The organism is candidate division WOR-3 bacterium, assembly GCA_039802205.1.
Classification (GTDB): domain Bacteria; phylum Hydrothermota; class Tepidihabitantia; order SM23-42; family JAOAFX01; genus JAOAFX01.
Window position 1 is genome coordinate 1 of the sequence record JBDRWD010000007.1, and the last position, 57,671, is coordinate 57,671.

50 protein-coding genes, 2 tRNA genes and 1 other RNA gene (1 of these 53 running past the window's edge) are annotated in these 57,671 nt (G+C 42.3%); 19 read left to right on the forward strand and 34 right to left on the reverse strand.

All coding sequences use genetic code 11. The features are described from left to right. The 10 genes from ABIL39_02440 to ABIL39_02485 form a co-directional block, all read left to right on the forward strand. Positions 1-297: hypothetical protein (locus tag ABIL39_02440; GenBank protein ID MEO0164979.1), on the forward strand; the 297-nt coding region annotated here is incomplete at its 5' end. A gap of 175 nt (positions 298-472) precedes the next feature. Then, the gene (locus ABIL39_02445) at positions 473-1,678 is read left to right on the forward strand and encodes a glycosyltransferase (protein MEO0164980.1); all 1,206 of its coding nucleotides are present in this window, start codon (positions 473-475) and stop codon (positions 1,676-1,678) included. Then, positions 1,656-2,591, forward strand: a complete 936-nt coding sequence (locus tag ABIL39_02450; GenBank protein ID MEO0164981.1) for a glycosyltransferase family 2 protein — start codon at positions 1,656-1,658, stop codon at positions 2,589-2,591. The genes ABIL39_02445 and ABIL39_02450 overlap by 23 nt, the downstream gene beginning before the upstream one ends. A 2-nt stretch (positions 2,592-2,593) precedes the next feature. Next, positions 2,594-3,712 (forward strand): glycosyltransferase family 1 protein, encoded by a 1,119-nt coding sequence (locus ABIL39_02455; protein ID MEO0164982.1) that lies wholly within the window; start codon positions 2,594-2,596, stop codon positions 3,710-3,712. Between the two features lie 426 nt (positions 3,713-4,138). Further along, positions 4,139-4,906 (forward strand): T9SS type A sorting domain-containing protein, encoded by a 768-nt coding sequence (locus tag ABIL39_02460; protein ID MEO0164983.1) that lies wholly within the window; start codon positions 4,139-4,141, stop codon positions 4,904-4,906. 58 nt (positions 4,907-4,964) lie between these two features. Further along, positions 4,965-5,528 carry a hypothetical protein gene (locus ABIL39_02465; protein ID MEO0164984.1) on the forward strand — a complete coding sequence of 188 codons (564 nt, stop codon included), beginning with the start codon at positions 4,965-4,967 and terminating at the stop codon, positions 5,526-5,528. A 12-nt stretch (positions 5,529-5,540) separates the two neighbouring features. After that, positions 5,541-6,872: a T9SS type A sorting domain-containing protein gene (locus ABIL39_02470; protein ID MEO0164985.1), complete on the forward strand. Its 1,332-nt coding sequence runs from the start codon at positions 5,541-5,543 to the stop codon at positions 6,870-6,872. An 80-nt stretch (positions 6,873-6,952) separates the two neighbouring features. Next, a complete protein-coding gene (locus tag ABIL39_02475) occupies positions 6,953-8,194 on the forward strand; it encodes a YCF48-related protein (GenBank protein ID MEO0164986.1) in 1,242 nt (413 codons plus the stop codon). Between the two features lie 84 nt (positions 8,195-8,278). After that, a complete protein-coding gene (locus tag ABIL39_02480; GenBank protein MEO0164987.1) occupies positions 8,279-9,241 on the forward strand; it encodes a YCF48-related protein in 963 nt (320 codons plus the stop codon). Between the two features lie 221 nt (positions 9,242-9,462). Then, positions 9,463-10,290, forward strand: a complete 828-nt coding sequence (locus ABIL39_02485; protein ID MEO0164988.1) for an Omp28-related outer membrane protein — start codon at positions 9,463-9,465, stop codon at positions 10,288-10,290. A gap of 532 nt (positions 10,291-10,822) precedes the next feature. Here ABIL39_02485 and ABIL39_02490 read toward each other — a convergent pair. The 13 genes from ABIL39_02490 to ABIL39_02550 all read right to left on the reverse strand — a co-directional run bounded on the left by ABIL39_02490 (position 10,823) and on the right by ABIL39_02550 (position 25,826). Next, on the reverse strand, positions 10,823-11,233 hold the full coding sequence (locus ABIL39_02490) for a hypothetical protein (GenBank protein ID MEO0164989.1): 411 nt from the start codon (positions 11,231-11,233) through the stop codon (positions 10,823-10,825). A gap of 522 nt (positions 11,234-11,755) precedes the next feature. Next, positions 11,756-12,130 (reverse strand): methionine-R-sulfoxide reductase, encoded by a 375-nt coding sequence (locus tag ABIL39_02495; GenBank protein ID MEO0164990.1) that lies wholly within the window; start codon positions 12,128-12,130, stop codon positions 11,756-11,758. Between the two features lie 140 nt (positions 12,131-12,270). Continuing rightward, complete coding sequence (locus tag ABIL39_02500; GenBank protein MEO0164991.1) at positions 12,271-15,348, reverse strand: efflux RND transporter permease subunit; 3,078 nt, start codon at positions 15,346-15,348, stop codon at positions 12,271-12,273. Between the two features lies 1 nt (position 15,349). Continuing rightward, the gene (locus ABIL39_02505; GenBank protein MEO0164992.1) at positions 15,350-16,219 is read right to left on the reverse strand and encodes an efflux RND transporter periplasmic adaptor subunit; all 870 of its coding nucleotides are present in this window, start codon (positions 16,217-16,219) and stop codon (positions 15,350-15,352) included. Position 16,220: 1 nt separating this feature from the next. Beyond that, on the reverse strand, positions 16,221-19,289 hold the full coding sequence (locus ABIL39_02510) for an efflux RND transporter permease subunit (GenBank protein MEO0164993.1): 3,069 nt from the start codon (positions 19,287-19,289) through the stop codon (positions 16,221-16,223). Next, on the reverse strand, positions 19,286-20,167 hold the full coding sequence (locus ABIL39_02515) for an efflux RND transporter periplasmic adaptor subunit (protein MEO0164994.1): 882 nt from the start codon (positions 20,165-20,167) through the stop codon (positions 19,286-19,288). The genes ABIL39_02510 and ABIL39_02515 overlap by 4 nt, the downstream gene beginning before the upstream one ends. A 22-nt stretch (positions 20,168-20,189) precedes the next feature. After that, complete coding sequence (locus ABIL39_02520; GenBank protein MEO0164995.1) at positions 20,190-20,714, reverse strand: endonuclease domain-containing protein; 525 nt, start codon at positions 20,712-20,714, stop codon at positions 20,190-20,192. Positions 20,715-20,729: 15 nt separating this feature from the next. Beyond that, positions 20,730-20,942, reverse strand: coding sequence for a hypothetical protein (locus ABIL39_02525; protein MEO0164996.1), 213 nt, complete (start codon positions 20,940-20,942; stop codon positions 20,730-20,732). Further along, positions 20,935-22,200, reverse strand: a complete 1,266-nt coding sequence (locus ABIL39_02530) for a TolC family protein (protein ID MEO0164997.1) — start codon at positions 22,198-22,200, stop codon at positions 20,935-20,937. The genes ABIL39_02525 and ABIL39_02530 overlap by 8 nt, the downstream gene beginning before the upstream one ends. Before the next feature lie 73 nt (positions 22,201-22,273). Continuing rightward, positions 22,274-22,861, reverse strand: coding sequence for a hypothetical protein (locus ABIL39_02535; GenBank protein ID MEO0164998.1), 588 nt, complete (start codon positions 22,859-22,861; stop codon positions 22,274-22,276). Then, a complete protein-coding gene (locus ABIL39_02540) occupies positions 22,858-23,448 on the reverse strand; it encodes a TetR/AcrR family transcriptional regulator (protein MEO0164999.1) in 591 nt (196 codons plus the stop codon). The genes ABIL39_02535 and ABIL39_02540 overlap by 4 nt, the downstream gene beginning before the upstream one ends. Before the next feature lie 321 nt (positions 23,449-23,769). Next, positions 23,770-25,677 carry an FG-GAP-like repeat-containing protein gene (locus ABIL39_02545; GenBank protein MEO0165000.1) on the reverse strand — a complete coding sequence of 636 codons (1,908 nt, stop codon included), beginning with the start codon at positions 25,675-25,677 and terminating at the stop codon, positions 23,770-23,772. Between the two features lie 67 nt (positions 25,678-25,744). After that, positions 25,745-25,826, reverse strand: a tRNA-Leu gene (locus ABIL39_02550). 120 nt (positions 25,827-25,946) lie between these two features. Between ABIL39_02550 and ABIL39_02555 the strand changes: the two genes are divergently transcribed. Then, positions 25,947-27,656 (forward strand): peptidylprolyl isomerase, encoded by a 1,710-nt coding sequence (locus ABIL39_02555; protein ID MEO0165001.1) that lies wholly within the window; start codon positions 25,947-25,949, stop codon positions 27,654-27,656. 40 nt (positions 27,657-27,696) lie between these two features. After that, a complete protein-coding gene (locus tag ABIL39_02560; GenBank protein MEO0165002.1) occupies positions 27,697-27,897 on the forward strand; it encodes a hypothetical protein in 201 nt (66 codons plus the stop codon). On the opposite strand, the gene purM is transcribed toward ABIL39_02560, so the two are convergent. The 12 genes from purM to ABIL39_02620 form a co-directional block, all read right to left on the reverse strand. Then, a complete protein-coding gene (gene purM, locus ABIL39_02565) occupies positions 27,894-28,871 on the reverse strand; it encodes a phosphoribosylformylglycinamidine cyclo-ligase (GenBank protein ID MEO0165003.1) in 978 nt (325 codons plus the stop codon). The genes ABIL39_02560 and purM overlap by 4 nt on opposite strands. Positions 28,872-28,884: 13 nt before the next feature. Next, positions 28,885-29,856: a DUF4388 domain-containing protein gene (locus tag ABIL39_02570; GenBank protein MEO0165004.1), complete on the reverse strand. Its 972-nt coding sequence runs from the start codon at positions 29,854-29,856 to the stop codon at positions 28,885-28,887. Then, on the reverse strand, positions 29,846-31,567 hold the full coding sequence (locus ABIL39_02575; GenBank protein ID MEO0165005.1) for a hypothetical protein: 1,722 nt from the start codon (positions 31,565-31,567) through the stop codon (positions 29,846-29,848). Before ABIL39_02575 ends, ABIL39_02570 begins: the two co-directional genes overlap by 11 nt. Before the next feature lie 29 nt (positions 31,568-31,596). Further along, positions 31,597-32,722 (reverse strand): peptide chain release factor 2 gene (gene prfB / locus ABIL39_02580; GenBank protein ID MEO0165006.1). Its coding sequence is split into 2 segments (ribosomal slippage): positions 31,597-32,637 and positions 32,639-32,722, totalling 1,125 coding nucleotides; the frame shifts between segments, so codons are not numbered across the junction. An 8-nt stretch (positions 32,723-32,730) separates the two neighbouring features. Next, positions 32,731-32,961, reverse strand: coding sequence for a 50S ribosomal protein L31 (gene rpmE, locus ABIL39_02585; protein MEO0165007.1), 231 nt, complete (start codon positions 32,959-32,961; stop codon positions 32,731-32,733). A gap of 14 nt (positions 32,962-32,975) precedes the next feature. Then, complete coding sequence (gene rho / locus ABIL39_02590; protein ID MEO0165008.1) at positions 32,976-34,232, reverse strand: transcription termination factor Rho; 1,257 nt, start codon at positions 34,230-34,232, stop codon at positions 32,976-32,978. A 134-nt stretch (positions 34,233-34,366) separates the two neighbouring features. Further along, the gene (locus ABIL39_02595) at positions 34,367-34,984 is read right to left on the reverse strand and encodes a polyphenol oxidase family protein (GenBank protein ID MEO0165009.1); all 618 of its coding nucleotides are present in this window, start codon (positions 34,982-34,984) and stop codon (positions 34,367-34,369) included. Continuing rightward, the gene (gene recJ, locus ABIL39_02600; protein ID MEO0165010.1) at positions 34,968-36,665 is read right to left on the reverse strand and encodes a single-stranded-DNA-specific exonuclease RecJ; all 1,698 of its coding nucleotides are present in this window, start codon (positions 36,663-36,665) and stop codon (positions 34,968-34,970) included. Before recJ ends, ABIL39_02595 begins: the two co-directional genes overlap by 17 nt. A gap of 9 nt (positions 36,666-36,674) precedes the next feature. Then, entirely contained in the window at positions 36,675-38,153 is a 1,479-nt protein-coding gene (locus ABIL39_02605; protein ID MEO0165011.1) for an FAD-dependent thymidylate synthase, read from the reverse strand. Then, positions 38,150-39,205 (reverse strand): Sua5/YciO/YrdC/YwlC family protein, encoded by a 1,056-nt coding sequence (locus ABIL39_02610; protein ID MEO0165012.1) that lies wholly within the window; start codon positions 39,203-39,205, stop codon positions 38,150-38,152. The genes ABIL39_02605 and ABIL39_02610 overlap by 4 nt, the downstream gene beginning before the upstream one ends. Continuing rightward, positions 39,202-40,491: a phosphoribosylamine--glycine ligase gene (purD, locus tag ABIL39_02615; GenBank protein MEO0165013.1), complete on the reverse strand. Its 1,290-nt coding sequence runs from the start codon at positions 40,489-40,491 to the stop codon at positions 39,202-39,204. Before purD ends, ABIL39_02610 begins: the two co-directional genes overlap by 4 nt. A gap of 19 nt (positions 40,492-40,510) precedes the next feature. Then, positions 40,511-41,242, reverse strand: a complete 732-nt coding sequence (locus tag ABIL39_02620) for a geranylgeranylglyceryl/heptaprenylglyceryl phosphate synthase (protein MEO0165014.1) — start codon at positions 41,240-41,242, stop codon at positions 40,511-40,513. Positions 41,243-41,367: 125 nt separating this feature from the next. Between ABIL39_02620 and ABIL39_02625 the strand changes: the two genes are divergently transcribed. Both ABIL39_02625 and ABIL39_02630 read left to right on the forward strand, forming a co-directional pair. After that, a complete protein-coding gene (locus ABIL39_02625) occupies positions 41,368-42,681 on the forward strand; it encodes a sugar transferase (GenBank protein MEO0165015.1) in 1,314 nt (437 codons plus the stop codon). A 1-nt stretch (position 42,682) separates the two neighbouring features. Continuing rightward, positions 42,683-43,318, forward strand: coding sequence for a hypothetical protein (locus tag ABIL39_02630; protein MEO0165016.1), 636 nt, complete (start codon positions 42,683-42,685; stop codon positions 43,316-43,318). A gap of 3 nt (positions 43,319-43,321) precedes the next feature. Here ABIL39_02630 and ABIL39_02635 read toward each other — a convergent pair whose 3' ends face one another. The 3 genes from ABIL39_02635 to ABIL39_02645 form a co-directional block, all read right to left on the reverse strand. Then, entirely contained in the window at positions 43,322-45,688 is a 2,367-nt protein-coding gene (locus ABIL39_02635) for a hypothetical protein (GenBank protein ID MEO0165017.1), read from the reverse strand. Beyond that, positions 45,667-47,142 carry a glycosyltransferase family 39 protein gene (locus ABIL39_02640; protein MEO0165018.1) on the reverse strand — a complete coding sequence of 492 codons (1,476 nt, stop codon included), beginning with the start codon at positions 47,140-47,142 and terminating at the stop codon, positions 45,667-45,669. Before ABIL39_02640 ends, ABIL39_02635 begins: the two co-directional genes overlap by 22 nt. A 100-nt stretch (positions 47,143-47,242) precedes the next feature. Then, the gene (locus ABIL39_02645; protein ID MEO0165019.1) at positions 47,243-47,500 is read right to left on the reverse strand and encodes a hypothetical protein; all 258 of its coding nucleotides are present in this window, start codon (positions 47,498-47,500) and stop codon (positions 47,243-47,245) included. 153 nt (positions 47,501-47,653) lie between these two features. Between ABIL39_02645 and ABIL39_02650 the strand changes: the two genes are divergently transcribed. After that, positions 47,654-47,729, forward strand: a tRNA-Glu gene (locus ABIL39_02650). Position 47,730: 1 nt separating this feature from the next. On the opposite strand, the gene ABIL39_02655 is transcribed toward ABIL39_02650, so the two are convergent. The 6 genes from ABIL39_02655 to ABIL39_02680 form a co-directional block, all read right to left on the reverse strand. Then, positions 47,731-49,785: a GreA/GreB family elongation factor gene (locus ABIL39_02655; GenBank protein MEO0165020.1), complete on the reverse strand. Its 2,055-nt coding sequence runs from the start codon at positions 49,783-49,785 to the stop codon at positions 47,731-47,733. An 82-nt stretch (positions 49,786-49,867) separates the two neighbouring features. After that, positions 49,868-50,149 carry a YbaB/EbfC family nucleoid-associated protein gene (locus ABIL39_02660; GenBank protein MEO0165021.1) on the reverse strand — a complete coding sequence of 94 codons (282 nt, stop codon included), beginning with the start codon at positions 50,147-50,149 and terminating at the stop codon, positions 49,868-49,870. 2 nt (positions 50,150-50,151) lie between these two features. Then, positions 50,152-51,585 carry a DNA polymerase III subunit gamma/tau gene (gene dnaX, locus ABIL39_02665; GenBank protein MEO0165022.1) on the reverse strand — a complete coding sequence of 478 codons (1,434 nt, stop codon included), beginning with the start codon at positions 51,583-51,585 and terminating at the stop codon, positions 50,152-50,154. Between the two features lie 25 nt (positions 51,586-51,610). Next, an RNA gene (gene ffs, locus ABIL39_02670) (signal recognition particle sRNA large type) lies at positions 51,611-51,894 on the reverse strand. Between the two features lie 6 nt (positions 51,895-51,900). Beyond that, positions 51,901-52,887, reverse strand: a complete 987-nt coding sequence (locus ABIL39_02675; protein ID MEO0165023.1) for an ABC transporter substrate-binding protein — start codon at positions 52,885-52,887, stop codon at positions 51,901-51,903. Continuing rightward, positions 52,884-54,107 carry a tetratricopeptide repeat protein gene (locus tag ABIL39_02680; protein MEO0165024.1) on the reverse strand — a complete coding sequence of 408 codons (1,224 nt, stop codon included), beginning with the start codon at positions 54,105-54,107 and terminating at the stop codon, positions 52,884-52,886. Before ABIL39_02680 ends, ABIL39_02675 begins: the two co-directional genes overlap by 4 nt. A gap of 329 nt (positions 54,108-54,436) precedes the next feature. On the opposite strand from ABIL39_02680, the gene alr reads away from it, so the two are divergent. The 4 genes from alr to ABIL39_02700 all read left to right on the forward strand — a co-directional run. Beyond that, entirely contained in the window at positions 54,437-55,627 is a 1,191-nt protein-coding gene (gene alr / locus ABIL39_02685) for an alanine racemase (GenBank protein MEO0165025.1), read from the forward strand. A 14-nt stretch (positions 55,628-55,641) separates the two neighbouring features. After that, positions 55,642-56,670, forward strand: coding sequence for a LysM peptidoglycan-binding domain-containing protein (locus tag ABIL39_02690; GenBank protein ID MEO0165026.1), 1,029 nt, complete (start codon positions 55,642-55,644; stop codon positions 56,668-56,670). Next, positions 56,670-57,134 (forward strand): cyclic nucleotide-binding domain-containing protein, encoded by a 465-nt coding sequence (locus ABIL39_02695; protein MEO0165027.1) that lies wholly within the window; start codon positions 56,670-56,672, stop codon positions 57,132-57,134. The genes ABIL39_02690 and ABIL39_02695 overlap by 1 nt, the downstream gene beginning before the upstream one ends. A 101-nt stretch (positions 57,135-57,235) precedes the next feature. Continuing rightward, on the forward strand, positions 57,236-57,671 hold the 5' portion of the coding sequence (locus ABIL39_02700) for a tetratricopeptide repeat protein (protein ID MEO0165028.1). The gene runs 3,287 nt beyond the window's last position; the window shows 436 of its 3,723 coding nt (coding positions 1-436); the start codon lies at positions 57,236-57,238; the stop codon falls past the right edge of the window.

Consider the following 57,671-nt stretch of genomic DNA (forward strand, 5'->3'; position numbering starts at 1 on the left):
AGTTTTCGTGATTTCAAGAATGAGAGATATTTTTCGTTAAGGGCCGCTGGTTTAAAGGGTGTTGTTAAGATGGAGAAATTGATTTTAGTGACTGTAGTTGCTTATATGTTTGTGATTCTTTTTGGTGCTGTTAGTGAAGGAATAAAGGAGTTTGTTGATTTGGTTTCTATGGTTAAAAATGGGAAAAAGAAATTGTTAAGCAGTTTCCGATTGGGTTTAGAATTATTGGATAAGCTGGATTTATCCAAATACCCGTGGCTTTTTTGTTTCAAAAAGTTATGCCCAACCGAAGATTAAAAGTGAGGAGTACTCAGTCGTTAGAGCGTAATTTCGGACAGCGAGGCAGGACTTTATTTTTGAAGCTCGGGTAGAATTTTATTGGATTAACTGGAGAAAAGAGGGTGGCGCAACTAATGATTTTTAGGTTCAAAACAAAATCTTGAAGAACGAGAATTTTCAGATATAATCTATTGTGGTTAAATCCTTCAAAATTTTATTTGTCTGCCCTCGGATTCCCCACCCTCCAATCAAGGGTGATTCTCTCCGGGCTTTTTATCAGATCCGAGAACTTTCAAAGTATCATAAGTTGACTTTGCTAACCTTTTCGGAAGACCCGGTAGAAGAAGAAAGTTTTGAAGTATTGAAACAGATGTGTGAAAAGGTAATCATCATAAAACATAGAAAAATAGAGGCAATCAAGAATATTATCAAAAGCATTTTTAGCTGTTTACCGCTGCAATGTGCATATTACCAATCGGAGGATATGAGAACCAAAATAGCCGATGTTCTTTCCACAAACCATTTTGATATCATTCACATCCAGCTCATCCGAATGGCGCCTTATGTGTTCTCATTCAAATCGCAACTTGGTATTCCGGTCATTTTAGACTTTGTCGATGCTTTATCCCTGAATATGTATAAACGCTTGTTACGGGAAGACTACTGGTTAAAAATCTTCTTTTTTTACGAATGGTACAAGACTAAGAAATATGAAAACCGGCTAAAATACTGTTTTGCAAAGGCAATAATTACCTCGCCCTTTGACAGTAAAATTCTGTCCTTAAATGATGATTGGCTGGAGGTGATCCCCAATGGTGTGGATTTGGATCGTTTTCCTTATTATCCCCGGAAATTTCATGAGCCGCACACAATAATATTTTCCGGGAATATGAATTATTTTCCCAATGTCGATGCGGTGTTATTTTTTTATTATAATATTTATCCAAAAATAAAAAAGTTAATTCCCGAAGTTCGTTTCAAGATTGTAGGAGTTAATCCTGCACCGGCTATTCTTCGCTTGACTACCCATGACAAAGATGTATTAATCACTGGATATGTCAAAAATATTGCGGAGCACATCGGTAGTGCGGCGGTGGCTGTAGCCCCGATGCTTTCTGGCTCAGGTATTCAAAATAAAATTCTTGAAGCGATGGCTGTAGGAACCCCGGTAGTCGCTACAAAACTGGCAACAAATGCCATAAAGGTTACTCCGAACAAAGATATCCTGCTTGCCAATACCCCGGAAGATTTTGCCGATTGCGTGGTGAAATTGCTCAGGGACGAATCATTTTGGCAAAAACTAAGTTTAAATGCGCGGAATTTAGTAGAGAGTGAATATACTTGGCAGAAAGTCACCAGCAAGCTGGAAGCCGTTTATGCCAAGGCAGTCAAATTGTAAAGACCCCAAAAATCCTAAGCAGGTTTCGATCGTGATCGTCAACTGGAACAGCGCCCTTGATACCATTACATGCATTGAATCTTTGCAGAGGTGTAGTTATGTGGACTTTGATTTGATCGTTGTGGATAATGGTTCTCAGCCAGAAGATGTGAACTTGCTGGAGGAGCGATGCGGCCGGTGCGTAAAAATAATAAGAAATGAAACCAACTTAGGTTTTGCCGGGGGTGTTAACAAAGGCATCGCAACGGCGTTGAAAAACGATTCTCCATTTATTCTTTTATTAAACAATGATACGGTTGTAGACCCGGAATTCTTAGAAATTCTTATCAGTCATATGGTCGCCGATCCGGAGATTGGCATTGCTACACCGAAAATCAATTATTACTCCGCACCCGCTAAAATTTGGAGTGCGGGAGGCTATATTAGTAAATTACGTGCTTCAGGATTTTCTTATGGAGAAGGGAGGGGTGAAGCTAAATTTTCTCTGCCGCGGACCGTCACTTTTGCCTCGGGCTGCTGTATGTTGATAAGGACTGAAATGTTGAAGAAAGTTGGTCTTTTTGATGAAAACTATTTTTTATATCTCGAGGATAGCGATTTTTGCTACAGGGTTGTACACCATGGTTATAAAATATTGTATGTTCCGGAGAGTAGAATATTTCACAAAGTAAATATGACGAGCAAAAAGAAGAGTGCAGTTTTGCCTCTTTATTATACAACTCGGAATCGGCTATATTTCGCAAGGAAGTTTCTGGGCAATATGTTTTTCCTCAGCGCGGCTTATCTTATGGTGACCCTCCTTGGGAAGTCTATCATTTGGCTAATAAAAGGCGAATTGAACAATCTGGGGGCTGTCCAGAGGGCATTTTTTGACTTTTTAAAGAAAAAATTTGGGAAGGCTGAGTATTTTTAAAAATGAATATCGGCATTGACGCCAGCGTTTTAGAAAAGGGGATCACCGGGATAGGACGGTATTTGCTGGGGATTTTGAAATATTTGCCGCGCGTTGATAATAAAAATAGATATTTCTTATTTTCCTATAGAAAACCATTTCCCGAAGGAGAATTTTACAAATCGATCGCCACCGGAAAATATCTCCCTTCAAAAATTTATGCCCCCTTCTGGCTTAACCTGATTTTGCCTTACTATTTAAAACGGTGTGAGATTGAAGTACTTTTTTCACCGAACCATCTCGCCCCTATTAATTTTTACCATCGCAATGGTTGGAAAAGCATTGTCACCATTCATGATGTTGCCCACCGTGCCGCCGCTGCGTTTAAACCGCCTGTCTATCGCAATTATCTGGATTTTTTCCTTAAATGTGTTTTACCTGCCTGTTCACGCATTATTACGGTTTCGGAATTTTCCAAGAAAGAGTTAGTGAAAAATTATCATCTGCCTCCCCATAAAATTTCGGTGATCTATGAATTTGCGGCGGAAATTTTTAAGCCTCGAAAAATCAGCAAGGAAATGCGAGGGTATTTAGCCACGGTGTTAGCCATCCCCGAGGAGTTCATTCTTTATGTTGGGATAATTGAAAACCGAAAGAACATTTCGGGAATTCTAAGGATTGCGGATATAATAAAAGCAAGAAATTTCAATATAAAAACATTGTTAGTGGGTCGACCGGGATTTGGTTTCAAACAAATCATTGAGCAGATAGCTGCGCGCGAAAATGTGATATATCGTAATCATGTGGGTGATGAGTACCTGCCTTACCTATACAATATGGCAAAAGTATTTTTGTTTCCTTCTTTTTACGAAGGTTTTGGGTTACCTCCGCTGGAGGCGATGCAATCTGGGGTTCCGGTTCTGGCTTCCAATGCTGCCTCATTGCCAGAAGTAATCGGTGAAGGAGGAATTATGCGTGCCCCTGACGATTATGAAGGATTCGCAGATGATATAATCCGGCTGTTGGAAGACAAGGATTTTCATGCCCTGCTGAGCAAGAAAGGAATTGCCCGGGCAAAAAAGTTTAATCCGTATGAAATTGTCCAGTCGCTCGTTGCCATATTTAACACTCCGGAAGGCTAATCGGAAAAAAATAAGATACTTTCTTGAAACCTTTTTGGTGTTTTGGTGATATACTTAAAAGTGTGGAAATTTTTCTTGAAATTAGAAGAAGAGGGTGTTTTTTTGACTTGACAAATGTAGATAGATGGATATAATTTCTCACTAAAAAAGGAGGTTAAGTTGAAATTTAAAAAGGCAATAGCCCTGATGATATTTTGGGGAACATTATTAAATCTAATTTATGCCGCCCCTCGGGTCGTGGTGGCAGAGATGATCGGTGACGAGACCTGAAGTTCCTGTGCGGCGGCAAGCGGTACGCTTGCGCAGATAGTATTAAACTATCCAGGTCGGATTGCCGCTATTGATGTCCATGATAACCCAGCTGATTCATTCTTCCTTCAAGAAGCATACAATAGAATCCGCTATTATTTGCCCCCATTTTACGGCATGTATATGCATCCTTGGCTCTGGTATGATGGGAATCAACATGGAGGAATGGATTATTCTCAATGGGAATCTGTGATTATTAATCGCTTGAGCCAACCAGCACCGGTTACAATTTATCTCGATGGTGAATATTCGCCCGGAAGTAATTCTGGAACTATTTATGCGACATTTAAGAATGATTCAACCGCAACAATCAATGGCCGGGTGATTTTTGTCATAACTGAAGATAGCCTATTTTATCCAGCACCCAATGGAGCATTATGGCATAGTAATGTGCCCAGGGATTATATTCCGGACCATAATGGCGTGCTTGTTTCAATTCCCCCTGGCGATTCAATAACGGTAACCATGCCTTTTACCACCCATCCCAACTGGAATAAATCGCATTGTAAGATCAAAACCTGGATTCAAAACGATGTGATGTTACCGGATTCCACAAAAGAAATCTGGCAGGGTGCGATAGTTAATCTACTTGAACTCGGTATTGAAGAAAATCCAGGCAAGAAGTGTGAAAAATTAAGTCTACAGGTTTTCCCCAACCCCTGTCCGCGCACCGATGCCCTGCACTTCTATTTTCCATATCCAACCGACTACAAAATTTCAATATATGACTGTACCGGAAGGGAGATAAAGAATATTTCAGGTAATGCCAAATCGGTTAAATGGAATTTAAAAAACAACCAAGGGTATAAAGTTAAACCCGGTGTTTATTTTTACCGTTTTGTAGATAAAAAAATAATTTTTTCTGGTAAATGTGTAATTGAGTAGAAGAAGGTTAAATACGAAAGACTCTATTGGAAAATTGATTATGAGCAAAGGGGATATTATGAAAATGTTGATTCCCATTTTTTTAATGATAGGTTTGGTTAGCGCTGGTAATTGGTTGGTTAATGGTGATTTTGAAGAAGCGCTTAACACCGGTTGGACTTCAACCCAGAGCGGCTCATATATCTACATTGACCGTGCAATAACCTATGAACCGGACCCGGATTATGAAGTGCGGGTGGAAAAAGGCTCAGGCAATGGGTTTGCAACACTTTCTCAGACTATTGATATTACGACACCGAGTGAATTTACTTTTTCTACAAAGGCAAAGTTATATGCATATGATAATAATGCAGATACTCTGACTTACGCTGCCGCAGCAATAAGAATAGTTTACCGTAATGCCACGGGCGCACTTCTTGGAGAAACCAGAATTTGCCAGTTCACAGCACCTTGTCCCTGGCAAAACACTTCAACAATCCATCTAATAACAGTTAGCGATTCACTCTGGCATAATTATTCATTCAATCTCCAGACTGAACTTGGAAATCTTCCCGGCGTCAATCCAGCAAATGTGAAAAAGGTAGAAATTGCGCTCTATGATACAACTGCCCACACTTGTTGAGGGGCTTCACAATTGGCGAAGGTCTTCGCCGACGACATCAAACTAAATTATAACGGAACCCAGCTTTATCTCACCTTCATCAAAGCAAAAGTTTACGACTCGGGTGGCAATAACAATGGCCGGTTAGATCCAGGTGAAATCGCAAATATCACTGCATTATTAAAAAATATTGGCGGTGCTAATTTTACCAATCTGAATTCTACACTCTCCACGAGCAGTCCTTATATCACTGTTACGGATAACTCGGGTTATTTTGGAACAATACTTATTGATAGCACCAAGGAGAATATTTCGGATCCTTATGTTGTGCAAGTGAGTCCCTCGACACCTCAAGGCCATATTGCTCAATTTCGTTTGATAGCAACTCAAGGTTCTTTTGTTGATACATTTTTCTTCAACTTGGTGGTTGGCACATATGATTATCTGGTCTGGAATCCAGATCCAACCCCCGGTTCCGGACAGACAATCCACAATTTATTAACATCCCTTGGCTACGCTGGCTTATATTCAACTACCCTCCCGACTACTGAACTCAGCTTCTATCGCGCAATTCTGGTCTGTGTGGGTATCTATCCTAATAATTATATTATCGGTGCATCAAGCCCTGAGGCAACAGCACTCGTCAACTATGTCAATAGCGGTGGCAGACTCTATCTTGAAGGTGGAGATGTTTGGTATTATGACCCATTAACGGGCGGATATAACTTCTGTCCATTATTTGGCATAAACGCAACTGAAGATGGTACGGACGATTTAGGTCCAATTCAAGGGCAACCAGGAACTTTCACCAATCAGATGTACTTCGGTTATGGTGGTGAGAATTCCTATATGGACCATATCAGCCCCAGTGGTACCGGAGCATTTTTGATCTTTAGAGATGTCGACCAAGGTTATGATTGTGCGGTAGCGCGTGATGCCGGGACATACCGAACTGTCGGGGCTTCTTTTGAACTTGGTTCTCTGGTTGATGGAAGTGGGGTTTCAACCCGAAGGGCATTGCTCGATTCCATCCTCCATTTCTTCGGAATATTCCAGGTGCCTGTTGAAGAGAATAAGCAAGAAGGGCTCCAAAAGATATCTTTCCAGGTAATACCGAATCCATTCCAGAATAACTGCGTGGTTAAATTCGAAATTCGAAATCCGAAATCCGAAATTTCACTCAAGATTTTTGATGCAACAGGACGGTTGATAAAATCATTTAACCATTTAACCAGTTACCAATTTAATAAAATCGTGTGGTCTGGTGACGATGAAATCGGCCGCAAGGTGCCCGCAGGTATTTATTTCGTGCGGTTGGAAACGGATGGTCAAAAATATATTGAGAAGGTAATAAAGATAGAATAGTTAGAAATCAGGAAGGGAGTATTTATGCTCCCTTCCTGAAAATCTTTTATAATGGGACTTGAGTCTAAAAAGGGGGTTTTATGGGCAGTAAGAAACTTATCTGGATTGTTTTAATTGTCGCCACTGCATCATTTGCCCAGTGGCAGGCAATAGGTCCTTATGGTGGCTATGTCCGCTCGGTGGTTGTATCACAAACCAATGACAATATTGTCTATGCCGCATCTTATGCCAATCCCACTGTAGTTGCAAAATCCACTAATGGTGGTTCAACCTGGACCACAATGGGTGTAATTCCAAATCAGGCTTATTGTATGGCAATCGACCCAACGAATGATAACAAACTATATGCGGGAAGCGGACATGTAATATATCGTTCAACTGATGGTGGTGTCAATTGGTTATCAACTACTATGAGCAATAAATATATCTATGGCATAGCGGTCCATCCAACAGCACCTACAACTATTTGCGCCTCGGGTATGAGCTATACTGGAACAAAATGGGGGCTTGCATTCTTCAAAAGCACGGATTCAGGTGTAAACTGGACAACCACAGTAATCGACACCTCAGGCTCTTCAAACTATGGATATTGTCTCGCAATTGACCGTACGAATCCCAATACGATTTATGTTGGTGGCTATTCTTATACCACATCTTACATACCCAGAATTTACAAATCCACAAATGGAGGCACTAACTGGATAGATGTGTCTACTGATACAGTATTTCAGAACGCTTATTATATTTACTCTATGGCTGTTCATCCAACGAATTCTAACATAGTCTATGCTGGTACTTATTTAAAAGGTATTATGCGTTCTACTGATGGCGGAAATTCCTGGACAAAGGTTTCCAGCAATTACTACAACTACAGTATGGCAACGAGCATAGCATCACCTGATATCGCTTACTCTGGTTGTTATGGTGAGGTTTACAAAACGACAAATGCCGGAGTGTCCTGGACATCGGTAAGTTCAGGTTTGAGTGGAACTTCCTTCTATGGCCTTGCCGCAAGTGCACAGAATGCTTCTAATGTATATGCTGGAAATAACAAAGGTATGTTTAAGACAACAACCGGCGGGTCTTCCTGGGTAAGTATCAATAACAATTTGAATATGGGTTCAATCCTCTCTTTTGCCAACGCGCCTTCTTCACCTTCAACAATCTATACTTCCTTTGCTGAAGTTGGTGTATTCAAAACCACGAATTCGGGAAGCGACTGGATTCAATTACCTACGCCGGTTGGTTGTGGCAATATTTGCGAATTTGCGGTTGCTTATAACAATCCTAATATCATATATGCCTTAGAAGGAAGTGGTTGAGGGAACGCCGAGCTCTACAAGAGCACAGACGGCGGGTCCGTCTGGTCAAATGCGTTAGATGCATTTTATGTCGATGGTGGTGCAATGGCAATCGATCCGAATAATAGCTCAGTCCTTTATACCGGCGGATACATATACAACGGTTCAACTTATGTAATGGTAGTCTCAAAATCTACTGATGGTGGCACAACCTGGGAAAGGGATACGCTAACAACTGATTATTGTATGTGCTATGCACTTGCTATAGACCGGAGTAATTCCAATGTTGTTTATGCCGGTGGCTATAATGGTTATCTCTTCAAGACTACCAACGGCGGTATTACCTGGACTCTCTCCAATACAGGACTAAGTGGGACAGTTTATGATATAAAAATTGGCTCAACCAAGGCAAACACCGTTTATGCAGGGACTTCTTCTGGTGTTTACAAATCAACGAATGCTGGTGCAAGCTGGACAAGTACCGGTCTATCAGCAAATGTCCAGGCAGTCTTGATAAATCCTTCAAATGAAAATGAAATATATGCCGCAACGAGTAATGGTATCTACAAGAGCACTACTGGCGGTGGTGGCTGGACATTGATGAATACTGGGCTATTAAATACAAATACAACTTCTTTAGGAATTTACCCAAATAACTGGTTGTTCTGCGGGACAAATGGCACAGGAATGTATCGATGGAATATACAAGTTGGCGCGGAAGAATTTGAGGAGATTGGGAAGAGTATCTCCTTGCAGATCACACCGAATCCATTCAGGAACTACTGCGTAGTTAAATTCCAAATCCCAAGCACCAAATCCCGAATTCCAAACAAATCCGCAATCCGCAATCCGAAATCCGAAATTTCTTTGAGGATCTATGATATTTCGGGTCGCGTTGTTAAGTCATTTAATCTTGAATCCTGTATCCTGAATCATGAATCCAGTATCGCCTGGTCGGGTGACGATAAGATGGGTCGCAAGGTGCCTGCGGGTATCTACTTTGTGCAACTTGATTCTGGTGAGTTCACTAAAATTGAGAAAGTAATTCTACTTAAAGGAAATAATTAGTTCTTGACATAAGCTAAAAAATAAGTAAAATTTTAGTGAAAGGGGGTTTTATGTCAAAATACTTATTATTACTGCTGGGCATTTCACTGCTCGGTTTTTCTGCCCAGCGGGTGGTTTTGTGTGAAGAGTTCTATCAAGAGGGCTGACCATCCTGTCCTGCAGCCAGCAGTACGCTGGACAATATCTGTGTTCAATATTCCACGCGCATTGCTGCGATTGAGATGCATCTTTCCAGCAGTTATCCGCTGTACTGTCCTGAAGCATATGCCCGGATGCAATACTACCCAAGTTCAAACTGGTATACGCCCAATCTTATCCTTGATGGCACACCAAGAGGAAGCAGTTATAGCTCCTGGCAATCATACATTGTTACACGGATGAATCAACCTGCACCGATGCGTATCTCAATGTGGGGGACTTATGGCTCTGGTTCTGGCACAATCTATGCCCGATTCCGTAATGATTCAACTGCCTCAGTTACTGCCTATGTCTATTTTGTTATTACTGAAGATAGCCTCTATTATGTTACTCCATACGGTGACCAGTGGCATAATCATGTTGCACGCGATTATGTCCCAAACCAAATCGGCCAACAAGTGACAATTCCAGCGGGTGATTCAGTAACAGTCTCGCAAAATTTCACAATCCAATCAGGCTGGAATGTCAATCGCTGCAACATTGTAACCTGGATACAGAATAATTCCACACGCGAAGTGTATCAGGCAGCATTTATCAAAGTAACGGACTTGACAGGAGTTGAAGAAACGAATAAGGCAACTGGAATATCAACAATTTCCTCCATTCCCAATCCTTGCGTCAATGGTACAACATTCCAGTTTAATGTTAGTAAAGATGGTAAATGGAAACTTTTGCTATATGACGCCTTGGGTCGCGAGATTCAGCGATTTGAAGGAATCGGTCAGGGTGGTATTCAGACTGTCGAATGGAATCTTTTTGACAATAATAACCATCGGGTAAAACCGGGTGTTTACTTCTACCAGCTCCTCGGTCCGGACTTGAAGGCAAACGGCAAGATCGTGGTAAGGTAAATCCCAGGAAAAACTTTAAACCCAAGACCAGAGAGGCGTGGTGCTAACCGCGCCTCTCTGCTGTATTCTACCCACCTACGAAGCGGGGTTATTTTATCTGTAGAGGCATTGAAAAATTTTATCATTGAATTAAGAGTCTCCTGTTCAGGCTAAATTGTAAAATCTAAACAAATTGCTGATATCCTCTGACTTTAAAACCCATTTTCGTAAGAGTTCTAAGCCCGCTTTTAGGAGGCTTCTTCTTTTAATATCCTCAAATTTTTTCTGCTATGTGCCATTTTTGGTTGTGTTTTTCCCAAGCCTTTCTAACTGCTTTTGATTGTTTCTTATTTTTCATTTTCTATCTCCTTTCGTCCTCGAGTCCTTGCCGATCCATCTATGATAGTGTAACAAGTTTTCTACATTTTTGGTGATATGGCAAATTAGAATGTTAAATTCACGAAGTTTGTCGTATTCTCACAACACTCGTCTATTTGAAAATAGGTCTTATTCGCAAATACAATTTTTCAGAGGCTATATTCATAAACTTCTCTCATTCTAATTTTTCGCCACAATTCCAGCAATATATCGCATCTCCTGGAACATCTTTTTTACAATTACTACAAGTAAAATCTGATTTCTTCTCCACATTGCTCAAGTCCTTGTTGCACATATTGCAGATTTTTTTATTGGTTTTTGTACCACAGTATGGGCAAAATTTTATATTTGAAGTCTGTTGAGGTAAATCTTCTTTTTCTTTGACTTTCTTTTCAGGAGTGTTTATATCACCCGCAATCGTTTGGCGACCACAAACAAATAATATGCCTAATAATATTCCAACTATGGGACTAAAGAGGACGCTGTTCCAAAAGCCTTTTGAATACGAAAGACCCACATTTTTCCATGCATTAGCAACAACAAGACATAGTAGCAACCAAAGTAAAATAATTATAAGAATTAACATACAAAATTGTATATATAATTTAATAAAAAGTCAAGGTGGAAAGGGTCTGAGCCTTCTCTACTTTTTGTCAAATTATTTTTATGCGCTGGATTATTAGGGGTAGCCGCGCCCTTCAGGGTGCGAGATATTCTGGGATGTAAAAAGATTTATCCGCAGGCTAAAGCCTGCGCCTACCATTTTACCGGTTACCACCCAAGGACTTCAGGTTGGCTTTTTTATTTAAGCAAGGCTAAAGCCTTGCCCTACAAAAATCCCAACGCTAAATTATTGATGACCCTTTCAAATCTTGCCCATGGGTTTTATCGTTCCTTCATAAGATATAAAAATATGGAGAGAACTCAGTTTAGAAATCGGGTTGTTTAATAAAAATAGAATATCTTATCCAGATAATTAAAATGTGATATACTATATCCAAAAAGTGTCTATGATCACAATAGCCATTCCTGGGGAGGTATACATTAGAGGAGCCAAAAGAGAAACGCAAACCTAAAGGTTTGCCCTACATTGTAAAATTACCTAATTTTAATCCGGCACGAAAATCAGAGAAATTGAGTTTACACAATGGCGGACATTCTTTTCGGTGAAGCCTTCGCCTTCAAAGACATGGCCTAAATGGGCACCGCAGTTTGCACACTGTATCTCAATCCTGATACCATCAGGGTCTGGAACTCTTTTCACCGCACCCTTTATCTCTTCATCAAAACTGGGCCAGCCGCACCCGGATTTGAATTTTGCCTCAGAGCGATAAAGCGGTGCATTACATCTTTTGCAATGATAAGTGCCCTTTTGAAAAAAATCATTGTATTCACCGCTGAATGGCGGCTCTGTCCCTTTATGAATGATTACCCATTCTTCGGCTCTGGTGAGTTTTCGGAATTTTTTATTTGTGTTGTCCATGTTATTTCATTATGACAAATTAAATATAAGAAAATTTTTCTTCTTTCACCCCTACCTTAGTCCTCCTCCCTCAAGGGGGAGGAAAAAGAAAAGGGGTCTGCCATCAGGGGGAGGAGAAAGGGAAGCTGGATATAATTTATTCAATCCTTCACTCTTTCAGGCATACAGGTCTTAGAGACACGACACAGGATATCATCAATTATTGTGTAAACAACCGGAATGAGAATGAGTGATACAAAGATACTGAAGGTCATACCGCCAATGAATGCACTTGCCAGTGCCTTTAATGATTCGCCACCACCACCGATATTTAAGGCAAGGAACAGAGAGCCGAAGATTGTGGTCAATGAGGTCATCATCACTGGACGGAATCGCTTTTCACCTGCCTCAATTATCGCCTTGTTTCTTTCTACATTCTTTTCTCTTCGTGATACAACATAATCAAGCAAGAGTATCGCATTATCCGTTACGATTCCAGAAAGAATGATTGCCGATAAGAAAGAAGACAGATTTAATTCATTGCCCGTGAGCACGAGTCCAGCAAAAAATCCGGTTATGGAAAATGGCACAGAGAGGATTATTACAAAGGGCAAGGTCAGGCTATTGAATTGGACACCCATCACCATATACACCAGAATTATTGCAATGATAAGGGCAATACCAAGTGTCTTGAAACTCTCGGCAATCGCCCGATTTGCCCCTCGCTGTTCAATATTGTATCCATCAGGCAGTTTGAATTCATTTATTATCCATTCAACAATTTTACGATTCTCACGGGCATTCGTGCCCGGTGCAAAACTACCGGTAATGTTTACCGAACGTCTTTGATTTATCCGCACAATCTCGGATGGTGATTCACCTTCCTGAAGCACGCCCAGACTTTTGAGCGGCACAACCCCTGCCAGGGGTGTCGCAACCGGCAGGTTGGCAATGTCACGGAGGGTGAATTTTTCCGCATTAGCAATAACAAGTTCCACATCAATATCCTTATCATCCTTGCGATAGGTGGTAACGACCTCACCGGATTTGGCAATCCGCAATGTCTGGGCAAGGGCAAATGCTGAAATCCCTGTAGCAGAAAGTCTCATTCGGTCCGGAATAAATACGAATGCGGGCAAACCCCGAGCCAGATTACTCTTTATATATAAAAAGTTTTTCTCGCTTCGCAATGCAGAAGCAAGACGGCTACCAAGTTCACGCAGGGTATCAAGGTTATCACCGAAGATATTTATATCAATATCCTCGCGCCTCACGCCGACCGTAGCATCAATCACCCGCACAACAAATGTTGGTTCGGTAAATGATTCAAGAATTTTTTTGGCATCCGCCATAACTTCACGCACCGGCCTTTTCTTTTCGGTATAGACATTTATTGTAGCACTATACGGTTGGGGCGTACCGAAGAATGGGTCTTCTCCAACGATGGAAGAGACCTTTGCTACACCATTCAAATTCAACAATGCCTTCTCTAATTTCATTACTTCATTGTTACAATGTTCTAATGAAGTTCCACGGGGATATTCAAGGACGATCTGAAACTCACCTTCATCAGTGGCGGCAATCAGACCGGTCTTCACAAAACTGGCAAGAATAAAGCCAATGACCAGTAAAAAGACAAATATGAAAACCGTAATCAAACGGTGTCTTAAAACCTTTTCCAGAAGATTTTTATATCCATTTCTCATCATCGTTTCCAGATTCAAAAACCAGCGGTTAAACTGAAATTTTGGCGGTTCGGGTTTCAATAAGAAATAACTCAATATCGGGACAATTGTTACTGCAATGATGATTGAAATGCTCAATGAGAATACAACGGTCAGGGCAAGTTCGCCGAGCAAAACCTTGGCAAATCCCTGGGTAAAAGCAAGGGGTAAAAATACGACTATCGTCGTAATGACACCGGCGCTTATTGCCAGACCTACTTCCCGTGTTGATTCCACAACCATTTCTAATTTTGAACCGGAAAAATCTTTATCCCGCAAATGCCGGAAGATATTCTCCATCACCACGATTGAGGCATCTACAATCAAACCAGTAGCAAGGGATAATCCACCAATAGAGATCGTATTGAGCGAAAGATTGAAGACCTTCATAAAGATAAAGGTGATTATGATAGTAATCGGGATTGATATCACAATGACGAGGGTGTTTCTAATCCTGCCTAAAAATAAAAGTATCACGAGCGATGCCAGCAATGCACCTAAAATGCCCGAAATGACCACATCTTTAAGGGCATTAAGAATTACATTGGATTCGTCTTTGATGACCTGAATCTTTATATCCGAAGGCAATTTATCTTTATTTTCTTTGAGCCATTTTTTCACTCCCTGCGCAACCTGGACTGAATTGCCATTGCTCGGTTTGCGCACCAGGATTCCTACCGCATTATTTAGATTCAAACGAGCAAAACGCGTCTGCAATTTTTCAATACTATAAACCTTTGCAATATCACCAATCCTGATCGTCCTGCCGCCGGCAACCGTGATGTATTCATTCTTGATATCTTCTATGGATTGATAACTTCCTTTCAGACGTAATGAAAATACATGCTGACCACTCTTTATTTCACCGATTGGAAAATCAATGTTACCACTGCTTAAGGCGAGGGCAATCTGATTTAAGCCGATACCGGTTTCGTATAAACGGAGTGGGTCAATTTCAACACGAATCACTTCATCTATTCCGCCGGTGACCTTGGCATTTGCGACACCGGGCAGACGAGCAATTGCCGGCGCAATCCTTTTTTCTACAAATCTTTTCAAATCGGCAAGGTCCCTGGTTTCAGATGTAATAGAAAGTTCAACCGGTGGTGGAAGAATGTTACTTATCGTCGTGATTGAAGGAGTTGTGGCATTCCTGGGCAATTGTCCTTTTATGAGGTCAATCTTTTCCTGGAGTTCACGCTGTTTTTTTTCTATATTCACACCGAACGCATAATTTACAATGATCTGTGAAAAACCTTCTCGGCTCGTGGAGTTGATCTGCTCAATGCCGGAGATAGTTGAAATCGCTTCTTCAATTGGTTTGGTCAGTTCATTCTCAACAACTTCTGGACTCGCACCAGGATAGGCAGTAATGATTATTGCGGCTGGAACCGAAAATTCTGGATAATAGGAAACCGGCAGGGAAAAGAAACTGATAAAACCAATAATTATTAAGACCCCGGTTATTAAAAGGGTTCCCACATACCTCTGGATAAAAAAGCGAATCACATTCATATCATTCCTTAATTACATTGACTTTTTGCCCATCAGTTATTCGGTCTGCACCTTCACTGATGATTATTTCATTTTCTTTTAAACCACTGACTAAATAGTATTCCTCAGAACGGGATATTATCTGGATTGGTGTAAAGACTGCCTTATCATCTTCTAACTTATATACACCCGTGCCTTTTTCGCTTAAGTTTACAACCGCTTTTCGAGGAATCACCATACCAGTGCGTGTTGCGACAATGATATGCCCATTCAGGGTCTGACCGATAAGCAAATTGTTTTTGGGAGTGGCAAGACGACAGACCTGACTTTCTATTGTGACACCACCGGTGGCCGGGTCAACCTGGGGGGCAACAAGGTTTATTTGAACCACGGCAACCGTATCTTTTTTTCCATCAGTAATCGCAATCCTCTGTTTTGGTTTTACTGAAAAACGCTCTTCACCGAATACCTGCCCCTTGAAATTAAGACAACCGATATCGCCGACTTCAAACAATGGCGTCTGGGGATTTATCGTCTTGCCAATATCAATTAAAGACTTCAATACAATACCTCTTATTGGCGATTTTACAGAATATGGCTTAAACTCACTACCAGGCACTTCCTGGATAACAGTTGCCAATGTCTGATTTAAAAATACTGTATCACCTTCACGGACAAGAATCTTTTCTACCTTACCTGAAATTTGAGCAAAGACGCTCACGGCATTTTTCGGCATTATCTTACCTACCACATCAACGACCACAGGTATTGTTGTATCTTTTACCACTGCGGTTTTAACAGAAACTACCACTTCAGTAACCTTTTTCTCTTTTCCCTTACAAAAAGGGAAGAGAAATAATAGCATTACTAAAATGATTAATGTTCTTCTCATACTACACCCCTTTTTCACTCTTTGTTCTTTTTTCAATCACCAGATAGATCGTGGGAATGAAGACCAGAGTCAAGAATGTGGCAAAGAGCAAGCCGCCAATAACCGAACGTGCCATTGGTGCACGAATTTCACTCCCCGCACCAATACCGAGTGCCATCGGAATTAAACCGAAGATTGTAGTAAGTGCCGTCATCAGAATCGGTCTGAGACGCACCCTGCCTGCCTCAATCAATGCATCAACAAGAGGCATCCCATGTTTTCGCCGCAATTGATTTGTATAATCCACATAGACAATGGCATTGTTTACCACAACACCGGCAAGCAATAACAAGCCCATTAAACTCTGCATATTGACGGTCGTATTGGTGAAGAAAAGCATCCATAATACACCGATGATTGCCAGGGGGACTGTGAACATAATAATAAATGGCTCCCGGAAAGATTCAAACTGCCCGACCATTATAATATAGACAAGGAATATCGCAATAAGGATTACAAAACCGATATCCCTGAATGTTGTCTGCATCTCTCTAAATCCACCACCCATTTCAAATTTAAATCCCGGAGGCAGAGGGTATTCTTTTAATATCTTTTGCACATCACGTGCTACACTATTCTGATCCCTGCCTTCTACATTGCCGGTGATTTTGACCACCCGGAATGTGTTTTCATGCTCAATCTTCTCCGGTCCGACGGTAACCGTATCAATGAGAAAGTTTCTCAAAGGCACAACCCCGACCGGTGTTGCAATATTCAGTGCCTTAATCTTCTCCGGTGTATCTTTATATCCCTTTTTGAGCGTAATCCTTATATCATATTCCCTTCCCTCAATACGATACTGGGTCGCAACCATCCCTTCAATCTGACTCCTCAAGGCAAGACCAATCTGATAAGGGGTAAGACCAAATTGCATTGCCTTGTATCTATCAACGATGAACTGAATCTCAGGCTTACCCTCACTCAAATCCGATTCAATATCAACAAGACCTTTTACTTTTCTTAATTTTTCAATCAACTCGTCATTGATTCTTTTTGCCTTATCAAGGTCATAGCCGATTATCTTTATTTCAATCGGTTTGCCAGTGCCAAATAAGAAAGACTCCTGGGAGGTGAAGCGGACGACAAGACCGGGGATGGAATTCAATTTAGGCCGGAGCGCTTTCTGAATATCTTTTACCGAACGGTTGCGCTTTTCTCTATCTACAAGCCCGATCCAGATTGTTGCCGCATTTGGACCTGCTCCGCCACCAAAGAGCGCGGAAAGACCGGTGCCTGAGCCAATCGTGATAAAAACATTTTTCATCTCCGGTATTTCTTTCAGCAGTATCTCTTCTAATTTGATTATTGCTGAATCAGTAGTTGCAAGATTTGTGCCTACAGGCATCTCGGCTTCAATCTGGATCTGCCCCCGGTCCGGGGATGGTGTGAGTTCAGCGCCGATAAAGAATAAAAGACCTAAACTCAATACAAAGAGCCCACCGGTACCAAAGATTATCCTCTTGCGATGATTCAATGCCCAACGGATTATTCTTAGATAGAAATCTTCTATCCTCTTGTAAAATTTCTGGACTGTTCTTTCAATACCACTGAGTTCTGTTTTAATATGTATCAACTTTGCCATCAACATCGGCACAATCGTTACTGCCACAAGCAATGACGAGGCAAGGGCAAAGGTCACAGTCCAGGCGATCTGACTGAAAAATATTGACGCAAATCCCCGCACCAGAAGCAATGGTAAGAAAACCGCGATCGTGGTCAAGGTTGAGGCGGTGATTGCCATACCAACTTCCTGTGTGCCCAGAACCGATGCCAGATCAGGTTCTTCACCCTTTTCCTGTCGGTGCCGATAGATTGCCTCAAACACAACGATTGCACAGTCGACGACCATGCCGATCGCAATCGTCAGACCACCGAGCGAGACCATATTGATCGTCATATTGAAGATAAACATCATAAAGACCGCAAAGAATACTGTAATAGGAAGTGTGATACCAATTATGAGGGCTGCCCTCAGATTTCCGAGGAACAAAAAGAGAATTAAAACCGCAAGTATCGCACCGATTATCAGTGTATCCGCAGTGCTACGAATAGAACGATTTATAAAATCTGCCTGATTGAAAAATACATCAATACTGACACCCGAGGGTAATTCCTTCTTAATGTTTTCAATCTCTTTTACCACATCATTACAGACCTTTACGGTATTGGCATTCGTTCTCTTCTGAATAAAACCATATATTGAATTGACCCGATTCGTCCGGGTGATTGAAGTTCTCTCAGATGGACCAAGTTTCACATCTGCAACCTGTTCCAGTAAAATCGGAATTCCGTTCTTGTTGCCGATCACGGTCTTTCGGATTTCATCAATATTTTTATACTCACCAATCACCCGCAGGGTATATACCTTTGTACCGGATTCCACCTTGCCCAAAGGAAAATTTATATTCTGGGCACGCAGGATATTCATCACCTGTTCCGGGCTGATCCCCAGACTGATGAGTTTCTCATAATCAAATTGAATCTGGACCTCGGTCAGAACTCCACTTTCAACAAAGGAAGCAGCAACCCCACCGACCCTTTGGAGTCTATCCGCAATATCATCACCAATCCGGTCAAGTTCCAGCGGATCAATATCCCCTTTGATGCTGTAAAGTACCACGGGCTGTTGTGATACATCAAATTTAAATATCATCGGTTGCTGGGCATCCTGGGGCAGATACGGTAATATCAAACCAAGTCTATCACGCACATCATTTGCCGCAGCATCAAGGTCGGTTCCCCAAGTAAATTGTAGCATAATCATTGAAGAGTTCTCCGAAGAGGTTGAGGTAATCTTTTCAATATTGTTGAGCGTACCAAGAATCTTCTCAAAAGGCTGGGTGATCTGGGTCTCAACCTCCTGCGGTCCCGCACCCTGATAGGTCGTCATCACAACCATCATTGGGAGGGTGATATTGGGGAACAGGTCAACGGGTAATTTGGTTATCGATATTATGCCGAAGACCAGCAACCCCAAAAAGACCATTGAAATTGTTAGGGGTCTTTTTACAGAAACTTCGGTGATCTTCATCTTTCCCTCACAATCGGAATGACCTTTTCACCACCCGCAAGGCGCTGCTGACCAAGAACAATCACAAGTTCATTTTCATTAAGCCCTTCAATGACTTCTACAAGTTCATCACCAACAAGCCCGATTTTTATCGGTCTTCTTTCGGCGATGCTGTCTTTATTTACTACAAAGACTGAATTATCGATGAGTGCATCCTTGGAAATTGCAACCGCGCCTTTTTTCTCACTCATCTTGATTGATACCCTTGCGGTCATCCCGGGTTTTAGATCTGCGACCGGGTTCTGGATAATTCCTTTCACCGCCACGGTCTTGGTCAGCGGGTCGATGATGGGACTGATCTCGCTTATATAGCCGTTAAACACCTTCTCTGAGACTGCATCAACATTTATAATTATCGGCATATTCACACGGAAACACTGGGCATCTATTTCCGGGACATTGAAACTCACCTTTATTCGGGATAAATCAACGACCATCGCCACTGGCATTTGGGGTGCGACAGTCGAACCAACATCTACTAAGATCTTGGCGATTGTGCCACTGATTGGAGTGGTGACAGACGCCTCTTCAAAATCAAAACCCACGGTTTCATTGCGCATACCAATTATTTTCTCTCCCTTCTGGACATAGGAGCCTTCTTTGACAAATATTTTTGTCACCCGTCCCATTGTCTCTGGAAAGATCTGGACTGTTTTATCCGCAACAAGGGTGCCGATGATGGTGCAGGTCTTCCGGACATCGGACTTTTTAACGGAAATTACTTCTACCGTTGGCGGCACCTTTTCCATCTTTGCACCTGTCTGCCTTTTGACAAGGGTCAATCTTAGAACCGCGCCGATTACAATAATGATGATAATTGCTATTAAATATCTCTTCATAATAATACCTCCTTAAATTTTATTATAGATGTACGAAGATTCCTAAACATATTGTTATTAATAATTCGCAAGAATTGCATTTTTCTATATTACCTCCATTTTCCGATTCTCCAAACTTGAGAAGGCTTTCGCCTTCTTCAATTTCCTCTTTTTTGAAGGGCCTTCGACTTACTGAAACTTCCCCTCCCTTGAGGGGAGGGGATAAAGGGGAGGGTGACAATTCACTGATTATCACTTCCATCACCCCATCGATATTTCTTAATACATCGTTATTCCAAAATCTTAATACCCTGTATCCTTGTGACCGAAGCCACCTATCCCTTATTTTATCAATCTTGCTCTCAAAATGCCCACTGCCATCAACCTCAATAATCAATTTTTTCTCAAAACAGACAAAATCCACAATATAGCGTCCTATCATCTGCTGTCTTCGAAATTTTACACCTAATTGTTTATCTCGTATCTTATACCATAATCTCTTTTCTGCTAAGGTCATATTGCCTCTTAGGCGTTTTAATATTATTTTGTTTCGTGGGGTTAGTTTCATTCTTTCACCCCCACCTTAATCCTCCCCCCTCAAGGGGGAGGAAAAGAGAAGGAGAATCCCCCTCAAGGGGGAGGAAAAGAGAAGGAGAATCCCCCTCAAGGGGGAGGAAAAGAGAAGGAGAATCCCCCTCAAGGGGGAGGAAAAGCGAAGGAGAACCCCCTCAAGGGGGAGGAAAAGAGAAGAAAATTTGCCATCAAGGGGGAGGGCATTAAAAGCGATTCTACTCATACCCCACTGCCTTTAGCAAATCGGCACGGGCACTCAAATAATCCTTCAGGGCATTTAGATAATTTATCTTTGCCTGCATCGTTGCGAGTTGTGAATCAAGATATTCAAGGTTTGTAGCAAGTCCGTTTTTGTACCTTGTTTCCATCATATTGAGTGCCTGCTCTGCCTGATTTATATTCTCTTTCGCCGCAGCAATCGCCTCCTTTGCCGCAATCAGATTGAAATATGCCTGCTTCACCTCAAGGATAATTCCCTTTGTTAGATTTTCATAGGCAAGTTCCACTTCCTTCATCTGTAAGGTTGATTTGTTATATTCATAGAGATTTTTATAGCCACTGAAGATGGGCCACTGGAATCCAACATTAAATGTAAGGTTTGAACCCCAGTCATTGCCGCCAAAACTGAATGGTTTTTTGCGGTCATAACTAACACCCGCAACGAGCGTGGGCAGGTTTGAACGGGCCTTGAGCGTCTTTGCAATTTGGGTCAATTTCTCAACTTTATCCAGATTCTTCAATTCTGCACGATTATTCAATGCCTCCTGTTTGAGGACCTCAAGGTCGTAATCAGATTCGGTTATCTCAAGGGTATCTATTAAGTTGAATTCCTTATCCTGCGGCAACCCCAGAAGCATTTTAAAACCTTCACGCGCAAGGCGTAAACCATTTTCAGCCTCAATCAGCTTCGGCTTGAGATTAGCAACCTGGACCTGGGAGCGGAGCAGGTCAAATTGTGAAACAAGTCCTGCCTCATAGCGCTTGCGCACTGCCTCCTCATGCCTTTTTAACTGTTCCATACTCTCTCTGGTCAATTCCACCATCTTCTCCAGAACCAGTAATCCGTAGTATGATTTAACGACCGAACAACGCACCTCCTGTTTTTTTCTTATCAATTTCAATTCTGCAATATCACGATTGATTCCCGCAATCCGATAGGCATCATATATCTTACCCCAGGCAAATAATACCTGCTGGAGCGAGACCTGGAAATTATAATTTTCATGTTGCCCCATTGGAATTGCAAGGGAATCCATCTGAAAGACGGGCAGGTTGCTCAAATAGGCATAATAACCGGTTGCCGAGATTGTCGGATAGAATGCCGAGCGGGCAATGCCGATGTCGGCTGCAGATTTATTTAAATCAATGGTGAGTTGTTTTATTTCTGCATTGTTGTTATAGGCAAATTCAACTGCCTCGTTTAATGAAAAGTTGACCGTATCCTGGGCAGTCAAAAGAGTTAGAAGAACAAATTGTAGCATAAGACCCCCTTACAATTAAATCCCAAACAAATTTCAATTTTCAAACTTCCAAACTTTTTAACATCAACTTCTATCATGGTAGAAAGAATTTTAAGCCGAAGCCGTTGACAAAGAATTTTTCGTCTTTATCAAAAAAGCCATATTTATAAATGTTAGCGCTCGTGAGATAATGATATTGCAGATGGGAAAATAATGCGAGATTATCCAATGGCTTAATCTGGAATTCAAGACCTCCTGTAAAACCAAGGTCTTTTTCATCCATTTTATCGCCGGTCGGTAGTGTAATAACCTGGTCGTTAAACAATCCCTGCCACAGATACCAGCCAAAGCCAGTCTTTAAATGCATCTGGAACAAGCCACTCTTTAAGAAAGGCAAAAGATTGTAGGTTATGGTTAATGTCAAAGGTGTGTATTTGTATGCAAAAGGTCCCTGTTCAGGTGGAGCATCATAGCGGATGATCGCACCACTGAACTCAATCCCAAGTTTAGGAATAATGTTCGCCACACCTATCTGGATACTCCATTGGTATTTGCTTTTTGGTTCTTTTAAGGTATCCTGGTAGAGGAGATAATTTGAATAATTAGGTCCAATAAAGACCTGTCTTGCATCCAAGCGGGGATTGAATCGCCCGGCAATGAACAAGATTAATAGTATGTTCATCTTGACTCCTTTCGGTTTTGTAGACCTTCAAAAAATAGACTGAGAATTTCTTCACTTACCTCTATTTGCTCAGAAGTAAAGATACTTAATAAAAGCGGTGCCCGCATGATATTAAGAAAACTGATAGCAGCGATGCGGGGGTTTATTTTACGAAATTCACCATTCTTAATCCCAGTTTCAATTATTTCTGCTACCGAAGAAATAATCTGATTGATGATGGGGAAAACGCGTTTTTTTACGCCCTTCATTATTCTGAATGCCTGATTTATATTTTCCATGGACACAACCGGAAAAAATTTATGAAATTCAATAGCATGGAGGAGCCAATCTCCGGCAATCTTCTTTAATTTCTCACTGCTGGTCAAATTTTCGCGATCGACGCTTTGCAAATCTGCCAGTGCGGAATTAAGGTGGGTTTCGATGATATTTATATATATTTCGGTTTTATCCTTAAAATATAAATAAACTGTCCCCTTTGCGACCCCCGCGGCCCGGGCAATATCATCAACCGTGGTTTTAAAAAATCCCTTTCGGGCAAAGATTGCCATCGCTGATTTCATAATCTTCTCACGCATATCTTTCTTCATAATAACTAATTTAGACTCCTTTTAAGATAAAAAAGTTTATAATGACTGACCAGTCAGTCATTATATCTAAAAATTAGAATATGTCAACAGGCCGATTTACAGAGTCCTCTCAACATTTTTTCTTGAAATTTTAGTCTTCATGCTAAATATTATTTTATGCACTTATTTTTGCTGTTTTAAATACTTTTAACAGATGTGTATTAAATCACACTTTCAATCCCCCTCTTTCCCCCTTTTGTAAAGGGGGATAATGAGGATTATTAAATGAGTTTTTTATATAAAATAATCGTAAGGCAGACCTTGGATGGAGTTTTTAATCAACTATTGTATTTTTATAACTTTTTCTATCTTCTTTAAATCTTTTTGTCTTATTTCTATGAGATATATGCCCGGTTGTAAGCCATCTGCGTGCCAGATAATATTATCTTTACCATCAAACGATTCCCTGAGCCGACCTGAAATATCAAATATCCTGACTCCGGTAATGCCTTTTCCCTTTATCAATAATTCTTTTTTAAACGGATTCGGTTTTAATTCAATTCCCGCATTAAAATCTGCTTTCATTTCCGCAATTCCCAGCTGGGCAGAGGTCTCATTGCTCAGGCGCGATTCCGCAAACGCCCTTATCTGGGCAGTGGCACAGTAATAATAGGTAATCCCTGGCGAGACATTGTAATCATTATATGTAGTATCGGTTATGAGTGCCGTATTTATTTTTGTATAAGGTCCGCCCGATGTCTGACTACGATAGATATTATATCCAGCAATATCCGGCTCGCGGTTCTTATTCCACACAAGATTGATATGGTCAACCGCGGCGGTTGCATTTAAATTCTGGGGTGGTTTGGGATGGAACCATCCGGTATTCCACTGGTCATGATAATAAGTTCCCCAGTCAGTATAATAGCCACAATATGGAACACCCGAAATCGTCCAGAGATTGACCGTGCCATCGCTTGTTAACAGGGCAATTTCAATATCACCATCAAGGTCAACATCACCGACAGAAGGACTGTTAACAATCGCGGCTGAGGTTGTTGGAATGGGCCAATCAGTAACTAAAGAACCATTTCCCTCATAGGCATAGAAATGTCCAGGATTTGTATTATCTGCAACCAAGACTTCACGCAGGTTGTCATTATCAACATCAAATACGATTGGTGAACATTCAAGCATATCACAATTCACGGGCCAGCCACTGACCTGAGTTCCATTATGATGCCTTGCCAGGAGATTTGGTGCACCGATGATATGACCACCGCCAAATATCTCTAAATCTCCATCCCCATTAATATCACCGACCACAGGCATTGTATAAGTCTGGGGTCCGGGAAATGTCTGGGGCCAGTTTGTGAAATTTGTGCCATCGTGGTGATAGATATTTACATAGTTGACACTATTGGTATAATAGGAATGTAAAATCTCCTGGTCACCATCATTATCTAAATCAGCAATCACGGGCTGGGCATAACTCATGCCACCTGCAACATTGAGCTTGGGCCAGCCCGGTTCAGTATTCCCATTCTGGTCCCATACATATACTGAGCGATAAGATAGACAGACGATTTCAAAGAGATTATCATTATCTATATCTGCAACCGCAACCGAAGCAACGGCAAGATAGTCGGTATTCTGGGGCCAGCCCGGATAGACCGTGCCATTGTGATGCCAGACATAGACATGACCTGGCTGTCCTGACTGCATCTGCGCCATTATAATCTCTAAATCGCCATCACGGTCAAGGTCGAAAAGGACGGGTGCGATAAAACCGAGAACTCCATTCGCATTCTGGGGCCAGTTAGGATAACTCGTTCCATCATGGTTATAAATATAGACATAACCATTCCGTGCCGCAATCACTATCTCCATATCTCCATTATTATCAATATCACCTACTGCAACCTTTGCCTGAACCATTCCGCCGACTGTTACTGGCCAGCCCGGCATTAAATTTCCCTGATAATCCCAGATATAGACTTGATTATTCGTGGAGCCGACGATAATCTCTAAATCGCCGTCGTTGTTAATATCGGCAAGATTCACACCGCTTGGTGCATAATATGGATTGACACTGATTGACTTTGGCCAGTTTGGCATCTGCTGGGGTGGGGTGAATGTTTGTATCCAGTTTCCCTCAAAATTTCCGACCGGGTATGTTCTGCCATCAAGATCTGTGCAGACAATATTCCCAACATTTCCTAATAACAAAACACCGATTAAGAATAACATAATCTTCTCCTTTCTACCCCTTTTTAATCCTCCCCCTTCAAAGGGGAAAGATTTTTGAGGGATGAAATGCCGGAGGGGGGATTTGAACCCCCACGCCCGAAGGCCTACGCCCCTCAAACGTATGTGTCTGCCAGTTCCACCACCCCGGCACAAATAATGGATTCTGTTTAATCTCCTGATATTATAACTAAAATCGGAAATTTGTCAATTATTAACTTGTTGACTTTTTAGCAATTTTAAATAGAATAGTCCATGCACTGGAGAAAAATATGATGCAAAATTTTAGACGCAATACCAGGTTGATTTTATTCATCGTGGTGGCTGCCTTTGTTCTTTTGATTTTCTTTGAATGGGGGCTCAATGTGACCGGTATATCCCAGCGTGAGGAGACCAATATCGCCCATATCGATGGGGTTCCGGTTGCTTATACCGATTATATTCGCTTCGCCCAGAATAAAGAGCGTGAAATCAAGAATATCAGCCGGGAAGATATCTGGAATCTGATGATCGAAGAGATAATCTGGAATAACCTTATAAAGAAAGAAAATATCAAAGTAGTGGATGAAGAAATCTGGGCGATCATTAAAAGCAATCCACCGCGAGAGATCTACGAATCGGATTTTATGAAGGATAGCACCGGAAAATTTGATTACAATAAATATCTTGAACTCATCAAATTACCCCAGAGCCGCCAGTGGCTCATGGAATACGAATTTAATTTAAGAAGGCAATTACCACGGGAAAAACTCCGTTCTTTGATTTACACCATGGCCTGGGCTTCCCCTTTTGAAGATAGCCTCACGATGGCGAAGTTTGCGGTCCAGTATGATCTATCATTTTTGAGCCTACCGCTTTTCCGCCTTAAGGAGAAGGTTGAGATTAGCGATGAAGAATTGAAAGAATATTACACCAAACATCTTAAGGATTTTACCAATCCTGAAACGAAGATTTTAAAATATGTATTTTTTGAAAAATACCCTTCGAGTGAAGATTCGCTGGAGGCCCGGGAAAAGCTGGAGGATCTTTTATTACGGGTGAAAGAAGGCGAGGATTTCTTAAAGGTTGCCCGGGAAGTTTCAGACGATACGCTGGTCGAAAAGAGATTCAAGGATGAAAAAGAACTTTTGCCCTATGAGGCCGAAGTTTATAAAAAATTGAAGGATGGCGAAATATCAGAAATAATGCTCACTTCCCGGGGTTATGAGTTAATAAAACGTGCCGGTAAGGGTTTGATATATTCGGCAAAGGTTAAAATTGATATTTCTTCTACAACCCTGGGAGAATTGGGTGACCGGATTGAATCGTTCAAACGGGCAGTAAAAGAACTGGGCTTTGAAGAAGCAGCTAAGGAATATAATCTCACTCCTCATAAGACCCTGCCTTTGAATCCGGAAAGATTGAATTTTCCAGTGCGCAATCAAGAAGAACTCGCAAAGGAATTGAAGAAATTGAAATTCAAAAAGGTGATCGGACCCTTCAGCAGTTTTGGCGGTTATTATCTCTTTATCCTGGATTCAGTAATCCCGGCAAAGGTATTGAGTCTTAATAACGAAAATGAGAAGAATATAATCCGCTCTCGGTATGAACGGGAGAGATTAAAAACGAGGCTCAAAGAATATCTGGAAGATGTCTTTAAACAACTCCAAACAGGGAATACCCTGGAAAGGATGGCACAAATGGATACCACCTTATTCCTGCAGACAGGATTGCGGAATTTAAGTTTGAACGAAATTGAGATGCGGTATGGACCAGAATTCGCCGGGGTGGTGGGGTCTCTGGATTCCGGACAGGTTTCCCGTCCGCTGGTGACCGAATGGGCGGGTTATATCATAAGATGCGATAATAAGAGAGTCATGCCTTTTGATACGAGTTTGGTTAAATACATCCAGTATCTCCGTCAGGCACGTTTTCAAAGTTTGAGTCAGGCAATCTTTACACCACGGCAGATAATCGATAATCGGGATAAATTTTTTGAATAATTTATCATTGACATCAAACAGGGAGTTGGTATAATTGATCATGGCTCAATTTGATAAGATATTATGTCCTTATTGTCTTTTCAGTGCCAAATATGTGGATCTGGTAGTCAATCCAGAAGGTGATTATATCTGTCCGGAATGCAATGCCACATTCTTTTATGAAGAGATAATGCAGTTATATGGGTTTACCCAGATGTTTATTAATGCCCGACCAACCGGGCAGGAACCATTTACTCTTTAGTCTTCCTCAAGCCGGACTTTAAAATCTCCTTTTACTATCTCCCCGATTACCAGAGGCTTTAGGGCTTTAAAAAATTTTAGATTTTGCGGCTTTATTATCGCCACCATGCCGATGCCCATATTGAACACCCGGTACATCTCATCTTCTGGAACCTTGCCGATCTCCTGGATGATTTTGAAAATTGCCGGAACCTGCCACGATTTCTTTCGGATCACGGCGGCGGTCCCCAGAGGCAGGATGCGGGCAATGTTATCATAAAATCCACCGCCGGTAATATGGGCAAGGCCATTTATATATTTTAATCTGGGTTCCAGTATCTGACGATAAGACTTATGGACTTTCAGAAGTTCCTCACCCAGTGTACATTTGAGTGCTGGAAGATAGGTGGTGAGGGTATATTTGCGGAATAAAACACGGCGCGCCAGCGTATAGCCATTGGTGTGGAGCCCTGAGGATCTAAACCCCAAAAGGATATCTCCGGGCTCAATACGTTGGGGATCGATATAATCCTTTTTATCTACGATCCCCACGATAAAACCCACCAAATCATAAACCCCGCGGGGGTAAAACCGTTTCATTTGGGCGGTCTCGCCCCCGATCAATGCAATCCTTTCTTTTTTGCAGGCTCTGGTTATCCCTTTTATCACCTCAGTGAGCACCGCATCACTGACTTCCGAGAACCCAATATAATCCATAAAGAATAATGGTTGGGCACCAGTGGTGAGGATGTCATTGACACAATGGTTGACTATGTCCATACCCACTGTAGTATGGATACCCATTGCACAGGCAATAAGGATTTTGGTCCCCACTCCATCGACACTGGCGATGAGCAGTTTATCGTCAATCGGATAGATACCGCCGAATAATCCAAAGGTTGATTCCTGGGGAAGGGTTGAGACAATTTGTTTTCCGAATTTCTTTTTTAATAAGTTCAAGCGCTTGATATCCACGCCGGCATTTTTGTATAACATAGAATATCCTCTTTTATTCTTGGAAAATCCTTCCTACCTCTGAGTTCGAGGGGATGCGATTATGCTTGTAGAAAAAGACCTTTTTATAGTCATATAAATCCTCTTCTCCGTAGTCAATATTGAAAAAGGAAAACGAAAAATTTACCTTAGGTTTTAAAGCATTGCCGAGCATTACTTCCACCAGAATTATTACCAGAAATAGCAATACCAGTGCCGGGGTAGAGAGAAATTTCAAAGAGATTTCTTTTTTAGGGCGGGTGATCTTGGGTGTGGGTTTGGCATAGGCGAGTTCAATCTGCCCGGTTGTAAGAAGGTGATAGAGACAGGAATAGGTATGAAATTTCCCCAGACCTGAGATGTCCACCAAGTCATTCACACTCCGATGTCCATCAATGAGCGAAAGAACCATTAATTCATCTTCGGGCAGTTTCAGTTTTAATTCCGGTCGTTCAACCTTTTTGAATACCAGATCAGGCGAAGGGATCTGTTTGACGATTCGAGGCCATTCGTCAAAACGGCGTGCTGACTCCAGCACGATGTTTTCGGTATTTAACCGGATCTTGATGAGGCTTTTCGGATAGATAACCGCCCCTTCTTCAAATTTGAATTCACCTTCCTGCCAGGTGAATACTTCATCAATCACTTCCTGGATTTTGAATTTTATGATCCGTTCAATCTCTTCAATTGTGAGATATTTGTCGTCGATTATGATATTCATTATCGGACGCTTAGTCTCTTCATGGATTTCTTTGATCATCTCAAAAAGATTCTTCTTGATGAGTCCGGAACGCACAAGATAATTTTCCAGGCGTTCGGTTTTTTCGCCTTTTTCAAAAAAAGCGCCGGTGATCTGCCCATCAATAAATCCGATATCTACCAGTTCGTTTTTTCTTTTGATCTTTAAAACGCCGGTTAATTTTTCTTGTGCAATCAACTGGAGAATACTGGCAAAATTGATACTCTTTAAATCCCCTTCAATCGGCATCGTTGCCTCCTAAGAGGAACAAAAAGGAAAATAGATAGCAAAAGAAGAGAATTACGACTCCAACCACAATGATTATAGGTGTCAATGAAAGTGCGATCCAGCCCGCGGGTTTAATAAGATACGATTTAAAAAAGAACGGGATATAAACGATCACCGCCAGAAATGTAAACACCATTCCTAAAAAGTTTTTATTCTTATAAATCAAACCAGCACCAGGAAGTAGGATATTTAAAAATACTTTCAGAAAACGGTCAAGCAGACGGTGTGTCCGCCCTAAGGATTGTCTCAATTCTTCTTCAATTGCCTCATTTTTTGTTGCGTTGAGTTTATTTATACAATCCTGACAGTGGAATTCCTCGCCAACCTCTTCAGCACACTGACGACAAACCGGTCTACGACAGATAGCACAACGATAGGGTGGGGAAAATTTGGAGGGCACAAAGGTGAAAAGCAAAACCAATAACAGCACAATCCAATGGAAATTTTTGACGAGACTTGAGAAAGAAAAATGGGGGGTAAAAAGTAAATTGTAAAATACTTTTGTCTCGGGGACGATATCTATCGGTTCATTCTGTGCCCGGACGCAGCCCCGTTTCCTTGCTTCTTCCATGAGTTCACCCGCTGCCAAATACTCAATCTTTTTATATTTCAACAGAGCGAGATTGAAATAGGGCTCACCACGGTCACTCACCATTGCCCGGCGGTAGAGTTCTTCAGCCCTTTCATCTTCCTCGTAGATTGCATAAAGGTTCGCAAGATTGTTTACAACATCCACACGATGGTTATTAAGATTGTAGTATAAATCCTCATATAACGCCAGGGCTTCATCATGCATTGCTTGTTTCTTATAGGCATAAGCCAAAATTTCTTTCTCCAGTTCCGACTCGGGATTTATCCGGATATCGCTATCCAGTGCTACTAGCTGATAGAGATAATAGGTTTTGTCTTTGCCTTTAAGAAAAGGCACAAAGTTAAACATTGTGGCAAATAAAGAAAAGAGTAAAAGCAAAAACAGGCAAAGCCGGAAATAATTTCTCTCCTGGGTGTTAAAGATGAATATAAGGATTATACCATAAATGAGGAAAGTGAGGTAAAAATTGCGTAATACAAGGCTGGGAATCAATAAAAAGGCAAAGCCGAGCATACCTTTAAATAGATTGTGTTTCAGCGGATCCAAACGATGGCTTAACACCGGGAGATAATAGATAAATTTAATCAAGAGAAAAACGAATAGATTAAAAAACAATGCAAGGAATAAAAGCATGATAAAATTCCCTAAAAGGAATATTTGATTGCGAAAATCCTTTAGGATAGGAAGCGAGAAGGCGGTTTTTAAAATACCTAAATTCCGGGTGCTGAGCCCCAGGGAAAGAAGTGAGAGGAAATTTTCTATCGCCAGGGAGTCAAAATGGATTGCCAGTTTGATTTTTTCGTATTTCTGCTGGAGTTCTTTGGTATCTTTTGCCTCCCACCTTAATACCCCGGCAAGATAGGAATTCCGGGGAATGGTTAAGGTCTTCAAAAAGGAATCGGCTTGGGGATCATTTGTTCGACTGCGCCAGAACCATAAAATAACCGGGTCGCTTTTGTAATCATTAAGTTTTGTGCGGTTGTGCATCAGGGTCACGAATATTGACTCGCTCCGGGGTGAGTCGATAAAGTTTTGGTAATCGCGATTGAACCCCAAAATCAGGGTGAAGATGATTATCATAATAGATTATACTGGAATTATCTCTCCTGTCAACTATTGAATGATTTTTTTGCTAACATCTTGAGATAGGCATAGATAAAATCGTCGATCTCCCCATCCATGACCCGCTCAATCTGAGTGGTTTCATAACCGGTCCGGTGGTCCTTTACCAGTTTATAAGGGTGAAAAATGTAAGAACGGATCTGATGTCCCCAGGCAATCTCGGTCTTTTGTGCTTCCAATTTATTCAATTTTTCTTCCTCAAGACGTTTGTAGTAATCGTAAAGACGGGCTTTCAAGATTTTCAGGGCGGTCATCTTATTTAAATACTGAGAACGTTCATTCTGACATTGCACGGTGATACCAGTAGGAAGATGGGTGATGCGGACTGCGGAAGAGACTTTATTCACATTCTGCCCTCCATGACCCCCAGCACGGAAGGTGTCAATTTTTAAATCATCTTCTTTTATTTCAAAACTCACTTCTTCTACTTCCGGATAGACAAAGACCGAAGCAAATGAGGTGTGTCGTTTCTGGTTGGCATCAAAAGGGGATATCCTGACCAGGCGATGGATTCCGGTCTCAGCTTTCAATAATCCGTAGGCGTATTTACCATGAATTTCAATCGTGGCATCCTTTATTCCAGCAACCTCACCCGGTAAGAGATCAATTATCCGGTAAGTGAATTTTTTTGTCTGGAGATAACGGGTGTACATCCGAAACAACATCTCTGCCCAGTCGCAGGACTCTGTCCCACCTGCTCCCGGATGGATGGTGAGCAAGCAATTTTTGGTATCATCTTCACCTCCTAATAATAACTGGATCTCTAAATCTTTGATCTTTTGTTCAATCGCTTTTAATTCCTGCTCGGCATCCTTGAGCAGTTCATCATCCTCTCCAGTAGCGAGTTCGAGGAGTTCATTTAAAAATGTCAAACCGTTTTCAATTTCCTTTAGCCGTGCCAAATATTCCTGTTTCTGATCAATCTCTGCCATTATCTGCTGGGCACGTTCTTTGTTTGCCCAGAAGGTGGGTTGATTGGTTTCTTCCTGGAGTTTCTTTAATTGATTGGCGATACGATCGGGGTCAAAGATACTCCTTCAGGCTTTCGTATTTCTTTTTCAATTCCTTTACTTCATTGATGGTGATAGAGATGTATTTACCAGATTTTTTCATTGTTATTTTTACTCCGTCTTTTTCTTTGATGATGACTTAGACTTTTGTTGGTATTTACGGATAAACTTTTCAACCCTTCCTGCCGAATCCACAATCTTCTGCTTGCCGGTGAAGAAGGGGTGGCAACGGGAACATATATCTACCGAAATTTTTTCTTTTGTAGAATATGTTTCAATCCGGTTACCACAGGCACAGGTTATTACACAGGGAACATATTTGGGATGAATCCCTTTTTTCATCGTTGCCTCCTGTTTTATACCGTCTCACTCATTGATTCCAAAAATTCTTTATTATTCTTTGTCCGTTGCATCCGCTCAATGATGAATTCCATCTGCTCAATGGTATTCATCTCCGAGAGGAGTTTTCTTAATATCCACAACCGGTTTAATTCAAATTCTGTAAGTAATAGCTCCTCCTTTCTGGTTCCAGATTTATAAAGGTCGAGCGCAGGGAAGATTCGTCGATCAGAAAGCCGGCGGTCCAGCACCATCTCTAAATTGCCGGTGCCTTTGAATTCTTCAAAGATCACCTCATCCATCCGGCTTCCGGTATCAATCAAGGCGGTGGCAATGATCGTCAAACTCCCACCTTCTTCAATCTTGCGGGCTGAGCCAAAGAATTTTTTAGGTTTTTGTAACGCCGTAGAATCGAGGCCACCGGAAAGGGTCTTACCCGAGTGGGGGACGATTGCATTGTAGGCCCGGGCCAATCGGGTCAGACTGTCCAAAAGAATCACTACATCCTTTTTTGATTCCACCAGGCGCTTGGCCCTTTCCAGAATTATTTCTGCGACTTCGGTATGACGCTCAGGAGTCTCATCAAAGGTAGAGGAGATGACCTCGGCCTGGACCGACCTTTCAAAGTCAGTGACTTCCTCCGGTCGTTCGTCGATCAAGAGCACAATCAATTTTATTTCCGGGTGATTGATGGTGATGGAATTGGCGATTTTTTGGAGAATGACCGTCTTTCCTGCCCGGGGTGGTGAGACGATCAACCCCCTCTGACCCTTGCCGATTGGGGTAAAAAGATCGATGATGCGCATGGAAAGGTCATTTTGTCCTTCTACTTCCAGATGGATTCTTTCGTTGGGATAAAGCGGGGTGAGGTTGTCGAAGAGCACACGATCGGTAAATTCGGCGAGCGGAATATCGTTGACATATTCAATCTTGATCATGGCGAAATAGCGTTCTCCTTCACGGGGAGGGCGTGCCAGTCCTTTGATGCTATCGCCCACTTTCAAATTGAACTTACGGATCTGCGAAATGGAGAGGTAAATATCGTCCGGACTCTGGAGATAATTGAAATTTGGTGAACGTAAAAATCCGTAACCCTCGGGATGGATCTGGAGCACACCTTCCACCGGCACCAGTTCAGTCCTTTTGGTCTCCGCCTCAATGATTGCATGAATCAAGTCCTGCTTTTTCATATCCGTATAATTAGTCAACCCCAGTTCTTTGGCAATCTGGTGGAGTTCGGCGACCTTTTTCTTTTTAAGTTCGGTAATTTCCATAGTTTTTAAGCCTCCTTTGTAAAATAAGAACCGGCCTATGAGAATCGGTCGTTATGGTTATCGGTTAACAAGATTTACAAAATCCACAAGCTTAAACAATTATATCCAAATTCTAATTGTTGTCAATAGGCAAACTATTCTCGGGTGGAGAATAGCACAGCATAATTTCTTTCTTTATCCCCGCGGCGGTGGGAATAGAAATAATGGGGGTGACAGTATGTGCAATAATTCAAATCCGCCATCAGCGATGACAAACCCAATTCCGACTGCACTGCCTTTTTGAGATCGAGGAATAGCCGGCCGTTTCTGTTGACCACAGCCTCAGGATATCGGGCATAATACAAAGATGCAACATCGTTTTTTACTTCATAACAGCAGACTCCAATGCCCGCACCCAGCACATAATGATAATTTTTTAGAAGCCCCCGGGCACGGCGCAGAATTCCTTTGTATATGGAACGCCAGCCACAATGGAGAATCATCATTTTATCCCCTGAGAAGATATAAACCGGCAAACAATCCGCGATTTTCACTCCGATCGATTTATTCCCTGCAGTAAGTATTCCATCTCCAGTCCGCTTTGTCTCGGTATCGATGTTGACGATGATTGCGGAATGAATCTGTTTGAGAAAGAGCGGTTTAAAAATATCCAGAAATTTCTGCGTACCAATACGGGTGGAATAAAGAAATACCTTATTCTCGTATGTAAAACGAAAATATTTCAAATCTTTCTCTTCAACTAACTTCCACATTTTTTAATTCCTTAATCTTCAACATAATCTTTTTCTTGCCTACAAGTGTATCTTCAAAAATGGTATACAGGCAATCAATCCGGGTCTTGCCCGGGATGAGGGATAGAATTTTATCTGCCTGGTAAAAGGCGATGGCAGGAAATACAACTTTTTCTTTGCGCAGAGAAAATTTAAGATGGTCTTTCCCAACCACCATCGGTTCACCCACGACTTCAAAGTTTTCACCTAAAAATACCGGTTGAGGATTTTCGGTCCCGGTGGGTTCAAAATATTTCAAAAAATAGACGACTTCTTCGGTTATCTCCTTCAGGTCTAATTTTAAGTCATAGTAATGGCGCTTCATAAAGATTTTATCGTCAAATCCTTGGGCATACTCGTTGATCTTATTCACGAATCGGTCTAAATTCTCCTTTAATAATTCCAATCCAGCCGCCTGTTTATGCCCGCCAAATTTTAGCAAGAGGTCCGAACAGAAATCCAACGCCTCGGCAATATCAAAACCGGCTACAGAACGGGCAGAGCCCTTGGCGCTCAGTTCCTTAAAGGTGAGTACAATCGCGGGTTTGGCGTATTCCTCTACAATCCGGGAGGCGACAATTCCCACCACTCCTTCATGCCAATTTTCCTTACCCACCACGATCACTCGGTTAGCGGACAAACCCTTGCTTTCAATTATGGATATTGCCTCCTGCAAAATTTCTTCTTCGATCCGTTGCCGCTGCTGATTATCATGGGAAAGTTCCTGGGCTAAATGATAAGCCCGCTGTTCATCACTGGTCAGGAGCAGTTCAATCGCTGCCTGGGCATCCCGCAATCGTCCACAGGCATTTATTCGCGGTCCGAGGACAAAACCCAGATGGTAGGCAGTCAATTCGCCGCTGAGACCAGCAACCTTTATCAATGCCCTGATGCCTACTTTCTTGCTCTTTTGCATCTTTTTCAATCCCAATTTAACTAAATAGCGATTTTCTCCAATCAGTGGCACGACATCTACTACACTCCCCAACGCCACGAGGTCACAATCATCGAACAGATCTTCAACCTTGAGTTTAAGCCGCTGGTAAAGTGCCATCAAAAATTTAAAAGCAACTCCCACCCCAGCGAGGTCCTTAAATGGATAGTTACAATGTGGAAGTTTGGGATTGAGTAATGCCCAGGCATTCGGGAGTTTTGATTTGGGATGGTGGTGGTCACAGACGATCACTTCGATATCTTTGGCACGGGCATATTCAAGCTCTTCAAAGGCGGTGATGCCGCAGTCCACCGTGATCATCAACCGACAGTTTTTCTCAAATGCATAGTCAATTCCTCCTTTGGATACTCCATATCCCTCAAGGAGACGGTGAGGGATGTAATATTCAACTTCCAAGCCCAATTTTTTTAAGTGGCGATAAAGCAGGGCAAGGCCGGTTATACCGTCTGTATCATAGTCGCCATGGATTAAAATCTTTTCCCTTCTTTCCAATGCCTGGATTATTCTCGCGATTGCTTTTTCCATATCCGAGAGCAAAAACGGATCATAGAGGTCCGCCGCTGATGGGGCAAAGAATGTTTCAATCGCCTGCGGCGTGAGATAGCCGCGGTTGTGTAAAATCTGGACGATCACTGCAGGAATTTTTTTTCCCCGGATTACTAAATCCTCACCTTTAGTAACTTTATTTCTACTCACCCAGATGGACATGTTTGTTTTTTAACCTGGTGGTGGGACGCGGTTGACCTTAGGATATTTTTTGTATAACTCGTAATATTTTTCAGGATAATCTGTTTTACTACAGAGCAAGAGAGTGGTTATAGGGGTAACCCCTCGGGCAGCGGCACTCATTTTCCGGGCAAGGTTCTGAATATCCCACTGGGCTGTGGGATCTTCACGCAGTCGGACGAGGTGGTATAGTTCGCGGAGATTGAGATTTATCAGCACGCGTTTACGGTGGGCATTGGTGAGGATATAGGAAGCTGCGGATGGTGTGATTTTCCTTAGTCTATAATAGAGCTTTTCCGTTTCATTGATCACTTTCTTAAATGCCTTTTCCATTTTTATCTCCTTAACCGCTGGAGGAATCGTAATGCCCAGTTCCGGATTGTAGTCCTGGGTTATCAAGGTCAAAAGCCGATGCCGCTTTAACTGCCCGAAGCATCCGCCTGATACCACTGCGGAGAATGTATAATTCACCATTTCAAATTCGCGGGGAACGGCATCGTAAAGCTCAAGATACTGACAGGTTTGCTTGAACATGGCGATTTTTGCCTGAGGAGAAAGTTTTTTCACCGCCTTCAAACAATCATGATAACTCCCTTTCTTTACCCGAAAGAGAAGCGCTCCTAAAATTTTGTCGTCACCATCTTCGGTCCAGTCTTCAAGGGTGACCCCGCTTTCATCCGTGGAATCAAAAATTTTTATCGAAGAACAATATTTTTCCAAATCTAAGTAGGTCCGGGCATCATAATCGTTTGCCTTATAAAAGAGGATTATCGAGGGAGCGATATTTTTGACCAGTTGGTATAATCTTTTGCCCAGGGTGCGTATTTCTTCAAGCTGATGACTGGCAAAGCGCCGGAGCATCAATTCGAGATTCCGAGCGTTTATCGTAGCCCCTAGTTGAGTTTGGGTTGCCAGCGCGAGAATATACCGGGCATCTTCTTTTGCTGCATTCTCAATCTGTTTTAAAACCCGGGGAGCGGGCGTTCCGGATATATCCTTCAATCTGAAGGCTTTGAGTTTTTCCAATAATACTTTATAGAGACGATTCTGTTCTTCAATGATCCGACAGTAATCATTTATTAAAGTTGATTTTTTGATCTCGGGAGGGATCACATAATCACCTTTGAGAGTGACATAGCGTTGCGATTTCTCGGTGTAGGAGCAGAGGCGAAATTTTTCGATCTCCTCAACCGCCCGGCGGGAGATACCCATGATATCAAAATTAAAGACCGCATGTTCGGCAATGGAATGATGCCCCATTTCAAAGATGATACGCTGATTGGAAGCACGTGCCTTTGCGACTTCTTGCAGTGCTTCTTTCCGTAAGTTGCTTACCGATTTTGGACTCCGACTGATCCGGGCATAGGCCGCGGATATGGTTTCCGGTGTGAAGATACTACCTTCCGTCTTTTCCTTACATGTTTTGATCAAGGTGGTATCGATATTGTATCCTGCGAGCACAACCTTCATAACAGCAGTCGCTTTTTTATTTCTTTTGCTACAAACTTTAATGATGGATACATCTCCAGGGCGGTGTCGCGATAAACCGAAAGGTCTTTGCCCACAGGATCTGATACTTCGTTCCGGTATTTGCGGAATCTTTTATATTCCTTTAAAAGGAAAGTTTTGACTGCAGCCTCAGGGGATAATTCGATTATGGTCTCATAATGTTTATACTCCATAACCAGAATCAGGTCGGCTTCAGCGACCATTTCGCGGGTAAGATAACGGGTACGGTGGCTGGATATATCACCGCCAAATTCCCGGACCACGGACTGGGCATTTTCACTTGCCGGTAAACCATCGATTGCTGCAGTACCGGCAGATTTTATTTCTACATATTTTTCATCCACCATTGTTTTTATAATTCCGGCAGCCATGGGACTACGACAGGAATTCCCAGAGCAAACCAGGAGTAGGTGGAATTTGAGGGCAGGGTCAATTTTAATGAGCCGACCAAAGATTTTTTCGATCTCCAGAAGTGAAACTCCACCCTTTTTTTTCAGGATCGGTATCTTATGAGTCAGATCCACGACTGTGATCTTTTTCCCATCATTCGGTGGCCCGGCGTCGACGATTAAATCAATATCGGGAAATTGCCCAGCAATGGTTGAGGGGGTTGCAGCGGTTTCAATTGTGGCTATCGGTTTTTGATAATAGTCAAGCAGGTTAACTATAAACTTATTATCGGGGATTCGCACCGTAATTTTCTCTTCACCCAACCCGAGTGGTGCCGATGACTTTTTTTTCAATATCACACCAAGGGATCCAGGCAGGAAATAATCGATTATCTTCTTTTTAGTGAGCACCGCATACCGGGATAATTGACTCCGGGCGATGAAAAAAGTGGGTGGTTCCTGATTTATCTTTAATGCACCAAGGCGATTGAGTGCTCTTGTACTTGTGCCCTGGACAGCGAGTTCATAGCCCGTATCGGTGGGTAAAGCAACAACTCCATTACCATCAAGAGTCTCGGCGATTTTTTTATAGATATCTGGATTATCTGCGAGCTTTATAATCACCGCGTCTTCCGCTTTCGCTTCATCTTTTTCATACCACTGCTGCCGATATCTTTCCGGTAGAACATCCCGTTAAAGTGGATTTTCTTAATTTCATCATAAACCTTCTGTTTGGCGATCCTCAGGTTATCTGCAGTGCAGACTACATTTAACACCCGACCACCAGCAGTGACAAGTTTTCCATCTTCTATTTTCGTCCCGGCATGGAAAAGAAGGGTGTTAGCTTCAAGGGGTGCTTTGAACTGGATTTCCTCGCCGATTTTGTAATCAAATGGATATCCGGCAGAGACCAGGACTACACAGATCGACCACAGATTTTTTATTTTTACCTGTAAATCCTGAAGATTATTTTCCACCACACCCAGGAAAAGTTCCACAATATCATTTTCGATCAAAGGGATCATTGCCTGGGCTTCAGGATCTCCAAAACGACAGTTGAATTCCAACACCTTGGGACCGGAGGGGGTGAGGATCAGTCCGGCATAGAGGACTCCTTTAAAAGGAAATCCTTGCTCATGCATGCAGAGGATGGTGGGCTGGATGATTACTTCCCGGATGAAATCGCTCACGACTTTGCTGGTAGGATAGGGCGAATAAGCTCCCATTCCTCCAGTATTCGGTCCCCGATTGCCATCGTAAAGGCGTTTGTGGTCCTGAGCCGAAGGTAGATATAAAATTCTCAAACCATCGGTGAGCACGAAGATCGAACATTCCTGACCAGTTAAAAATTCTTCCACGACGATTTTCTTACCCGCTTCCCCGAGTTTATGCTGCACGAGAATTTCGTCAACAATCCTCTCGTATTCATTCTTATTATTGACAATGAATACGCCCTTACCACCCGCGAGCCCCGCGGCTTTCACTACCACCGGAAAGGTATTGGTGGTCTTTAGGTATTTCAGCGCCTGGGCAGCACTGTCATAAATTTGAAACTTCGGCGAAGGTATATTGTACTGAGCCATAAACTCCCGGGCAAAGGATTTATCTGCTTCAATCCGGCTTGCCGCCTTGTTCGGTCCGAAGATCTTCAAGCCATGGCGGTTAAATTCATCCACAATCCCTAACGAAAGGGGTAATTCCGGGCCGACCACGGTGAGGTCGATATTTTTCTCTTTGGCAAACCGTACCAAGCCATTGATATCTGTGGGTAGGATATTTACGCAAGTAGCAATTTTTGCCATGCCCGGATTGCCTGGTGCGGCATAGAGATTTTTCACGCGGCGGGATTTATGAATCTTCCAAATTAGGGCATGTTCTCTTCCACCACTACCGATGACTAAAATGTTCATAGGACTCCTTTGTTTTCAATTAGGCGTTAATCGCTTTGGTAATTTTTTTAAATTTTGCCGGTGCCTTTTCAATGATACTGCCTAATACAAGAAAGTCCGCACCGCAAGCTAATATTCTTTTTGCGTCAGCTTCAGTCTTTATTCCACCACCCACAATCAGGGGAATGGAGATGTATTTTTTCACTTCCTTGACCACATCTTCGGGTACGGGTTGATCAGCACCGCTTCCCGCCTCCAGATATATCGCCTTCATTCCCAGATATTCACCGGCTAAGGCATGGGCGACCACAATCTCCGGTTTATCCCGGGGGATGGGCCTGGTATTGGATATGTATTCCACAGCCGTATAATTCCCGGAGGAGATGAGGATATACCCGACCGGGATCACCTCCAGACCATAGGATCTAATTAAGAAAACGGATTTCACATGTTCTCCGATTAAGAATTCAGGATTGCGTCCACTTAAAAGGGAGAGAAAGAATATGCCATCTGCATATTTAGAAATCTGATGCGAACTTCCAGGGAACAGGAGCACCGGACAGGATGTCTCTTTTTTCACCTTTTTAACAAAACCATCAAAATCTTCGTTCTTTAACAAGGAGGTACCAATGAGGATTGCCTTCACCCCACAATTTGAGACAAAACGGGTAAGACGGGATAGATTATGGTTAAAAACGCGATCGGGATCAAAAAGGGCGATTATCCCCGGCTTTTCATTGAGCAGTCTTTTCCAGACCCTGGAGTATCCCATTACGGATGATTATAACCCGATTTTGGAAAAAATCAAGCGTGTTTTTTTGTTGACAAAATTGATTTTCTGGATATAATTGTTTGTTATGAAAGGGAGGTTGCCTATAGAGCTGACTCAGATGTTGGATGGCAAGAAGAACTGAGTTAATTATTACCCTTAGTGGTGATATTATTATTTTATTGACCATCTTTTTCGTGAGCTGGCAATCTTCCGAGATCAATCAAACTGCTTTCGGTCAGCACGCCCTTATTGCCAACTTTGGTCTGCTCCTCTTCTGGCTATTCCTTTTTCAGTCTTTTGAACTCTATAGACCGAGGGAAGAGATTCAGATTATGAACGGGCTTTTCAGCCTCTTTAAGGCAATCTTTCTTGGTATGACCCTGCTGCTCTCTTTTGCCTATCTGATGAATGTCGATTTCTTTAAAGCCAGGGGTTTCCTTCCAGCTTATGCGATTGGCTTTTCTTCTTTAGTTCTCTGGCGTTTTCTGTTGTGGGGTTTAATTGGAGAATATATAAAAAAGATTCCGAGCCGGGTGATTGTTTTTAAAAACGGCGAAGATATTGCGGATTGCCCCTATCCCAATTTCACCATGGTGAAAGAGGTGAAATTCACTGAGTTGGATGCGGAGACCCCACGGCGCATTTTTAAAGAGAATAAGATTGATGGCATCGTGATTGAAAGCAACGGACAGACCCAGGAGGAAGTATTGAAGGTTATCTCCCAGTTTGCCGAGAGCAATTACAGCATTTTTGTCTCCCCAAAACTTTATCCTTTAATCTATCAACATTTTCTGGTCAAAAAAGTTCCAGATTCCAATCTGCTCCAGGTCATCTTTCATCCCCTCTCGGCCTGGGATCGGTTTCTAAAGCGATTGACGGATCTCGTCCTGGCTTCGATTTTGTTGTTGGTCCTTTTTCCATTTTTGGCGGTGATCGCCTTGTTGATAAAAATTGACTCACCGGGGCCGGTCTTTTATGTTCAAAAGCGCGTGGGTTTTCGCGGTAAGAAGTTTTCGCTTATAAAATTCCGGTCGATGATTAAAGATGCCGAGAAATACACCGGTCCGGTCTGGGCAGAAAAAAATGATAAAAGAATTACCCGGATGGGCAGAATAATGCGGCCGTTCCGTCTTGATGAGTTGCCCCAATTGTTCAATGTGCTTAAAGGAGATATGAGTTTCGTGGGACCTCGACCTGAACGGCCTCATTTTGTATCAAAGTTTGTAGACGAGATACCCTTCTATTCCCTGCGTCACACCGTCCATCCTGGAATCACCGGGTGGGCGCAGGTCAAATATTGTTATGACCGAACAATTGAAGATGTAAAAAAGAAATTGGCTTATGATCTTGAATACATCAACAATATTTCCATGAAGATGGATTTGAAGATTTTTTTGAAAACAATCTTTATTATACTTAAAAGACAAGGAGCTCATTGAGATGTTCTTTGTTTTTTTTCTTATCACCCAGAATTTACCCTGGACCTGGTCCCAGAGTTATTCTACATTTGATGTTGCAAGATCTCTAAATCCCGGCGAATACAGCATCGGTTTAGGTGTTGATAATTACTGTATCTACAGCCCGACCGATGATACAATTGCTTATGACGAGCGGCGATTTGACATCTGGATAAAGTCCGGGATGGTAAAAAGGCTTGAGTTAGAATTAAAATATTCTTATCCCACCTCCGGGCTTATCGCCTTGAAAGTCGAACTAATAGAGAAACCACTCCAGGGCGCTGTGAAGTTTGGGTTCGGGTATATGAAAGGAACGCGCATAGGGTACATAACAGATTATGTCTATGATTTCTACGGGTACCTACTTCTAAATAAAGAGTTAAGAGATAAGATAAAGATCATATACACCCCAAAATTTATCTATTCCCTTCATTATCGGGATCGCCAGGAACATTCCACACGTCCACCCCGTTTTATCTTCCATGTGGGACACTGTTTTGGAATAGCACTGGGAAACCGGATTGAATTTATTCCGGAGGTTAACTGGCTCTGGGGGAATAACGAAGGGAAGCGTTACATTGTGAATCAGTTTGGTATCGGAGTCAATTTGCAGATATAAAAATTAGTCCTGGAGCTGCTTTAGCATTTCTAATGCAGGAGAAAAATTCGGATCCAGGCGCAGGGTTTCTTTAAGCGCACTTATTGCCCCTTCCCTGTCATTATTCAAATACCGGCAGTAGGCAAGGTTATAATGGGCAAGGGGAAATAGAGGATTCTCCGCGACTTCCTGCTCACACCAGGCGAGCCCCTCTTTATGTTGACCGCTCAGGGTCAAGGCTATCCCATGGATAGTTGCGAGACCGATGAGTCCTGGATAAAGAGCGATAGATTGTGCAGTGAGCTGACATGCCCTCTGGGGATTGTGGATCAAGATGGCATTCGCCTCCTGTAGTAGAATTTTGGCATTTTTTATTCTCATCAGAATCTGGCTTGTATGACGGTCATCAAAGAATATGCACTCTTTAGTTTGATTGCCGAAAGCCCTTAAGTCGTATATCAACTGATAAGAAAATTTTGGAGGAACCTTTGTTTCTCCTTCCTTAAGGACTTTATAAAGTCGATAATAGGTATTTTGATAGATCAACTGGAAATGTTTGAGGTCTTCAGGTGCAAAATGGCATAAAAAGGCAGCTGTGGAGGTGCTTATTTCTGTTTTCCCAGCAATCCAGCGACTTCCCTCACGGGTGTTATCAAGCAATATCCTTATATCATATAAAAAATAATCCACTCTTTTACTCCGGCAGAAGTTATAAAATTCTTCCTCAGAACCATAGATGGCTGCCAAAAATTCTCTCACAAGGTTCTGACAATTTCGCACCTCAAACTTCGGTTGCAAGACTATCGCCCTTTCCGCATATGTAAAGATGAGGGGACCAACCCCGAACGAAGATAAAAATATCGCATCCGCGGGAGTCTGCAAACGGATGAATCTGACAAGTTCCACATTGTTTAAACGCCAGTTAAAAAACCCATGGCCGATCTCATTCCCGAAGATACGCCGTAAGGTTTTAATATAATCCGTGGGCTGATGGATATGGAATGCCTGATAAAAATTAAACAAGAATATTATCCCGAGTCCGATATAGATCAAGTATTCACGCAATTGCCTTTTTGTTTTCGCCTCCATCAGCACCGGCATCACTGCCCAGATGCTAATAAAATAATTATTCACCACCCCCATCCTTTCGATCGCCAAATAACTAACAAAGAATATCATGCTGAAAAAGAAGAACAAGCGGATTGATGTATCCACAAAACTTCTCATTACTACATAGCGGAGTGCCAGAATCGCGGGAATTATGATCGGAAAGAGATTTTTGAAAATGCTTACCGGATGAGGACTGTTGAACGCCTCAATCCATAATGAGCGTGCAGCATAATCAAGCATTTCGGGATTATTCGGTTTAATGCCGAGATATTTAATCTTCGCCAGAAGCAAGGACCAGACATGGAGATATTCGGTTTCGGTCTTAAAAAGATTAGTGAGGATAAGACTCAGCACCAAGAACCCAAGTCCAGTGAGGATGGCAAACCAGCCTTTTAATGAAGATATGGGTGGCCGGCCAGTGGGGGTAGAAAATAGCAGGATTCCAATAATTGATCCAAAACCGAGAGCAAAAGGGGGAGAGAGGAAATATAAGCGGCTTTTCAGCACTGGGACCAGAAAACTGCCGAGGAATGGAACAAAAAGTAGAAAAAGAAGAATATATGCCTTTTCTTTTGTTTGTTTATCGATTTCAAATAGCCAAAGATTAAAGACAGAGATGACAATTATGGTCAAAAAGATGAAGCGGGCAAAGTGCCAGGCACTGAGACTTATCAGCAAACAGATCCCTGCGCCAAGAACAGCGATAATCCGGTTTTTTTTATGATGGAGTGCATAAAGATACCCGGCGATCCCAGCAATGATGAAAGGCAAGGCAAAATCTTCATTTAAGAAGCCAAAAGTAGAGCGACCGACCGCTGCCAGAGAAAAATTTTGTAGTAATCCAGCAAATAGAGAAGAAAGAGGTGACAAACCGAGTGCCCGAGCTAAAAGATAAACCGCTAATATCCCTAAGCTTGCCCAGATAGCGATGAAGGTAATTGCCCAGGTATGAAAGAGTACGCCTTTTGACTTCAGCCCTAAAATTCGGTATAACCAGCCACACGGATATTCCATTAAAATTGTGAGATTTTCAAAGATTTTAACCCCTGCGGGTGCCTGGAGTTTTGGATCAAACGAGGGGATCGGCTTTCCGTTGCCCACGAGTTCCGCATAATGATACTGGAGGGCATTCTCAGTCCAGTAAAAGGCGGTTGGGTCTTTTGGGTCATAGTATTCAGGATTTGTACTCAATCTTATCCGGAATTGTACCGAAATCAGAATGAACAAAAGCATCATTGACTGAAAGATTATCTTTTTTGCTAATGCTGATTTATTACCCATACCGTATAATACGGACTGTCGTAGATCACTCGGTAACCAGAGCCCGAAAAGATTTTAATTTCGCTTTCTAAATATTTATCTATATTATACATCAGCGCCCATTCCGGAAATATCTTATCCCAGACAACGCAGGAAATGCGCCTTTCTCTCACCGCTTCATCAATTTCGTACCGCCATAATCTCAGGGTCTCTTTAATCAGTTCGTGCCAACCAGAGAATTTAATATCTTTTAACGAGAGGTTGTTTTTCCCTTTAATGATTTTCAACATCAACCGATACGGGCCGATACATTCTTCATAATCAATGAGTTTTAACCGGTGGGCTTCAAGGGCGAGATAATTGGGGGTGTGAACCGGCATATGGGGTGGTGTTTGGAATTTGATCATCTCCGCACATTTTTTTACTTCCTGGCGTGGGATATATCCGAATCCCTGATAATAGGAAAAATTCAGGCTTCCAGCGGATATGAAAAAAACCGCCAGAATGACGCTCAGCGAGGAAAGTACTATATTCTTCTTTCGCCAAGAGCGATTCTTTAAACAATAAATAGTTAATCCATTGGTGATTGCTAAGGGTAACAATAAATCGATCATATTATGGGGCCAGCAGGTTGAACTTACAAAAAGAAAGAATAATGAGTATTCCAAAAATAGCACCAGGGGAAAGATGAGAAATTTGTTCGCAGAGAAAAAACACAAAATGATACCACTGGCACCGAGGATCCACAGGTAATTTAAACTGATCAAAAATGGATCGAGAAACCTTACATTGATAGCGGTGTCATAACCTTTGAAAAAATGGAAATAAAAAATTTGATAAAAAGCTGGAGTTTGGTAGGTGATCAGGAAATAGCCATAGAGGACAATGGTAATGATAAGAAATCCTGATAAAAGATACAGTATTGCCTTAAATCTTTTTTCCGCCACAAAATATATTGTTACCGCAGGGAGAATGAATAATCCGGATAATTTAATACTGCCCCCCAAGCCTGAAAGGAGACCAATAAGAAACCAATTCAAGGGTTGAGAACTTCTGGAGACGATGAACCACATTACCAAGCAGGTAATGAAAAGCGTGAAAATCTCCCTTTCGAAGATATGATAGCGAAAAAGCAGCGAGGAAAAACTAAAAAGAACAATCATGAATAAAGCGATGTATCTGCCAAAAAGCCGGCGGGCGATATCAAAGAGGAGAAGTGTGGAGATTGTTACGATTATTGCGGTTAAAATTTCCGCAACGCGATAGGAAACACCGAAAATATTATATAATCCCGCAAGCAGATATTCAAGGCATGGTGGATGAACTGAGAGGGTATGGATAAAAGGTTTTAATCCTGATCGGTAGGCGAATGCCTGGTATAGATATACCGAATCTTCAAACCAGGCGTAAGGATAAAGGATACGAAAGAGACGGGGTAAAACTGCAATCAATAAAACGAGGAGCCAGAGGGGCATAATCTTTAGCGCCCACCTGATAGTCCAAAAATGCAATCAGAGGATTTCCGTTAAGGCTTTGGACGGGAGCAGACCGAGTGCAGAAACATTGAATTTTTACCTATTCCGGTATTATCTTATAAACCAAGTCTTTTTCGTGGACAACCGAATCGACTTTCATACCAATGCTTTCACCTTTTTTGGCTTTCTCTATAGGCTTATGCTCAATCTGCATAGAATTGACTACCTGCTGGAAATCAGTAGTATGGCCTTTGATATGGATTGTATCACCGACATTTAATTCGTCATCGGTTATCTCGACGACAGCAACACCGATTTTGTTGAAATAATGTGTGACCCTACCAATCAGTTTCTCCATAATTGCTCCTTTTTTGATTATTTTATTTATTTTTCATAATAAGTCAACCCTCGAGCAGGCTGAGTCTTCCCCTTTTTCAAACGCTAAAAAATGTGGCATGAGTTTAACGGGAGTTTATTGACAGGAGACTTATTCTTGAATATAATATCTCGCGGCGCCATCGTCTAACCTGGTTCAGGACATCGCCCTCTCAAGGCGAAGATTACGGGTTCGAATCCCGTTGGCGCCAGTCAATTTTTTGCGATTTCAATCTTAATTATCTGATAGTTTTTACCCTCGATGGTTACAATCTCCCCCGGTTTTTTTTCTAATAATACTTCCCGGGCAAGGGGTGATTCGTTAGAGATGATATTTTTGCTCAAGTCTGAATCCCATGGTCCTAAGATCGTGTACTCCAAAAGGGAGCTATCCTCTAATGACTGAAGTGTGACCCTGGTGCCGATGCACACCCGGGTAGTATCAATCTGATTAAAATCGATCACCTTCGCTTTTTGCAGTTCGGATTGAATCATGCGCACCCGTTGGTAGAGCTGGTCCTGGCGTTCTTTTGCCGCCTTATATTCAAAATTCTCACTCAAATCTCCGTATTCACGCGCCCGGCTGATTTCTTTTTTGTTTTCCGGGATTGCAACTGTGAGCAGATATTCAAGTTCTTTTTTCTTTCGTTCAAGCGCTTCCGGAGTGGTGTATATGCAATCGATGCTTTTTTCTGAGGGGAAATGATAATCGATGATTTTTAGATAATCATTTTTTTCGTGGCTTTTGAGCACTGGCGATTTAATCAATTCCTCTTTTATTTTTGAGACCTCTGCAGGTGTGGCATCTTTTATGAGTGCATCAAAACGCTCTAAGGTGAATCCTTTGAGAAACAATTGCCGGGCGCCCCTGATATACTCCAGATTATTTATCACCCGGGGGAGATACTTAGGGCTGAGAAATTCTAACAGCGCTCCATCAGCAAGTTTCTTTAAAAGCAACAAAAAAATTTGGGGATATTGCTGGGGCGATACCAGGGCGGTCTTATAAATTTCGGTTAGATTATAACCCACATTATTCAGTTCTTTTTCGATCTCTTCGCTTAATTTGGAATCCTCAGCTATGGCTAAAATCTGGAGGAATATCTTTTGCCAGTTTTGTGGTTCTCTTTTCTTGATTTCCTGTAGGAATTTTCGCTTATGGTCACTATCTTTTAAATTTAACAAAAGATTTTCGTAATTTGCGTATTTTAATAAATCATCGATTGTATAATTCAAACCCACTTTTTCGTGCTCGGCACAGAAATAGAGAATATCAAGACATCTTGCCGGGTGCTGGGGGTATGATTGGTTCGCCTCGGCAATGATTAAATTTACCCCTTCGGCAAATACTTCTGGAACCTCCCGGCTCCATCGTGCCAAGAGTGAATATTTTTCATCAAGATTACTCTGCCGGAAGGACTCCAGATAGAGTTCTTTTTTCTTCATTCCTTCAATGAACTGATAAATCTTCTGGCCTTTTTTTAATTCCACTTTCACCCAATCATTTTTTTCCAACCTTTTGCGCACCTTCTCCCAGAATTTATCCAGTTCCTCTTCCGCCACTATTCCCAAAAGATATTTTTTGATCTCCCCTGAGCTTAATGGTTCCTGAGAACTTTGCAGCAAAAAAAGGACTAAGCCGATGGGGTCTTCCTGAGCCATCAATTTTAATTCCTCAATATTTCTGTATTTCTTGAAGAGAAAACTCCCTTCCGGAACATGTTTTAGCAACCCCCGGGCGACTTCAAAGGGTACGAAATAGCTTTTCTGTTTTTGAAAATCGAGGATGAGTTCACGCCGTTCCGGATTCATGGAGACGACTTCCCCCAGTCCCCATCTCTCAGAATAAAAAATCTGTCCGATATCATATTTCAAAAATTCTTCCAGCCTCTCCAGACTCTTAAAAAGATGCTCTTGTTTATCAATACCGGATAGCTCAAGGAATTTTTCAATCCGCGGATTGTTTTGGTATTGCTTTTTGTATAACTCAATAAGCATTCTTCTTACGGGCTGGTCGTCGTCCGTGAAATAAGCCATATGTTTGCAGACAGCTATCGCTTCAGCAAATCTTTTCTCGCTGACCAGATGGTCCACCAAGAGGTCAAGGAGTTCAAAGGCGAGTTTTGTTTCTTTTATTTTCTTCAGTTCATCGGCGAGCGTTAAAAAACTTTCCACCCGAACATTTTTATCCTCCATCATCTCCATCCAAAGATTTTCCACTTCTGCCAGATTTCCATCTGTTATTGCATTCTTTATCTTCTCAATCATGGTTTATTATAGCGAAAAAAAAGAAACAGGCAAGAGGACTTGCACCGCCCGCATGACACTCTGTCTTTTGCGTGGCTTTATTTTAAACAAAGGGAAGACCTGTAAGGGTAGCGATCGTCTCCTGGATTTTTTCTTTCACTTTTTTCTGGGCATCGTTAAAGGCGGCTACGATTAAATCCTGCAGAAGATTTATATCTTTTTCTTCGAGTATCTGGGGTTCTATCTTTAAGGAGATGACATTCTGTTCCCCGTCCATTTCAATCCTGACCATCCCGCCTCCCGCACTCCCTTCTACCTTAATTTTCTGGAGTTCGGTCCGCAATTTTTCCTGGAGTTTTAATGCCTGTTTAAAAAGATTGTCCATCCTTACCGGGCTTCTTCACCATCAAACATGCTGATGATGGTATCTTTGAGACTACCCGGCTTTTTTTCCGGGGCGAGGATGTTTATTTTTAAATTGATTTCCTTTCCGGTGATATCTTTTAATGCTTCTATTAAGAGTTTTTGATGTTTAGTCAATTCCTTGTATTGGAACTCATTAACGACATTTATCACTGCATTATCATCATTGATGGATAATTCAGTCTGGGAAACGATTGCTGAGATCTTCGGACTCCGTGCGTTCAATCCGGCGACCAATTTTTCTTTGCAGGTCAATTCCTTCTGTTTCTCAAAAATATCCGGATCCTTTTTTGTAGAGTTTACAACATCATTTGCTGTTTGCGGGGTTGAGGTGAACTGGGCAAAAAGTAACTCAAGGGCAATCCTTGGGTTGAGCGATCTTTTGATGATATCTTCAAAGCGTAAGGCGGTTTCAATGAGCATGATCAGCCGGGTATTGTTCAAACCCAGATTCTTCAGAATGCCAATCTCCTCAGGCGTAGAATCGAGCAGTTCATGTTCAATTCCGATATTGGCGAGCAATATCTTTCTCAAATTATTCACAAGACCCTTGTAGATCTCAAAGATGTCCGCACCTTCATTGATCCCTTTATTCAAAAGCGTAATCATGCCCGCAAGGTCATTCGTCGCGATCTTTTTTATCAATTCGATATAAAAATCAACACTTAAAAAACCTATGAGTTTAAAGACATCCTCTTCGGTTATCCGTCCTTCTACAAAAGAAACTAGTTGCTCAAGGATGCTCTCACCGTCTCGGATGCTACCATCAGCCCGCAGGGCGATGTAGTATAACGCCTTATCGGTGATCTCGATCCCTTCTTTCTCCGCAATCTTTTTTAGCCGCCCACTGATCTCACTGATGGAGAGGCGCTTAAATGTAAAACGCTGACACCGGGAGATTATTGTTGCCGGGATCTTTGCTGGATTGGTGGTGGCGAGGATGAATACCACATTGGGCGGAGGTTCTTCAAGGGTCTTGAGCAGGGCATTAAATGCCTCGGTAGTGAGCATATGGACTTCATCGATGATATATACTTTATACCGACCATGGAGAGGTGCATATTTTACACTTTCCCGAAGATTTCGTATTTCGTCGATCCCACGGTTTGAAGCACCGTCAATTTCAATGACATCTACACTCCGGCTGGTGGTTATCTCCTTACAAGAAGGACATTCCTGACAGGGATTGACTGTTGGGCCGTTGATACAGTTTAAACTTTTCGCGAAAATCCGGGCTGTTGTGGTCTTACCCACCCCTCTCGGTCCGGCAAATAAAAAGGCATGGCCGATGGCACCACTATTAATCGCGCCTTTCAAAGAGAGAACAACATGATTCTGCCCGGTTAGTTCATCAAAATTCTGGGGACGATACTTTAATGAAAGGACACGATGAGCCATAAAATTGAGCAACGCTAATATCCGGTCGCGCAACCCCAATTCGCCGACAAAACCAGGAACAGCAAGGCAAAGGACTCAGCCCAGGCACCCTTATGACCAGCCCTCTGTCTACTTACCGTTGCTTCCTTCCGGACCTGGCGGGGTTTGTAGACGGTGCTTTCATAAGACCCGAGCCTCAACGCCCTTTACTCCTTACTGTTGCCCCTGAGATTGCCGGCTCCAAGGGGTCTTCACCCCGCATGAGCGGATTTCGGGTCCTCCCATCTTGCGACGGGATTCAGGGCACCGCTAGCTCCCCGTTTAGCACGACCGGAATCATCTTTTGAAGTCAGTCTTCTCAAACAGAAACTCCTGGGGCTTTATACCGCAGGTTCCGATACCATTCCGTACCAGATAGGTCTGGAATGTTTCAATCGCCTTCAAATCGATCTCGGCGAGCCTTTGAAAATCAGGCATCCTCATATTAGAAAGGAAGATAGGATCCATGGGCCAATCATTGTTGCGCACCAACACCTGTTTACCAATCTCGGGTTTTAATCTTAAATACCCGAGGACGCCATCAAGGACATTTTTCATCCGGAATGAAGCCAGACGCTCTTCCTGGACGAATTTCTTACGCATCACGATCGCCAGATAGGGCATGGAAGGCATGACATACCGGTTGATCAAACCTTCATCCAGGAGTGTATCACCTGAAAAGAGTAGATAACTCCGGAAAGGCTCAAGAACAAATAAGGCATCAACCTTTTTACTCGATAAGGCGGTGGGTAACTCATCGCGGCTTAAGGGAACACGAGTATAATTAGTAAGTTTTTCTACAGCAAAATTGGGTGCCACAAGATTAAAGAGATATTCTTCATCGATGAGATACCCTATCCTCTTTTTATTGAGGTCTTTGAGTAATTTTATCTTTGTACCCTTAGGAATGATGATTGCATCGGCAATTCCTTTGAAGGTTATGGTGCCCACAGCCTTTACCGTATCTCCGTTGAGGCTTGGTGAGATTAATAACTTATACCAGGGGACCGCACATATCTCATATTCACCACGCTTCAATCCCTCCAGGGGGTCACCGGTGATGTTTACAAACTCCGGGGCTACCCGTTCAATGACAAAATAGCGCCGCGTGGTATCAAATTGTGCCACATAAAACGGAAGTCCGCTGAAGAATTTATCAACACCGATGCGCACTTTAACCGGTTGAGCCTCTTTGTACTGGGGATAACCAACCACAAAAAGGAGGACCAAAAGACCAATAAATATCAAAATATTAAGAATGACTTCTGTAGTCTTGCGGTTCATTTTTTCTCCCTTGTTATCTTATCAGCCCTTTGGAGATATTCCCAAGCCTTTTTGGTATTACCGAGCTCACGATAGGCATAGGCGAGATTGGTTAATACATCAACATTTTCAGGGTCTAACGGTAACGCTTTTCCTTCATAAATCTCTATTGCTTTTTTATAATTTTTTTCCTGGGAATAAGTAACCCCAATGTAAAACCAAGCGGGGAAATCATCGGATTTTATTTGAACAAGTCTTTCAAAATATCTACGTGCATCTGCCCATTTCCCCATACGGATCAGAAGCTCACCCAGGAAGAAGAGAACATCGATATCGTTAGGAATGAATTCAACCGCCTTCGCGAGGTTTTTATAGGCGAGGGTATCATTTTTACGATTGAGATAGGTGATGCCGGTGAGATAATAATCCCGACCCAAACCTTCATTGACTTTTGCAAATTTTTCCACATTTTTTTCCTGGGCTGACAGGCCATTCTCGATCCCCAATTTTACCTTGAGGAATTGATCCAAGGCATCCTTTTTATTCTCTTTCCATAGCGTTACGAGTTCTTCAACGAGGGACTGCTGTGGTTCTACATTTTTAAAAAGCAAATTCTTTAATTTCCCGTATTCGGCTTCATGGGATTTTATTGCATTTTCCAGATAGAAAAGGGTGGAGTCATATGCCTGTTGATCGAAATAGGACCGGGCGATGAAATAATTTGCCTCGGCATTTTCTTTATCAAATTCAAGGATTTTGAAAAAGATTTTTAATGCTTTCTCTTTTTCTCCGGTTTCACTGTAAATGTTCCCTTCCAGGATGTACTGGCTGGGATTCTCGGGGTCAAGTTTTTTGGCAAAATAAAGATTTGCAAGGGCTTCCTCATACTTTTTATCCAGATAAAGTTTGTAGGCAGTGCTGTAAAAGATATGCCAGTAAGCCGAAACATTGCGACCATTTTCATCGTTCTTTAACCAGGTGATTGTAGCAGTGGAATCTTTTTTGAAACCTTCTTGGAAGGCCTTGCTTGCTTCAGGATAATTCCCCAGACCTAATTCTGCCTTCCCGAGCAAGCAATAAGCTTCATAATCATCTGGCACAATCTTTATGCCTTCGAGCGCTTGGGCTTTAGCTCGGGCATAATCCTGCTGTTGAATATATATTTTGCAGGCATTCTTCCAGGTTGGTGGACAACCTAAAAAAAACAAAACCAACAAGGCTAAGGCGAAGCATTTTTTCATTTTTGCCTCCTTAAGGGGTATTCTATCCAAAAAACAGACAAAGTCAATAGGAAGATGGTCTGAGCCCTCTTTTCTCAAATTATTTTTATGCGCGCTAAATTATTAGAGGTAGCCGCACCCTTCAGGGTGCGAAATACCCTAAGATTTAAAAACATTTATCCGCAGGCTAAAGCCTGCCCTACAAAAATCCCAACCCTAAATCATTGATTACCCTTACAAAGTTTGCCCATGATTTTTATCGTCCCTAAAAATGGAGAGGACCCAGGAAGATGGTCATTTAAGTAGATTTGGCTCTTGATTTTTTAACATTTATGTATATATTTACATTAATGACCAACAATATCGGTAGAGCCTGGGCTGAGATCTATCTTGATCGATTGCGCAATAATTACAAGTTGATCAAAAATGTGGTTGGAAATAAGAAAATAATGGCAGCGATAAAAGCCGATGCCTATGGTCATGGAGCAGTAGAAGTAGCAAGAACGCTGGAGAAACTGGGCGTGGATATGCTCGGGGTGGCGAGTGCAGAGGAGGGGATTGAATTGAGGGTTGCCGGAATAAAAGCAAAAATTGTTATTTTAAGTCCAATCCTCAAAGAACAGATTGATGCCTGTCTGGAATATAATCTCATTCCAACAATATCTGAACTGGCTTTTTTTAAAGCACTGGACATGCGTTTGAAAAGATACAAAAGACCGATGCTCGTCCATGTGGAAGTCGATACCGGAATGACACGGACCGGTTTTGGCTACGAAAGTGCGGTTGATGTGCTCCAGAAAATAGCACGCTCACCCTATATCAGGATTGAAGGATTATTCTCCCATTTTCCCTTGGCTGATTCAGACGGTGTCTTTTCCCGGCAACAGATCGACAGATTCAATTCGTTATTAAAAAGGCTGGAACAGTTAGCAATAAAACCTCAATTTTGTCACATTGCCAATTCTGCAGGAATCCTCCGTTATCCTCAAGCACACTTTAACTTGGTGCGTCCCGGCATATCACTCTATGGTTTGAGACCCTCTCCTCAGATCGAATATCCGGATGCTTTTGAACCGGTGATGAGTTTGAAATCGCGGATTGTTAATCTCCGCATTGTTCCTGAAAATACTCCGATCAGTTACGGTCATACCTATAGAACAAAACGTAAGAGCCGCATCGCTACCGTGAGCGTTGGCTATGGTGATGGCTATCCCCGCATGCTTTCCAATGTTGCCGAGGTGCTCATCAAAGGAAAAAGGGCAAAGGTTGTGGGAACGATCTGCATGGATTTGATGATGGTGGATGTGACTGATATACCCCAGGCCAGCCTGGGTGATACCGTGACATTGATTGGAAGCGAAGGGGATGAGGAAATCCGGGCTGAGGAACTGGCACAAAAGTGTAATACAATCGTCTATGAGATCACCTCCGGGATTGGACCCAGGGTGGCCCGGGTTTTTAAGGACCGTAATAAAATCATAGGGATAAGAAATTTACTAGGCAGATCGGAGTATCATAAAATTGAGAGAGAAAAAATTTGAAAAAGGAGGTAAGTATGAAACGTTGGATACTTCTTTTGGCTTTTGTCTCCATATTCGCCCAGGAGACAACCCACACGGTAAAACCAGGTGATACACTCTGGGATATTGCCGGGTTTTACTACCAGAATCCCTTTTTATGGCCTTATATCTGGCGGGCAAATCTCACCAAGATTAAAGACCCGCACTGGATTTATCCGGACCAGGTCTTTGTGATACCCCCTGCACCTGAGGAATCCTTAGCAGCAGTTCCTCCGGCTCCACCAGAGGTTCCCGCACCCGAGGTGGTTCCGGAGACCTACACATACACTCCGGCGCCAACGAAGAAGACCGCCGAGGTGATTTCCATGGTAAAGCCTGAGGAGCGCATATTCAGTGAAGATATCATCCATAGGGCAGGGTTCATTCTCACCGAAGATCTCCCTTATTGGGGTAAGATTGTTGGAACTGAACCCGCGGGGGAGAAGCATATCACCGCTTATAAAACGATCTATATCGATCGCGCACGTGATATCAAAATAGGAGATATCCTTACAATTTACCGCCCGGGCAAGGTAATCAAGCATCCCAAGACCGGAGCATTTCTCGGGAAGGAGATAATCGTCCTGGGTAGGGCAGAGATCGAAGAGATGAGCGAACAGGGGGCGAGATGCAGGGTGATCGATTCCTATGACCTGATCAAGACCGGAGATCTGGTCACCCCATACACCCCTCAGATGGCACCGGAGAATGTGACCCTGGTTCCGGCAACGAAAGAGATTGAGGGGTATGTGGTGGAGGTAAAGAGCGAGCAGACCCATATGACGCCACCCCATGTCTTTGTCTACATCGATAAAGGTGAAGACTCTGGTATTGCAGTGGGTGATATATTTGATGTTTATCAAGAGCGGATAGTGGGAGGCAAGAAGATGCCGGATTATACCATTGCTCGAGTCCAGATCGTAAGCATCTTTGAGAGAGCATCGATCGGGTTACTGAGATGGGAAGAAAAATTGCCCCTCATAAAACGGGGTGAGAGGTGTCGTTTGGTTCTGGAGGCGCGGTGATGAAAGAAAAGGAAGCATTAAGTCAGGTTTATCTTTTTCGGGAATTGACTCCGAGCGAGATGGATATCCTCATATCTATCTCTCAGGAAAAGCGGGTGAAAAAAAATGAGGTAATCTTCAAAGAGGGTGACATCGGCGATGCCTTTTATTTAATCGTTTCTGGGAGTGTGCGCATTTCTACAATTGTACCTGGTGTTGGTGAGGAGGCACTCACGATTTTACGCGAAGGTGAATACTTCGGAGAAATGGCATTGATTGATGATGCACCACGCTCGGCATCGGCGATTGCGAATGATGATACAATTCTTCTGGTAATCGGCAAGGAAGATTTCCGCCGCCTCTTGGCGCAAGATACCCGGATTGCCTACAAGTTACTCTGGGTATTCACCCGGACGCTCTCAGCCCGTCTCCGAAAGACGGATGAGCAATTGAAGAGCATCTTTTCTATTGCGAAGACCTTCTAAAAATTGGGAAGAACCACCGCACATTCAGGTTTTGCTTGAGCATATCAGCGCTGATAATTTATTGAAGAGTCAATCAAGCAAAAGGAGAAGAAAGGAAGAGCATGTTTGAGATATTTGCCGGAAAAGACCCCCAGAAGGCATACCAGCGAGCCCAAGAGTATGTAAAAGAGGGAAAGATCACTTCCGCAATAAAGATACTGGAAGATAACCTTACCGAGAGTGAAGAATCTCTTCCCTGCTACTTAGAGCTTGCTCGTCTTTATTTTGAAAATCAACAAAGAGCCGAGGCGGTCGAGACTCTGCGTACTGCCCATACGCTCTTTCCGGCAAGGGTCGATGAGATCATCGGCATCCTCTCCGATTATTTCTTCCGTTATACCTCTATCGATGCCGGTGATTTTCTCCTCCAGTTATATGTTGCCCAGGAAGAATACGATGAACTATTCAAGGTGCTCCGGGCTTTTAATGAACGGGAAGTGAAGTTGCTAATAAATCGTTATGAAAAATTGAAACAGAACATAACTACAAAAAAGGTTC

Coding starts and splice junctions, on each gene's coding strand:
- ABIL39_02545 (MEO0165000.1), bottom strand. CDS start 25,677: ATGTTATTCTTAATCGGTGTTTTGTTATTAGGAAATGTTGGGAATATT.
- ABIL39_02660 (MEO0165021.1), bottom strand. CDS start 50,149: ATGGACAATCTTTTTAAACAGGCATTAAAACTCCAGGAAAAATTGCGG.
- alr (MEO0165025.1), top strand. CDS start 54,437: ATGACCAACAATATCGGTAGAGCCTGGGCTGAGATCTATCTTGATCGA.
- ABIL39_02620 (MEO0165014.1), bottom strand. CDS start 41,242: ATGGGATACTCCAGGGTCTGGAAAAGACTGCTCAATGAAAAGCCGGGG.
- ABIL39_02555 (MEO0165001.1), top strand. CDS start 25,947: ATGATGCAAAATTTTAGACGCAATACCAGGTTGATTTTATTCATCGTG.
- ABIL39_02695 (MEO0165027.1), top strand. CDS start 56,670: ATGAAAGAAAAGGAAGCATTAAGTCAGGTTTATCTTTTTCGGGAATTG.
- ABIL39_02605 (MEO0165011.1), bottom strand. CDS start 38,153: ATGAAGGTTGTGCTCGCAGGATACAATATCGATACCACCTTGATCAAA.
- ABIL39_02485 (MEO0164988.1), top strand. CDS start 9,463: ATGCATCTTTCCAGCAGTTATCCGCTGTACTGTCCTGAAGCATATGCC.
- ABIL39_02570 (MEO0165004.1), bottom strand. CDS start 29,856: ATGCCGATTGAAGGGGATTTAAAGAGTATCAATTTTGCCAGTATTCTC.
- ABIL39_02640 (MEO0165018.1), bottom strand. CDS start 47,142: ATGCCCCTCTGGCTCCTCGTTTTATTGATTGCAGTTTTACCCCGTCTC.
- ABIL39_02515 (MEO0164994.1), bottom strand. CDS start 20,167: ATGAAGAGATATTTAATAGCAATTATCATCATTATTGTAATCGGCGCG.
- ABIL39_02500 (MEO0164991.1), bottom strand. CDS start 15,348: ATGAATGTGATTCGCTTTTTTATCCAGAGGTATGTGGGAACCCTTTTA.
- ABIL39_02675 (MEO0165023.1), bottom strand. CDS start 52,887: ATGAACCGCAAGACTACAGAAGTCATTCTTAATATTTTGATATTTATT.
- ABIL39_02475 (MEO0164986.1), top strand. CDS start 6,953: ATGGGCAGTAAGAAACTTATCTGGATTGTTTTAATTGTCGCCACTGCA.
- ABIL39_02520 (MEO0164995.1), bottom strand. CDS start 20,714: ATGAAACTAACCCCACGAAACAAAATAATATTAAAACGCCTAAGAGGC.
- rho (MEO0165008.1), bottom strand. CDS start 34,232: ATGGAAATTACCGAACTTAAAAAGAAAAAGGTCGCCGAACTCCACCAG.
- recJ (MEO0165010.1), bottom strand. CDS start 36,665: ATGTCCATCTGGGTGAGTAGAAATAAAGTTACTAAAGGTGAGGATTTA.
- ABIL39_02680 (MEO0165024.1), bottom strand. CDS start 54,107: ATGAAAAAATGCTTCGCCTTAGCCTTGTTGGTTTTGTTTTTTTTAGGT.
- ABIL39_02625 (MEO0165015.1), top strand. CDS start 41,368: ATGGCAAGAAGAACTGAGTTAATTATTACCCTTAGTGGTGATATTATT.
- ABIL39_02535 (MEO0164998.1), bottom strand. CDS start 22,861: ATGAACATACTATTAATCTTGTTCATTGCCGGGCGATTCAATCCCCGC.
- ABIL39_02575 (MEO0165005.1), bottom strand. CDS start 31,567: ATGATAATCATCTTCACCCTGATTTTGGGGTTCAATCGCGATTACCAA.
- ABIL39_02455 (MEO0164982.1), top strand. CDS start 2,594: ATGAATATCGGCATTGACGCCAGCGTTTTAGAAAAGGGGATCACCGGG.
- ABIL39_02595 (MEO0165009.1), bottom strand. CDS start 34,984: ATGTGGAAGTTAGTTGAAGAGAAAGATTTGAAATATTTTCGTTTTACA.
- ABIL39_02635 (MEO0165017.1), bottom strand. CDS start 45,688: ATGGGTAATAAATCAGCATTAGCAAAAAAGATAATCTTTCAGTCAATG.
- ABIL39_02450 (MEO0164981.1), top strand. CDS start 1,656: ATGCCAAGGCAGTCAAATTGTAAAGACCCCAAAAATCCTAAGCAGGTT.
- ABIL39_02560 (MEO0165002.1), top strand. CDS start 27,697: ATGGCTCAATTTGATAAGATATTATGTCCTTATTGTCTTTTCAGTGCC.
- purM (MEO0165003.1), bottom strand. CDS start 28,871: ATGTTATACAAAAATGCCGGCGTGGATATCAAGCGCTTGAACTTATTA.
- ABIL39_02630 (MEO0165016.1), top strand. CDS start 42,683: ATGTTCTTTGTTTTTTTTCTTATCACCCAGAATTTACCCTGGACCTGG.
- ABIL39_02690 (MEO0165026.1), top strand. CDS start 55,642: ATGAAACGTTGGATACTTCTTTTGGCTTTTGTCTCCATATTCGCCCAG.
- ABIL39_02495 (MEO0164990.1), bottom strand. CDS start 12,130: ATGGACAACACAAATAAAAAATTCCGAAAACTCACCAGAGCCGAAGAA.
- ABIL39_02645 (MEO0165019.1), bottom strand. CDS start 47,500: ATGGAGAAACTGATTGGTAGGGTCACACATTATTTCAACAAAATCGGT.
- ABIL39_02480 (MEO0164987.1), top strand. CDS start 8,279: ATGGCAATCGATCCGAATAATAGCTCAGTCCTTTATACCGGCGGATAC.
- dnaX (MEO0165022.1), bottom strand. CDS start 51,585: ATGGCTCATCGTGTCCTTTCATTAAAGTATCGTCCCCAGAATTTTGAT.
- ABIL39_02460 (MEO0164983.1), top strand. CDS start 4,139: ATGTATATGCATCCTTGGCTCTGGTATGATGGGAATCAACATGGAGGA.
- ABIL39_02490 (MEO0164989.1), bottom strand. CDS start 11,233: ATGTTAATTCTTATAATTATTTTACTTTGGTTGCTACTATGTCTTGTT.
- ABIL39_02525 (MEO0164996.1), bottom strand. CDS start 20,942: ATGAGTAGAATCGCTTTTAATGCCCTCCCCCTTGATGGCAAATTTTCT.
- ABIL39_02530 (MEO0164997.1), bottom strand. CDS start 22,200: ATGCTACAATTTGTTCTTCTAACTCTTTTGACTGCCCAGGATACGGTC.
- purD (MEO0165013.1), bottom strand. CDS start 40,491: ATGAACATTTTAGTCATCGGTAGTGGTGGAAGAGAACATGCCCTAATT.
- ABIL39_02505 (MEO0164992.1), bottom strand. CDS start 16,219: ATGAGAAGAACATTAATCATTTTAGTAATGCTATTATTTCTCTTCCCT.
- ABIL39_02465 (MEO0164984.1), top strand. CDS start 4,965: ATGAAAATGTTGATTCCCATTTTTTTAATGATAGGTTTGGTTAGCGCT.
- ABIL39_02540 (MEO0164999.1), bottom strand. CDS start 23,448: ATGAAGAAAGATATGCGTGAGAAGATTATGAAATCAGCGATGGCAATC.
- ABIL39_02655 (MEO0165020.1), bottom strand. CDS start 49,785: ATGATTGAGAAGATAAAGAATGCAATAACAGATGGAAATCTGGCAGAA.
- ABIL39_02510 (MEO0164993.1), bottom strand. CDS start 19,289: ATGAAGATCACCGAAGTTTCTGTAAAAAGACCCCTAACAATTTCAATG.
- rpmE (MEO0165007.1), bottom strand. CDS start 32,961: ATGAAAAAAGGGATTCATCCCAAATATGTTCCCTGTGTAATAACCTGT.